The sequence below is a fragment of the Desulfotruncus alcoholivorax DSM 16058 genome, from assembly GCF_000430885.1.
GTDB classification, from domain to species: domain Bacteria; phylum Bacillota; class Desulfotomaculia; order Desulfotomaculales; family Desulfallaceae; genus Desulfotruncus; species Desulfotruncus alcoholivorax.
In genome coordinates this window covers 1-55,532 of record NZ_AUMW01000026.1, presented here as the reverse complement: position 1 = coordinate 55,532, position 55,532 = coordinate 1, and the positions used below count along the sequence as shown (strand labels likewise).

Annotated in this window: 58 protein-coding genes, 1 pseudogene and 1 riboswitch; of the genes and pseudogenes, 6 read left to right on the top strand and 53 right to left on the bottom strand. The window is 45.5% G+C overall.

Translation table 11 applies throughout. The features are described 5' to 3' along the window. Together H569_RS22260 and H569_RS0113220 are read left to right on the top strand one after the other, a co-directional pair. Positions 1-156 (top strand): annotated as a pseudogene (locus tag H569_RS22260) (IS256 family transposase); the annotation flags it as partial. Between the two features lie 210 nt (positions 157-366). Further along, positions 367-1,146, top strand: a complete 780-nt coding sequence (locus H569_RS0113220) for a flavin reductase (RefSeq protein ID WP_027365386.1) — start codon at positions 367-369, stop codon at positions 1,144-1,146. Positions 1,147-1,157: 11 nt separating this feature from the next. On the opposite strand, the gene H569_RS0113215 is transcribed toward H569_RS0113220, so the two are convergent. From H569_RS0113215 to H569_RS0113010, 40 genes are all read right to left on the bottom strand, one after another. Beyond that, positions 1,158-1,991, bottom strand: coding sequence for an ABC transporter permease (locus H569_RS0113215; RefSeq protein ID WP_027365385.1), 834 nt, complete (start codon positions 1,989-1,991; stop codon positions 1,158-1,160). Further along, the gene (locus H569_RS0113210; RefSeq protein ID WP_027365384.1) at positions 1,991-2,902 is read right to left on the bottom strand and encodes an ABC transporter ATP-binding protein; all 912 of its coding nucleotides are present in this window, start codon (positions 2,900-2,902) and stop codon (positions 1,991-1,993) included. The genes H569_RS0113215 and H569_RS0113210 overlap by 1 nt, the downstream gene beginning before the upstream one ends. Positions 2,903-2,916: 14 nt before the next feature. Further along, complete coding sequence (locus tag H569_RS0113205) at positions 2,917-4,029, bottom strand: DUF4367 domain-containing protein (RefSeq protein ID WP_027365383.1); 1,113 nt, start codon at positions 4,027-4,029, stop codon at positions 2,917-2,919. Beyond that, positions 4,029-4,520, bottom strand: a complete 492-nt coding sequence (locus tag H569_RS0113200) for an RNA polymerase sigma factor SigX (protein ID WP_034630628.1) — start codon at positions 4,518-4,520, stop codon at positions 4,029-4,031. Before H569_RS0113200 ends, H569_RS0113205 begins: the two co-directional genes overlap by 1 nt. A 373-nt stretch (positions 4,521-4,893) precedes the next feature. Further along, on the bottom strand, positions 4,894-5,361 hold the full coding sequence (gene rimI, locus H569_RS0113190) for a ribosomal protein S18-alanine N-acetyltransferase (protein WP_027365381.1): 468 nt from the start codon (positions 5,359-5,361) through the stop codon (positions 4,894-4,896). After that, positions 5,348-6,067: a tRNA (adenosine(37)-N6)-threonylcarbamoyltransferase complex dimerization subunit type 1 TsaB gene (gene tsaB, locus H569_RS0113185; RefSeq protein WP_027365380.1), complete on the bottom strand. Its 720-nt coding sequence runs from the start codon at positions 6,065-6,067 to the stop codon at positions 5,348-5,350. Before tsaB ends, rimI begins: the two co-directional genes overlap by 14 nt. Then, a complete protein-coding gene (tsaE, locus tag H569_RS0113180) occupies positions 6,048-6,563 on the bottom strand; it encodes a tRNA (adenosine(37)-N6)-threonylcarbamoyltransferase complex ATPase subunit type 1 TsaE (RefSeq protein ID WP_051273654.1) in 516 nt (171 codons plus the stop codon). The genes tsaB and tsaE overlap by 20 nt, the downstream gene beginning before the upstream one ends. Positions 6,564-6,660: 97 nt before the next feature. Beyond that, positions 6,661-7,071, bottom strand: coding sequence for a response regulator (locus H569_RS0113175; RefSeq protein WP_027365378.1), 411 nt, complete (start codon positions 7,069-7,071; stop codon positions 6,661-6,663). A 120-nt stretch (positions 7,072-7,191) separates the two neighbouring features. After that, the gene (locus H569_RS0113170) at positions 7,192-8,340 is read right to left on the bottom strand and encodes an amidohydrolase (protein ID WP_027365377.1); all 1,149 of its coding nucleotides are present in this window, start codon (positions 8,338-8,340) and stop codon (positions 7,192-7,194) included. Between the two features lie 58 nt (positions 8,341-8,398). Continuing rightward, a complete protein-coding gene (locus tag H569_RS20365) occupies positions 8,399-9,124 on the bottom strand; it encodes a gamma-glutamyl-gamma-aminobutyrate hydrolase family protein (RefSeq protein ID WP_034630623.1) in 726 nt (241 codons plus the stop codon). Between the two features lie 168 nt (positions 9,125-9,292). Then, complete coding sequence (locus H569_RS0113160; RefSeq protein ID WP_027365376.1) at positions 9,293-9,643, bottom strand: type II toxin-antitoxin system PemK/MazF family toxin; 351 nt, start codon at positions 9,641-9,643, stop codon at positions 9,293-9,295. Beyond that, entirely contained in the window at positions 9,643-9,921 is a 279-nt protein-coding gene (locus H569_RS0113155) for a CopG family ribbon-helix-helix protein (protein WP_027365375.1), read from the bottom strand. The genes H569_RS0113160 and H569_RS0113155 overlap by 1 nt, the downstream gene beginning before the upstream one ends. Before the next feature lie 66 nt (positions 9,922-9,987). Next, the gene (gene ilvN, locus H569_RS0113150; RefSeq protein WP_027365374.1) at positions 9,988-10,488 is read right to left on the bottom strand and encodes an acetolactate synthase small subunit; all 501 of its coding nucleotides are present in this window, start codon (positions 10,486-10,488) and stop codon (positions 9,988-9,990) included. Positions 10,489-10,503: 15 nt separating this feature from the next. After that, positions 10,504-11,835, bottom strand: coding sequence for a type I glutamate--ammonia ligase (glnA, locus tag H569_RS0113145; RefSeq protein WP_027365373.1), 1,332 nt, complete (start codon positions 11,833-11,835; stop codon positions 10,504-10,506). Between the two features lie 297 nt (positions 11,836-12,132). After that, positions 12,133-13,470 (bottom strand): type I glutamate--ammonia ligase, encoded by a 1,338-nt coding sequence (gene glnA, locus H569_RS0113140; RefSeq protein ID WP_027365372.1) that lies wholly within the window; start codon positions 13,468-13,470, stop codon positions 12,133-12,135. Between the two features lie 73 nt (positions 13,471-13,543). Beyond that, complete coding sequence (locus tag H569_RS0113135; protein ID WP_027365371.1) at positions 13,544-14,131, bottom strand: ANTAR domain-containing response regulator; 588 nt, start codon at positions 14,129-14,131, stop codon at positions 13,544-13,546. A gap of 182 nt (positions 14,132-14,313) precedes the next feature. After that, a complete protein-coding gene (locus H569_RS0113130) occupies positions 14,314-15,894 on the bottom strand; it encodes an FMN-binding glutamate synthase family protein (protein WP_027365370.1) in 1,581 nt (526 codons plus the stop codon). Positions 15,895-16,011: 117 nt separating this feature from the next. Further along, positions 16,012-17,337 carry a type I glutamate--ammonia ligase gene (glnA, locus tag H569_RS0113125; RefSeq protein ID WP_027365369.1) on the bottom strand — a complete coding sequence of 442 codons (1,326 nt, stop codon included), beginning with the start codon at positions 17,335-17,337 and terminating at the stop codon, positions 16,012-16,014. 178 nt (positions 17,338-17,515) lie between these two features. Continuing rightward, the gene (locus tag H569_RS0113120) at positions 17,516-18,088 is read right to left on the bottom strand and encodes an ANTAR domain-containing response regulator (protein WP_027365368.1); all 573 of its coding nucleotides are present in this window, start codon (positions 18,086-18,088) and stop codon (positions 17,516-17,518) included. A gap of 133 nt (positions 18,089-18,221) precedes the next feature. After that, a complete protein-coding gene (locus tag H569_RS20360; protein ID WP_051273653.1) occupies positions 18,222-19,967 on the bottom strand; it encodes a thioredoxin domain-containing protein in 1,746 nt (581 codons plus the stop codon). A 37-nt stretch (positions 19,968-20,004) separates the two neighbouring features. Then, positions 20,005-20,166 carry a DUF255 domain-containing protein gene (locus H569_RS23280; RefSeq protein WP_081411013.1) on the bottom strand — a complete coding sequence of 54 codons (162 nt, stop codon included), beginning with the start codon at positions 20,164-20,166 and terminating at the stop codon, positions 20,005-20,007. Positions 20,167-20,341: 175 nt separating this feature from the next. Beyond that, complete coding sequence (locus H569_RS20355) at positions 20,342-21,964, bottom strand: FAD-dependent oxidoreductase (protein ID WP_157833536.1); 1,623 nt, start codon at positions 21,962-21,964, stop codon at positions 20,342-20,344. A gap of 18 nt (positions 21,965-21,982) precedes the next feature. Continuing rightward, positions 21,983-22,507 (bottom strand): 2-oxoacid:acceptor oxidoreductase family protein, encoded by a 525-nt coding sequence (locus tag H569_RS0113100; RefSeq protein WP_027365367.1) that lies wholly within the window; start codon positions 22,505-22,507, stop codon positions 21,983-21,985. Positions 22,508-22,524: 17 nt separating this feature from the next. Continuing rightward, a complete protein-coding gene (locus H569_RS0113095; protein ID WP_027365366.1) occupies positions 22,525-23,343 on the bottom strand; it encodes a thiamine pyrophosphate-dependent enzyme in 819 nt (272 codons plus the stop codon). A gap of 20 nt (positions 23,344-23,363) precedes the next feature. Further along, on the bottom strand, positions 23,364-24,491 hold the full coding sequence (locus tag H569_RS0113090) for a 2-oxoacid:acceptor oxidoreductase subunit alpha (RefSeq protein WP_027365365.1): 1,128 nt from the start codon (positions 24,489-24,491) through the stop codon (positions 23,364-23,366). Positions 24,492-24,685: 194 nt separating this feature from the next. After that, the gene (locus tag H569_RS0113085; protein ID WP_027365364.1) at positions 24,686-25,840 is read right to left on the bottom strand and encodes an NAD(P)/FAD-dependent oxidoreductase; all 1,155 of its coding nucleotides are present in this window, start codon (positions 25,838-25,840) and stop codon (positions 24,686-24,688) included. Continuing rightward, entirely contained in the window at positions 25,833-26,111 is a 279-nt protein-coding gene (locus tag H569_RS0113080) for a (2Fe-2S)-binding protein (protein ID WP_027365363.1), read from the bottom strand. The genes H569_RS0113085 and H569_RS0113080 overlap by 8 nt, the downstream gene beginning before the upstream one ends. Continuing rightward, a complete protein-coding gene (locus H569_RS0113075; RefSeq protein WP_027365362.1) occupies positions 26,101-26,604 on the bottom strand; it encodes a 4Fe-4S binding protein in 504 nt (167 codons plus the stop codon). The genes H569_RS0113080 and H569_RS0113075 overlap by 11 nt, the downstream gene beginning before the upstream one ends. A gap of 19 nt (positions 26,605-26,623) precedes the next feature. Continuing rightward, positions 26,624-27,700: an NAD(P)/FAD-dependent oxidoreductase gene (locus H569_RS0113070; RefSeq protein WP_027365361.1), complete on the bottom strand. Its 1,077-nt coding sequence runs from the start codon at positions 27,698-27,700 to the stop codon at positions 26,624-26,626. Beyond that, positions 27,687-28,001 carry a (2Fe-2S)-binding protein gene (locus H569_RS0113065; protein ID WP_027365360.1) on the bottom strand — a complete coding sequence of 105 codons (315 nt, stop codon included), beginning with the start codon at positions 27,999-28,001 and terminating at the stop codon, positions 27,687-27,689. Before H569_RS0113065 ends, H569_RS0113070 begins: the two co-directional genes overlap by 14 nt. A gap of 118 nt (positions 28,002-28,119) precedes the next feature. Beyond that, positions 28,120-28,842, bottom strand: coding sequence for a FadR/GntR family transcriptional regulator (locus H569_RS0113060; RefSeq protein ID WP_027365359.1), 723 nt, complete (start codon positions 28,840-28,842; stop codon positions 28,120-28,122). A gap of 48 nt (positions 28,843-28,890) precedes the next feature. After that, positions 28,891-30,429, bottom strand: a complete 1,539-nt coding sequence (gene amaB, locus H569_RS0113055) for an L-piperidine-6-carboxylate dehydrogenase (RefSeq protein WP_027365358.1) — start codon at positions 30,427-30,429, stop codon at positions 28,891-28,893. A gap of 173 nt (positions 30,430-30,602) precedes the next feature. Continuing rightward, positions 30,603-31,520, bottom strand: a complete 918-nt coding sequence (locus H569_RS20350) for a DMT family transporter (protein ID WP_051273651.1) — start codon at positions 31,518-31,520, stop codon at positions 30,603-30,605. Between the two features lie 112 nt (positions 31,521-31,632). Further along, positions 31,633-32,628 carry an ornithine cyclodeaminase family protein gene (locus tag H569_RS0113045; protein ID WP_027365357.1) on the bottom strand — a complete coding sequence of 332 codons (996 nt, stop codon included), beginning with the start codon at positions 32,626-32,628 and terminating at the stop codon, positions 31,633-31,635. Between the two features lie 31 nt (positions 32,629-32,659). Next, complete coding sequence (locus H569_RS0113040; RefSeq protein ID WP_027365356.1) at positions 32,660-33,364, bottom strand: ABC transporter ATP-binding protein; 705 nt, start codon at positions 33,362-33,364, stop codon at positions 32,660-32,662. Beyond that, positions 33,365-34,144 (bottom strand): ABC transporter ATP-binding protein, encoded by a 780-nt coding sequence (locus H569_RS0113035; protein WP_309294790.1) that lies wholly within the window; start codon positions 34,142-34,144, stop codon positions 33,365-33,367. It abuts the gene before it with no gap. Continuing rightward, complete coding sequence (locus H569_RS20345) at positions 34,137-35,168, bottom strand: branched-chain amino acid ABC transporter permease (RefSeq protein ID WP_238492559.1); 1,032 nt, start codon at positions 35,166-35,168, stop codon at positions 34,137-34,139. Before H569_RS20345 ends, H569_RS0113035 begins: the two co-directional genes overlap by 8 nt. 9 nt (positions 35,169-35,177) lie before the next feature. Beyond that, positions 35,178-36,056, bottom strand: coding sequence for a branched-chain amino acid ABC transporter permease (locus tag H569_RS0113025; protein WP_027365354.1), 879 nt, complete (start codon positions 36,054-36,056; stop codon positions 35,178-35,180). Between the two features lie 68 nt (positions 36,057-36,124). Beyond that, positions 36,125-37,288, bottom strand: coding sequence for an ABC transporter substrate-binding protein (locus H569_RS0113020; protein ID WP_207637560.1), 1,164 nt, complete (start codon positions 37,286-37,288; stop codon positions 36,125-36,127). Between the two features lie 414 nt (positions 37,289-37,702). Next, positions 37,703-38,431 carry a FadR/GntR family transcriptional regulator gene (locus H569_RS0113010; RefSeq protein WP_027365352.1) on the bottom strand — a complete coding sequence of 243 codons (729 nt, stop codon included), beginning with the start codon at positions 38,429-38,431 and terminating at the stop codon, positions 37,703-37,705. Positions 38,432-38,960: 529 nt separating this feature from the next. On the opposite strand from H569_RS0113010, the gene H569_RS0113005 reads away from it, so the two are divergent. From H569_RS0113005 to asnB, 3 genes are all read left to right on the top strand, one after another. Next, complete coding sequence (locus tag H569_RS0113005; RefSeq protein WP_238492558.1) at positions 38,961-39,707, top strand: phosphatidylserine decarboxylase family protein; 747 nt, start codon at positions 38,961-38,963, stop codon at positions 39,705-39,707. A gap of 34 nt (positions 39,708-39,741) precedes the next feature. Then, positions 39,742-40,224: a CDP-diacylglycerol--serine O-phosphatidyltransferase gene (gene pssA, locus H569_RS23665; protein WP_407638089.1), complete on the top strand. Its 483-nt coding sequence runs from the start codon at positions 39,742-39,744 to the stop codon at positions 40,222-40,224. A gap of 281 nt (positions 40,225-40,505) precedes the next feature. Then, positions 40,506-42,350 (top strand): asparagine synthase (glutamine-hydrolyzing), encoded by a 1,845-nt coding sequence (asnB, locus tag H569_RS0112995; protein ID WP_027365349.1) that lies wholly within the window; start codon positions 40,506-40,508, stop codon positions 42,348-42,350. A 71-nt stretch (positions 42,351-42,421) separates the two neighbouring features. Here the strand turns inward: asnB and H569_RS0112990 are convergent, their stop codons facing one another. From H569_RS0112990 to cobK, 13 genes are all read right to left on the bottom strand, one after another. Further along, complete coding sequence (locus H569_RS0112990; protein ID WP_027365348.1) at positions 42,422-43,276, bottom strand: GltB/FmdC/FwdC-like GXGXG domain-containing protein; 855 nt, start codon at positions 43,274-43,276, stop codon at positions 42,422-42,424. 5 nt (positions 43,277-43,281) lie between these two features. Further along, entirely contained in the window at positions 43,282-44,796 is a 1,515-nt protein-coding gene (locus tag H569_RS0112985) for a glutamate synthase-related protein (RefSeq protein ID WP_027365347.1), read from the bottom strand. Between the two features lie 12 nt (positions 44,797-44,808). Further along, the gene (locus H569_RS0112980; RefSeq protein ID WP_027365346.1) at positions 44,809-45,954 is read right to left on the bottom strand and encodes a class II glutamine amidotransferase; all 1,146 of its coding nucleotides are present in this window, start codon (positions 45,952-45,954) and stop codon (positions 44,809-44,811) included. Then, a complete protein-coding gene (locus tag H569_RS0112975) occupies positions 45,954-47,246 on the bottom strand; it encodes an NAD(P)/FAD-dependent oxidoreductase (protein ID WP_027365345.1) in 1,293 nt (430 codons plus the stop codon). Before H569_RS0112975 ends, H569_RS0112980 begins: the two co-directional genes overlap by 1 nt. 10 nt (positions 47,247-47,256) lie before the next feature. Further along, positions 47,257-47,694, bottom strand: coding sequence for a 4Fe-4S dicluster domain-containing protein (locus H569_RS0112970; RefSeq protein WP_027365344.1), 438 nt, complete (start codon positions 47,692-47,694; stop codon positions 47,257-47,259). Between the two features lie 312 nt (positions 47,695-48,006). Then, positions 48,007-49,119 carry a PRK06851 family protein gene (locus H569_RS0112965; RefSeq protein ID WP_027365343.1) on the bottom strand — a complete coding sequence of 371 codons (1,113 nt, stop codon included), beginning with the start codon at positions 49,117-49,119 and terminating at the stop codon, positions 48,007-48,009. 625 nt (positions 49,120-49,744) lie between these two features. Continuing rightward, a complete protein-coding gene (locus H569_RS0112960) occupies positions 49,745-49,999 on the bottom strand; it encodes a hypothetical protein (protein ID WP_027365342.1) in 255 nt (84 codons plus the stop codon). A gap of 99 nt (positions 50,000-50,098) precedes the next feature. After that, positions 50,099-50,950 (bottom strand): nitrilase family protein, encoded by an 852-nt coding sequence (locus H569_RS0112955; RefSeq protein ID WP_027365341.1) that lies wholly within the window; start codon positions 50,948-50,950, stop codon positions 50,099-50,101. Positions 50,951-51,081: 131 nt separating this feature from the next. After that, positions 51,082-51,939, bottom strand: coding sequence for an energy-coupling factor ABC transporter ATP-binding protein (locus H569_RS0112950; protein WP_027365340.1), 858 nt, complete (start codon positions 51,937-51,939; stop codon positions 51,082-51,084). Continuing rightward, positions 51,932-52,723, bottom strand: coding sequence for a cobalt ECF transporter T component CbiQ (gene cbiQ / locus H569_RS0112945; RefSeq protein ID WP_027365339.1), 792 nt, complete (start codon positions 52,721-52,723; stop codon positions 51,932-51,934). The genes H569_RS0112950 and cbiQ overlap by 8 nt, the downstream gene beginning before the upstream one ends. Then, a complete protein-coding gene (locus H569_RS0112940) occupies positions 52,716-53,006 on the bottom strand; it encodes an energy-coupling factor ABC transporter substrate-binding protein (protein WP_027365338.1) in 291 nt (96 codons plus the stop codon). The genes cbiQ and H569_RS0112940 overlap by 8 nt, the downstream gene beginning before the upstream one ends. A 2-nt stretch (positions 53,007-53,008) precedes the next feature. Then, positions 53,009-53,707 carry an energy-coupling factor ABC transporter permease gene (locus H569_RS0112935; protein WP_407638090.1) on the bottom strand — a complete coding sequence of 233 codons (699 nt, stop codon included), beginning with the start codon at positions 53,705-53,707 and terminating at the stop codon, positions 53,009-53,011. 118 nt (positions 53,708-53,825) lie between these two features. Further along, a complete protein-coding gene (gene cobK / locus H569_RS0112930; RefSeq protein WP_027365336.1) occupies positions 53,826-54,584 on the bottom strand; it encodes a precorrin-6A reductase in 759 nt (252 codons plus the stop codon). Positions 54,585-54,920: 336 nt separating this feature from the next. Beyond that, a riboswitch (cobalamin riboswitch) is annotated at positions 54,921-55,105 on the bottom strand. Positions 55,106-55,304: 199 nt separating this feature from the next. On the opposite strand from cobK, the gene H569_RS20340 reads away from it, so the two are divergent. Beyond that, positions 55,305-55,532: transposase (locus H569_RS20340; protein WP_027365511.1), on the top strand; the 228-nt coding region annotated here is incomplete at its 3' end.

The window sequence follows — 55,532 nt, the reverse complement described above, 5'->3', positions numbered from 1 at the left end:
CGTGAATCGGTAGTACGCTTAATCGGAGCCCTGCTCATGGAGCTTGACGATAAGTGGGCAACCGGTAGAAAGTATCTGGATATGAGCGAATACCTGCAGTGGCGAAAAGAGCAAAACCTTGCCTGCCATCGAAGTAATGTCGCTTATATCCGATAAAAATAAGGCCAATATATTTACCCTTGACTGGCGCATGGCGAGCTGGATAATTTAAGTGGCGGTGTTCAGGTTAAAATGCTAGCTGAGGAATTTTACACAACAATTTGGACTTGATCGCAAATTAAGCATTAATTAATTTTAATGTAATGTTTTTTTAATTTTACCCCATTAGAATTAAAATGTCTAAAAAAAATAGGAAGGTGAATACAATTGAAATTTTGGAGATGTACTGTTTGCGGTTGGCTGCACGAAGGGGACAATCCCCCGGAACATTGTCCCAGATGCGGGGCTCCTGCCGAAAAATTTGAACTTGTCGACATGTCCGAATATGACCTTGATGATGAAGAAGTAGCCGCTCCAGTAGCTAAAGAATTAACGGAAGCTGATAAAAACCGGATACAGCCTGCCCTATACAGAATTTCCTATGGGTTGTTTATTGTAGGCTCTAAAGACGGTGATAAAATTAATGCCCAGACCTGTAACACTGTATTTCAAATTACCAGTACCCCAATGAGGGTTGTAGTTGGCGTTAATAAGAACAATTTAACCAATGAATACATTAAGAAGAGCGGGGTTTTTACCGTCTGCATTTTGGGACAGGAAGACGGGCAAATGGTGGGCCAGTTTGGCTATCGCTCCGGCCGGGAAGTAAATAAATTTGAAAATGTTAAGTACACCATTGGTGTAACGGGAGCCCCCATCATTGACCAGTGCATTGCCTACCTGGAGTGCCGGGTTGATTCAGAACTGACTATTGATGTAGGAACTCACACTATGTTTGTGGGTGAAGTCATTGAAGGCAATGTGAAAAATGAAGATGAGCCCATGACTTATGCCTTTTATAGACAGCATAAAAACAAACCGGCTAAAACCCCAGAAGCAAAGCAATGGCGGTGTAAAGTTTGCGGCTATATTCATACCGGTGATGAGCCACCGGAAACTTGCCCGGTATGCGGGGCGCCAAGCAGTGAGTTTGAACTGGTGCGATAAACGTTAGAACTTTATATATCTCTTTTGTTAAAGCTATAAACAGCCAGGCCAACAAACAGCAAAACATAAAAAATTGAATAAATCACCATCCATATACTGGGCTCAACCATGCTGCCAAAGGGCCCCATTTGTTGAAGCGCCGTAACCGGGTTACCGGTAGTATGTAGCAGGCTGTTTACGATTTTGCGGTAAAGCGCATCGGCAGGCATTATCAAGCTGGCGATAATGCCTGCTTTTTGCAGAGTGACGTTATTTATTAACCAGGCTATTTGTTCAACCATACCACCTATTACCCCAACCATGTAAATGGTAAAGACAACAACACCATTGGCAATGGTAGAGATTATGGTAGAACCAAAAAGCGTAACCGCCAATAAGGTGACCGGCTGCAGGGCAAATAGAGCTGCAGCCTTCCACAATCCGTTAAGTTCCAGGCCGGTTTGTAAACGAATTGTAAAATACACTGTTAAGAAAAACAAAAAGGCGTATAGTGCCAGGAACAAGCCGTTACCCAAAAATTTACCGGTTATTATTTCGCTACGACGCACCGGCTTGGCAATTATTGTTTGAATGATACCGTTTTCAATTTCTGAGGAAACTGCCCCAACTGTTGAGAATATAGCCAGAAAAGAAACAATAAAACCGCCGAAATACAGGCCCAATGATAAAAGCTGGGGAAAAAGAACATCTGCGATCATGGGGTTTGGGTTCCTGGCCAGGTCTTTGGCGGCAAAGTGTACCCCTAAACCGTAAAGTCCAAGAAAAATGGCTGCAAGAATTAATGAGAATAAGAGAACTTTTTTGCTAAAGTGCTCTTTAAAAGTGAATTTTAAAATAGTCAGCATTAATTATCAACCCCGCCCGTCAGTTCTATAAAGGTCTCCTCAAGGGAAGACCGCTTCCTCGTCATTTCATATAACTGCGCCCCGTTGTTAATTACAGCCTCCGCCAGGCGAGGAATATCGTCCTCACTATTTACAAAAGCGGTAACAATGTCCCCTTCGATATATGACGAGAGGGCAATATTGGATAACGCTTGTTTAACTGTATCGTTGATTTTTCCTATAGTTAATTCCATTTTTATCTCACTGCTTTGAATATGCTCCAAAGAATCCTGCCTGATTATCCTGCCGTCTTTTATAAAAGCCACTGTATCACAGACCATTTCTACTTCACTTAACAAGTGGCTGTTTAGGAAGACCGTTGTTCCCCTAGCTTTTAATTGTAGCAGGATCCGGCGTACTTCCAGGCGGCCCAGCGGATCTAAGGCAGATGTCGGTTCATCCAGAAAAATCAACTCCGGATCGGGCAGCAGGGCACAAGCCAAACCGGCTCTTTGTTGCATGCCCTTGCTGAATGTGCGTATTTTTTGATGCTCTTTTCCGGCTAGTCCTACCGTTTCTAAAACAGCACTGATCCGCTTGTTTCTTTCCGGGCCGTTTATCCCGTAAAGTTTAGAGTGGAATTCCAGTAACTGGTGGCAGGTTAGCCAGTCGTGATAGCGAAAATTTTCCGGTAAAAAACCAAGTTTCTTTTTTATCTTGATGTTGTTTAAAGGATAACCAAGTAGTTTGGCTTGGCCTGAAGTTGGGTATAACAGTCCTACCAGCATTTTAACCAGGGTACTTTTTCCCGCGCCGTTGGGACCCAAAAAGCCGAAGATTTGCCCCCGGGGAACCCGGAGGCAAACATCGGTGCAGCCTGCTTTGCTGCCGTACTTTTTGGTTAAGTTTATCGTTTCAATCGCAAAATCCAACTGTGAACACACCTTTACTTCATTTGCTCTGCCATAGCAATGGCTGATTCGACCGTAATGTTTTTGCCCATGATTGTATAGACTACCCCGTTATTATGCCACACAAGGGCCTTTAGCTTGGCTTCTGAATTTCCGGAAGCTGAATCAATGAAAACTCCCTGTGTTCCGTTTACCACAACATCTTTTGATGTTCCGTTGACGTTTGGTATCAGTACGGTATGCTGCCAGTCATTGATAGCTTTTAATTGGTTTTTAATGCCGGCAGGAAGGGCAGGAATGCTCAACAGCGCATCTCTAATGGGTAGGACATCAATTCCATCGGGTGCTTTTAATTCCGGGCTTCTCGATTGCGCAACTATTAACCTGTCGCTACCTGTATTATAGGTTGCGATAATTGCTGCCGGCATACTCAGGGTAAAGGTTTTTCCATCAAGGTTTTCAGGCAACATTTTAGTGCTATTAAGTGCCTGCAGCAGTTTGTTGACGTTATCGACATCCAGTGTCATTGTCATTGTTGAGCCACTGGTCTTTTGTAGTTCAGGGTAGCCGTATTGTTTTGTGTTTGGTAACTTAATTTCGAAATCTACCGCTTTAGATGCTTCCGCTGCATTTACACCGGTAGTTTCGTTTTTCCCTGAAAATTCAACTTTGCCAAAGTTTTTAACGTCAACTTTACTGGCTCCTTCACGCAGTGCCAGTTCCATTTGCTGCATGTCCCTGGGGTCAATGGTAATTGTCTGTACTCTTTCAACTCTGAATATGGTTAAAAATTCTCCTGCCATGCTGCGAACACCAGGGAAACTGAATGTGGTAATCAAAGCCAGTAATGCTGCGGCAACTGCAATGGTTCTCCCATACCTGTTAAAAAACCCGGGTGATTTTTCAGACATTCTATGATCTCCTTTTGCTTTTGGGATTTTATGCATGGTGCTGCTACTGGTGGCGGTTTGAGGATCGGCAATATATTTACGCATTTTCAAGCTGATAAAATCATCGATTACTTTTAATTCCTCAACCTTTTGGCGGCACATTGCACATTGCTGAAGGTGACATTCAACCTCCCGCAATTGTTCGCCATCCAGTTCGTCGTCAATATAAGCCTGCAGGATACCTTCTGTGTAACACATCAGGCATCACTTCCTTTCATCTGCATGTAAATTTCCTTGAATTTTGACTGTGATCGGGCGATGATAGTACCAACGGATGACTTTTTTAAACCCGTGGCTGCTGCTATCTCTTCATACGAAAAACCAGAGTGTTTCATGATCAAGCAAAGCCTGCTTCTTTCATCCAGGATATCCAGTGCCCTCTTGATATAATCTGTTTCTTCGTTTTTTATGGCACGTTCCTCGGGCGTGTCCGTGATTAACTTATCGTTAATCTTATCTTCCCTGCGTTTGCGGCTTTTTTCACTGCGCATGTAATTATACGCCAAATTTGTTGCCACTCTGGCCAGCCACCCCCCGATGTTTTGGTAATCCGGCGGAGGGCTGTGATATAACTTGATAAAAGTCTCCTGGGTTATATCTTCTGCCTCTGCCCGGTTTCCCAATAAATAAGTTAATTGACGGCAAACGAATGGGTAATACTGGTTATAAACTTCCTGGTAAACCGTCATGTTAATCTCACCTTCAGCCGCTGATTGTAAGTTGAAGCTGACGGGAGCTTCAAAATTTTCTTTCGCATATATAACACTCCTACTTAACTAAAAGTGACAAGTGCACGCAATAAATTTATGGCACAATAACCAGATAGCGTAAAAAACCGGGGTGGTCCCCGGTATTAAACCAACGATAATTAAAATTTATAACCGTCACGCGGTTTAGCAGCTTCCTCAGGTAGGCCCTGCCAGGAAAAAAACAACCAACCCTATGATTGCTACGCCAATGGACCAGGCGCCTGGCAGGTGACCAAGAAGTGCAACCGCAATTATGGCAAAACCTGTTAAACGCAATAGCCATCTGTATTTTCCAAGCATATTAAAATCCTTTCTAATCGTACTTTTGAGATAATAAATCCATCCACATAATAATAGCGTCTTCTTTGGTGTCGGTATAATATTGTTTACGCCGGCCTTTTTCCACAAAGCCAAGTTTTTGATAAAGGGCCCGTGCCGGTTTATTTGATGGTCTCACTTCCAAGGTAAAGCGTTCAACACCCAGTAAAGCAGCTCTGGAAATTAATTCTTGCATTAAAGCAAAGCCTAATCCGGTGCCGCGCCAACCAGGGTGTATGGCAATGTTGGTAATATGTCCTTCGTCCAGGATTACCCATACCCCTGCATATCCAATAACTTGATCGTTACCGTTAAGAGCAACAATATAATGAGCAAAATCGTTATAATTTAATTCGTAATCAAATGCGTTTTTTGACCAGGGTGTTGGAAAAGAGATATTTTCGATTAAAAGTACCTGATCGAGATGCTCCTCCATCATTTTTTCAAATTTAATATTGCCCATGACTGGAACGGCACCTTTCCTGCCACTTAATTTCTGCCTCTGATTTTCGTACATACTTTGGCAGCAGGTCCATTGGACTCTCGCTCCGACCGGTTGCGATTCTAGCCAGCCCAATTTCCGCAACCACTGCGCCTCTGGGAAAAGATGTGCATTCAGGGGCGAACCGGGCCAAATCACCCAGCAAGTCACATAATTCAGTCTTGTATTCCGGTAACCCATCTCCCAGAAAGGTTACCTGTTGATTGTAGGATAACAGCAATTCCGCCAACTGTTTTACTCCTGATGCAAAGGCTGGTTTAAGGCATATCTGATGCCCATTATCCCAACCGTAAATGGCTGCGTAAAGTTCTGATTTACGGGCATTTAGCACCGGACAGATAAGGCCTGAAAGGCCGCTTAATGGATAAGCGAGTACGTCAAGTGTAGGTATTCCGGCAACCGGTAGATTTAACACCTGGGCCAGGGTCTTTGCGGTGCTCATACCGATACGCAATCCTGTAAATGACCCGGGGCCAATCGATACGGCGATGCCGGAAAGGTCTTTTTTGCTTACTCCGCAGTCAAGTAATGTATCTCTGATCATTGGCAATAGATTTACCGAATGGGTACGTTGGTTATTTACCATTCTTTCCGCCAGCATTTTGCCTTCCGTAGCCACTGCGACAGATGCAACGGGCGTGGCTGCTTCAATCCCCAGAACGAACAAACTGCTTCAACTCCTTAATCATATGCGTGAAACGGCTGCCATAGGCAACAAAATGCACCTGTCTGCACTCGTCTTTTCCTGCAGGTTTATTAATAAATATATCCAGCCGGTTTGGCGGTAAATACTCTTCTACCAGACCCGCCCATTCAATTAAAGTGACACCTGATCCGTAGAAATACTCCTCGTAACCCAGGTCTTCGAATTCACCGGGCGACCCAAGTCTATATACGTCCATGTGGTACAGGGGGATTTTGCCGGGATATTCATTAATCAATGTGAACGTGGGGCTGGTGATATGCCCGGCTATACCCAGTCCATTGGCGATGCCTTTGGCCAGACAAGTTTTGCCGGCTCCAAGTTCGCCGTTTAAAGTAATAATATCGCCCGGTTGCAATAAGCTGCCCAACAATTGGCCTAAATGTTCTGTTTCCCGGGAGGATTTAAGCTCTAAACTAAACAATGCCAACCTCCAGTTTATAATTGTCCTATACTCCATTATAACCAATTGACGCTGTGTGGATTGCATTTGCGTAAAGTATAAACAACGAAGCTGTTTTTGGCAATTAAAAAAACAAAAGATGGATAACCATCTTTTATCCCGCTTGGTGTGCATAATAATTATTGCTGCAAGATTTTTCCCTGGTATATTCATCTAGGAAATTTTTTATATCTTCAACGTCAAAAGGTTTTGCTATACAACATAACGCACCGTTATTATTGGCACATTCAATGGTATCATCAGATCCATAAGCTGTCATTATGACAACATCTGTTTTCGGTGAAATAGCTTTTATTCTCGTAAGTGCCTCTAAACCGCCCATAAGGGGCATCCGAACATCCATAAATATTAGATCAAAATGCTTGGATCGCGTCAGCTCAACCGCTTCCAAACCGTTTTGGGCGGTATTAACATCATGCCCCAACTCTTTAACTACAATATCCAACAGGTATCGTACACCAGGTTGGTCGTCAACTACCATTATATTCATAATTTTATCAGCCAAAGAAACAGCACCCCTTTGAAACTATTGCCTTGATTCAATAATATTTGACATTATATTGTATTAGTGTATTTAACTGTCATAATATATTGTGCGACATACTTCTAAATAATTCCTTCTTTTTTACGAATAATTTTGATAAGAAACTTTACCGTTAACATAAACTCTTTTTATTACAGTTCTCAGATCAAAAGGATGACCACTTAAAACAACTATATCCCCATCCATACCCTGCGCAATGCTCCCAATGCGATCATCCAGTCCAAGCAATCTGGCTGCATTTCGAGTGATGGACTCCAGAGCCTGCTTTTCGCTCAATCCTCCCCGCATGGTAAGTCCCGCTGAAATGGTCAGGTATTGAATAGGCACCACGGGATGATCAGTCATAATAGCAAAATTTACACCTTTTTTAGCCAATGCTGCGGCTGTTTCAAGGCTGCGATTTTTCAACTCCACCTTAGCCCTGTTTACCATTACCGGGCCTACTACGGCAGGTACACCAGCTGCTGCCAATCTATCAGCGATTAGATGTCCTTCTGTGCAGTGTTCTATGACTAATAAAAGGTTGAATTCCGCTCCAATCCGCAATGCCGTCATAATATCGTCGGCCCGGTGGGCATGAACTCGTAGAGGAATTTCGCGACGCAGCACGCGGGCTATAGCTTCCATTTTCAAGTCGCGCTCAGCTTGATCCGGCTGATTAATTTTTTTTAAATATTCCAGGCCTTTAACCAGGGTTTCCCGCAATATCGCGGCTGAAGCCATTCTGGTAGCAGGTGACTTTTTGTTCGCTCCATAGTTGCGTTTTGGATTTTCACCAAGGGCCGCTTTTAACCCGACCGGGAAGCGTACGACCATATCGTCAATAACGGTGCCGCAGGTTTTAATTGCGGCCATTTCACCACCTATAATATTGGAACTTCCGGGGCCGGTAACAACTGTGGTTATTCCTGCTGACAGCGCATCTTTAAATCCAAGGTCCGCTGGGTTAACAGCATCAATTGCCCTTAGGTGCGGGGTAACTGGATCAATGTTTTCGTTAACATCGTCGCCCTCAATCCTGTATATCTCCTCAACTATCCCAAGGTGGGCATGGGCATCAATAAAACCGGGCATGACTACCATGCCCGTCGCGTCATATATATCGGCCTGCTTTGGTATCTTGATATCGTTGCCAACAGCAGTAATTTTACCGTCTTCAATTAGTATCGTACCCCGGTTTAAAACCGAACCTTTCATTGTAAATACAGTACCGCCGACAATTGCATGCATGTATATCACCTGTTTCGTCATTTTAAAGGTATTTCGGTAAAAAGAGTGTTTTTCCCTTTTAACGATTCTGACTTCTCGTCGACAAATAGTGAGCCGATGCGTCAATGTGACATTTAAACAGGTTGAGCATGACAGGATAGCGTTTAAACATATTTTCAGGGTGAAACTGTACGCCCAGTGTAAACTCATGTCCCAAACCCTCAATGGCCTCGGCTACGCCATCATTGGAATAGGCTGAGATACGATATCCGAGTGCCACATGGTTAATTGACTGGTGATGATAGGAGTTAACACGCAGCTCAGCTAAACCAAGTATTCTTTCCAGCATCGTATTTTTAATTATTTTTATATTGTGGGTTGGATACCAGCGAGGTGCATCCTGAGAGTGTTTAATGGCCCCGGGCAGGCTGCGATAAATATCCTGATGGATGTCACCGCCTGCCGCAACGTTCATTACTTGCATTCCCCGGCATATGCCTAATACCGGCATTCCTTCCGCTATAGCTCTGGAGGTGATAGTTAATTCAAAAGCATCCCGGAGGGGGTCAATACTTCCGCTTTGAGGCCAGGGTTCTTGACTTATGTGACAGGGGTCAATATCACCCCCGCCTGAAAGCAGCAAGCCGTCAATTACGTTAATTATCTCGTCAATTGAGCTTTCTTGATGAGGCAGGAGTAGTGGTATTCCTCCAGCGGACCTTACCGCTTCGATATAATCGCCGCCAAGTTGAAACTTGTTATTGGAATAATCAAACGAACAGGTTATGCCTATGATAGGACGCAAACCTACACTTCCCTTCCAACATTTTTTTAATAATATATGTAACGGGTCATGCAGCGGGGACTACCGGCCCTGAAAGTTTAGGATAGAGTATATATGCGCCCCGTTGCCCATATTATAAAAGCGAAAAACCGCCACATGGCGGCGGTTTGATTTTGATAGTGACCGATCTTATATATCGACCAGCCCAAGGCTGATTTCAACGGCCTGGTTAACTTTAACCATCATATCATTTTGCAGCAGTGATACCCTTTCCATCAGCCTGCTCTTATCTATGGTACGTAACTGTTCCAACAGTATAACAGAATTTTTGCCTAATCCTGCTTGTCCCGCAGGCAGTTCTACATGTGTAGGCAGTTTTGCCTTGGCGATTTGAGAGGTGATGGCGGCAACAATTGTGGTTGGGCTATACTGATTGCCTATATCATTTTGCAGGATTAAAACGGGGCGGGTACCTCCCTGCTCCGAACCAACCACAGGGCTAAGATCGGCGTAATAAATCTCACCGCGGCGTATTTGCATCAACGTTTGCCTCCTGCTACCGACTCGTCAAAAAGCATGGAAACTTCTGATTCAAGCTTGTATTGTTCAATGGCCAGGGAAAGATTTATTCTTGCCATTTCTAGATAGCCTTTTTTCATTTCTTCCCTTAATAAACTGCGTTTGCGTTCAGCAATATACAATTTCATGGCTTCCCTTACAAATTCGCTGCGATTACGATTTTCGGAAGCTGCTATACAGTCTATTTCGGTAAGCAAATACTCCGGTAGGCTGATCATTACCCGCTTCACCTGTGACACAGCAAACCCCCCGTAAAAACCAGTTATAACCCTATTATATACATACTTTATATATACGTGTCAATACTACCCTTTTTTACACTTAGCCGGCTCCGGTTGGCGTGAAAGGGCTATTTTACCGGTACGTACCATTTCAACGATACCCTGTTGTTCCAGTACGTGTGTAAAGGCGGTAATTTTTTGCTCATCACCTATAATCTGAATCACCATAGTTTCCTTGCCCACATCAACAATATTTGCCCTGAAGATCTGGACAATGTCAACAATATCACGGCGCTTTTCAGGATCAGCCTGCACTTTTATCAATGCTAATTCCCTTTCAATAGAGTCACGATCTTCCATTTTTGTAATATTAATTACATCAACCAGTTTGGACAATTGGTTAATAACCTGTTCCAGTACGCGGTCATCACCATTCACAACAATTGTTATTCTGGTAATATCCGGCTCTTCAGTATAGCCGGCAGCGATGCTTTCAATATTGAATACCCGTCTGCTGAGCAGGCCGGCAATACGTGCCAGAACACCCGGCTTGTTTAATACCAGTACAGCCAGTGTGTGCGTCATGAATACACCTCCGCGTTAAAATTTAGTTAAATATTGGTCTAATTCCCAGGGATGAACCTGCATTCGGTAATTATCCCATTCAATTTTTTTAGCTTCCAGGAAACGATGCAGCACGTGCGGACCCAAAGCTTCCCTAATAACATCATCAGCTGCAAGATTGACCATAGCGTCTTGAAGACTCTCAGGCAGGATATTTATCCCCAGTTCCTCACGTTCCTGCTGGGTCAGTTCGTAAATGTTTCTGTCACAGGGATTGGGACACTGGATTTTGTTTTTTATACCATCCAACCCTGCTTTCAGGCATACAGCCAGAGCCAGATAAGGGTTGCAGGAAGGGTCGGGACTGCGTAACTCAATTCGGGTGGACTGCCCTCGCTTGGCTGGCACCCTGATTAACGGGCTTCTGTTTCTATAAGACCAGGCGATGTAAACAGGTGCTTCATATCCTGAAACAAGTCTCTTATAAGAGTTTATCGTTGGATTGGTAATGGCGGTAATGGCAGGTATGTGTTTAATAAGCCCGCCTATATAATGTAAACAGTCTTCACTAAGCTGGTTTGGCGCATCGGGGTTATAGAAAGCGTTCGTATTGTTTTTTATTAACGACTGGTTGAGGTGCATTCCTGATCCGGCTATACCGAATATGGGCTTGGGCATGAAAGTTGCGTGCAATCCATGTCTTTGGGCAATAGTTCGGACTACAAATTTAAAAGTTACTACTTTATCTGCAATATCTAAAGCATTGGAATATTTAAAATCAATTTCATGCTGGCCGGGAGCCACCTCGTGGTGCGACGCCTCAATTTCAAAACCCATTAGCTGCAGGGTCATTACCATATCCCTGCGTGCGTTTTCACCAAGATCCACCGGTGTCATATCGAAATAACCGGCTTTGTCCTGGGTAATCGTTGTAGGTTGTCCTTCCTCATTAACGTGAAAAAGGAAAAATTCCGCTTCCGGCCCCACGTTCATGGAATAACCCATTTCCTCCGCTTCCGCCACTACTTTGCGCAATACATGGCGCGGGTCACCGGTGAATGGAGTACCGTCGGAATTATATATGTCACAAATTAAGCGGGCAACCGAACCATCCCTGGGTTTCCAAGGAAACACCACAAAAGTGGAAGGGTCAGGTCTCAAATACATATCCGATTCTTCGATGCGAACAAAACCTTCAATGGAAGAACCGTCAAACATTAGTTCATCATTAAGAGCTTTGTCAAGCTGTTCCACTGGAATGGAGACATTTTTCAATACACCGAAAATATCAGTGAATTGAAGTCTCACAAATTTGACGTTATGTTCCTTGACAAGACTGCGCACATCATCCTTGGTAAGTTCAGCCACTGATTGCTACACCTCTCCTTTGAGCTATAACAACCGGGGCCAATTACAAAAAAAGCCTTTACAGGGCAGTAGCATGATTGATTACTGCCTGAAGGCTCCTTTGCCCCGGTAAAGAGCACCTCATCGTGCTCTGTTTATTTTTATACTTCATTTAGTATAACATATACGCAATAAAAAGCTAGTATTTTTTAGCTATGACGACTTCAGGCAGCAACAATCGAAAAAAATGCCCTGTTCCAACATGGAAGCAGGGCGGAGGATGGAAACAAACTTATAATAATTTTAAAATTATACACATTAAAAACGGGTAAGGTATTCGTCAATTTCCCATTGATGTACTTGAACACGATAATGTTCCCATTCAGTGGTTTTTGCTTCAACATACTTATTGAATATATGTGGACCCATTGCGTCTTTTATTACATCATCGGCACACAGTTCCGCCAGGGCCTCTTCTAAACTGCCGGGAAGACTTCCTATGCCCAATTCCTCACGTTCGGCTCTGGACATTTGGTAAATGTTCCGATCGCACGGCGGTGGCGGGGTTATACCTGATTTGATTCCGTCCAGACCGGCTTTTAAGCAGGCGGCAATTGCCAGATAAGGGTTACAAGAAGGGTCGGGATTTCTTAATTCCACTCTGGTACTCATGCCGCGCTTAGCAGGAATTCTAATTAATGGACTTCGGTTGCGCCCGCTCCAGGCCAGGTATACAGGAGCTTCATAGCCAGGCACAAGCCTCTTATAAGAATTAACCGTGGGGTTTGATATGGCGCTGATGGCACGGGCATGCTTCAGTAAGCCTCCAATATAGTTGTAGGCTTCCTGGCTGAGCTGTAGTGGGCCTTCCGGATCGAAAAATACATTTTTGCCTTCTCTGAACAGGCTTTGATTCATATGCATGCCGCTGCCGTTAATGCCAAAGACCGGCTTGGGCATGAAAGTGGCGTGAAGACCGTGCCTTTGGGCAATAGTTCTGACAACAAATTTAAAAGTTACAATTTTATCAGCTATATCTAAAGCATCGGAATATTTAAAGTCAATTTCGTGTTGGCCCGGTGCGACTTCGTGGTGAGAAGCTTCAATTTCAAAGCCCATTTCTTCCAGTGTAAGAACCATATTGCGCCGGGCATCTTCACCCATATCAACCGGGGTTAAATCAAAATAACCGGCACGGTCATGGGTCTTAAGACTTGGAAAACCATTCTCGTCAATATGGAATAAGAAAAATTCCAATTCAGGGCCAACTTGCATGGTGTAGCCGAGTTCTTCCGCCTCTGCCATAACCCTTTTGAGGGTATTGCGGGGGCATCCGATGTACGGGGTACCATCAGGATTGTAGATATCACACATAAGCCTGGCCACAGCACCGTCCCGGGGACGCCAGGGGAAAACCGCAAAGGTTTTGGGATCAGGCCGTAGATACATATCTGATTCTTCAATTCTGGTAAAGCCGTAGATTGAAGAACCGTCAAACATAAGTTCTCCATCAAGTGCTTTTTCAAGTTGATCAACAGGTATGGCAACATTTTTTAAAACACCGAGAATGTCTGTAAACTGGAGACGGATAAATTTTACGTTGGCTTCTTTTGCTTTTTCCATTACCTCAACTTTAGTTGAGATGATGTCACTCATTGATAGTCCCACCTTTCTTAAAAAACGCCTTTAAAAACAGTTCAATTAACCGCTTTTAAAGGCGCCGTTGCCTTTATTTTTTGGTTTTTAATGATTGAGACATAATCACAGCTTCCGCAATTACCCGCATGGAAACACGTTTGTTCATGCTTTGCCTCTGCATCCGCCTGAATGCTTCAGCCTCAGTTAACCCTAATGTTTCTGTTAATATACCCTTGGCTCTTTCAATCAATTTCCGTGTTTCAAGCGTATCCTGTAATTCTTTGATTTGTTTTTCCAGGGCAGCTATTTCCTGATAGTTGGTTAAAGCCAGTTCGATCGCCGGTAACAGACTGCTTTCAGTTGCTGGTTTAAACAACAGTGAGAATACTTTGGCCTCCTTGGCTTTTTCCATTACCCCTTGAAAACTTGGATCAGCTGTAGCAACCACGGGAGCAAGTTTATCTTCGTGAACAATTTTAGCCACTTTAAAACCATCCATGCCTTGTAATGAGGCATCTATGATCAATAAATCAGGCTGTCTGCTACGAACCATTTTCAGCGCGCCAACACCGTCTCCGGCTTCGCCAACAACCCAGTAGCCATATTTATTCAGCATTGCTTTCATGTTTTTGCGCCACACTGTGTCGGCATCTACCAAGACAATTCTGTGTTCGCTCATGGAGTGTTCCTCCCTAAAAGGTCCCTATAGAAAATAAATGCCCTCATGGTATAAACTTATACCTGATGAGGGCATCATTGCCTCTAAAAACTGATACGACATTGTATCATTTATTTTTTATTATATTAATTATAAACTAATTAAATCATAAAATGCAATACTTAAAAAATGTATTATTTTGTTTAACTAAGGATCTGCTCTGCCTCATCGGCATCACAATCCATAATATATTGAATACCGCTAACTTCAGAAGCCTCTCTGGTTAAAGCCACCAAGTCGTTCCTGGTCATATGCTCCAGGCTAAACTTGCGGGCCCCGCACATAAATTGGCGCAATCCCTGGGCCAAGCGTTCAAAGTAACTATAAACACCAATTGCTCCAACAGGCAGGCGGCTGAAATCTTCGGCGCCCAGTTTATCCTTAAGCTCCACAGCACTGATAAAAATTTGCTCCAGTGTTTCACCGTACTTTTTATGTTCATTGGGAATTTTACCGTTCTTAATGCCTTCGCCAACATTTTTACCAACCATCGCTGCGGTAAGGGCCGATCTGGCCATACCAATTGCCCTGGTATATGGCGCACCCATAGCCAGGCCTTTAAACATATGGTCTTCAAGTGTAAATCCTCCGGCAATGGCCACAGGAGGTATATAAGCGCCTTTAGCGGCAAGTTTGTCAAGATATTTAACAAGCAGTGCTTGAATATAAACAGTAGGTATACCCCACTCATTCATCATCCGCCAGGGACTCATGCCTGTGCCGCCACCGGCGCCGTCAACGGTCAGCAGGTCCAGTTTGGCATCGGAAGCATATTTAACGGCACGGGCAAGGTCTGCCGGACGGTAGGCACCGGTTTTCAACATTACATATTTGGCTCCGGCATTACGCAGCTGCTCAACCCTGGACATAAATGACTCGTATTCAACAAAGCCAATTCTGGAGTGACGCTCGAATTCTCCGAAAGCTCCGGCTTTAAATGCGGCCTGGATTTTAGGATCTTCGGGATCGGGCAGCACAATATAGCCACGGCTCTTAAGCTGTAACGCTCTTTCCAGGGAATCCAACTTGACTTCTCCACCGATGTCTTTAGCACCCTGGCCCCATTTAAGCTCAACAGCTTCGACGCCAAGCTTTTCCAGAACATATTCCTGGGTGCCCAGTGAAGTGTCCTCTACGTTGGCTTGAACCGCAATAAAGCCTTTTCCGTTATACCATTCCTGGAAATCTTTAACCCTTCTTGCCATATTTGGTGAGTGGACAATACGCCCGTTTTTAATTTCGGAATTAGGGTCCATTGCGCAAACGTTCTCGCCTATTACAATGCCAACACCGCAAATAGCAGCGCCTGCAGCCAGGTGGCTCCAGTTATTGGCCGCGACGTTTGTTGATCCCATACCGGCAACAACTATAGGCAGATTTAATTTAATTTCGCCATTCGCGCCAACGGCACTTTCCAGGTTAACGGCGGGGAAAATAGCTTGATCTGAATCTGCAGCAATCCCGTATGCGCCAACCGCTGTACCCATGATGTTAAAATGTGAGTAATCAACAGGATATTCTTTTTCAGAAGCTGATGTTGTTTTGCCAAATGGTTGGGGATAAAGTACTTCTTTACCTCTTATAGCTGATTTGCCGATTTCGCAAAGCCCCGGGCATCCGTCCAGACAAGTTACACACATGCCGCTGTATGGACACCTGCTTTCACCTGTGCGCAAACGTGTTAATGTTGCTGCACTGGCGTTGATTCCACGACTGAAACTCATAATTCCATCCTCCTATAACAAAAAAATATATTGTTTACCGGTTTTCTAATACCGGTTTCTATATACCATCCCTGATTTTTTCTGCTGCATAAAATATTGCCAGGGCACCTCCTTCTGTTAATAATTGCGCAGGTATTCTTCAAGTTCCCAGGGATGTACTTTTGATTGAAATCTTTCCCACTCTTTTTCTTTTTCTTCTAAGTAGCGGGAAGAAATTGCATCTCCAAGAGCGTGCCAGGCAGTTTTATCCTGCCTAAACGCCCTGAGGGCATCTTCAAGGTTCCTTGGCAAGCCCATTTGCCTGATGACCTTTTTTATTTCCCACGTTGGAATATCATCAGCCAATGGCTCCGGTGGTGTTAATGATTTCTTGATACCGTCCAGGCCAAACTGCAGTGCAGCAGACATTACCAGGTAAGGATTACCCGCTGGATCGGGACTTCTTAGTACCACCCTGGTACCCGGCCCGCGCCAGGATGGGACCCGAATCATGGCACTGCGGTTGTTTTCGGACCAGCCAGCCAGAACCGGCGCCAGATCGTTCGCAGAAATTCTCTTATAAGAATTAACCAGCGGGTTGGCCACGGCTGTGAGCGCCCCGGCATGTTCCAAAAGGCCGGCGATAAAATGTTTGGCCGCCTTGCTAAGACCTTTGGGATTATTCTCGTCGTAAAATAAATTGCTGTCGTTTTGCCATAAAGACAACAAAAGGTGCTGTCCCGATCCGTTATACTCCGAAACCGGTTTGGGCATAAAGGTTGCGTGTAAACCATGCCGCTGGGCAATTGTACGCACAACAAACTTAAAAGTTGTGATGCTGTCCGCCATAGCCAAAGCGTCATCATCTTTAAGAAAAATTTCATGCTGTCCGGGTGCAATCTCATGATGTGAAGAAGAAACATCAAAACCCATTTCCTGCAATGTTAAAACCATGTCCCGCCTGGCGTTTTCACCCATATCCACAGGGGTAAGATCACAATAACCTGCTTGGTCATGCGTAGTTACAGTGGGTTTTCCTGCTTCATCAGTTTGAAATAAGAAAAACTCAACTTCAGCTCCCACCTGAAACTGCATATTAAGGTTTTCCGCCAGCGCCAGGTTTTTCTTGAGTATCGAGCGTGAGCAGCCGTCAAAAGGCTTTCCGTCGGGATTAAGCACATCGCAGATTAACCTTGCTACCGCACCTTCCCGCGGGCGCCAGGGAAAGATCACAAAGGTGGAAGGGTCCGGATAAAGCAGGATGTCAGATTCATATCGACCTACCACACCCTCGATAACAGAGCTGTCAAAGCTTACCTGTCCTTCAAGCGCCCGTTCAAGTTCCTCAATAGTTATAGCGATATTCTTTAACGTGCCAAAAATATTAGTAAATTGAAGCCGGATAAATTTAACATTATACTCTGCAGCTTTTTCAAGAACATCCTTTTTAGTAAAAGTTTTCAACATAACCTACTCCTTTGGGTAAACGATTGCGGAAAATAAAAACGCCCCAAGCAAGCCTGCATCGCAGACGCCTGGGACGCCATTGCCCCTAATTCAATTTACCCACAACTTTAATTATAGGTAATATTAGTGAAAAATCAATAATTAGCAACAAGAAATATTGTATACATCAAATATATCACTTGACCTGCAGCTTGGCAATTATATTTTTTGCCACCTTGCTGATGGGGACGCATTTATCCATGCTGACCTTTTGAAGGTATCTAAACGCTTCCCCCTCTGAAAAGCCTTTTTTATCCATGAGCAAGCCTTTAGCCCTTTCAACCAGCTTTCTTTGCTCAATTTCCTGTTTAAGCTTTTTAATATCTCTTTCTAACGACTTTATGTTATTAAATATATTAATTGCTGTTTCAATGGCAGGTAAAATACTTGTTTCGTGGATTGGTTTTAAGAGCATGCCAAATACGCCTGCCGCCTTGGCGATTTCTATCATATCTTTTTCAGAATATGTTGTGGCTATCAATACGGGAGCTATGTTATGATCATAAATATCTCTGGCCAAAGACAAGCTTCCGCCCGGCAGGTTATCATCGATGATTATGACGTCCGGCTCTATTTTTAATGCTGCCTGCAGCGCGCCCTTTGACTCGTTTTGTTCAGCAATCACCAAATAACCGGACCTTTTTAAGATATCGATAAGCTGGTTATGATAGCTTTTTTCCGCATTGGCGACCAATACCCGCGTAGCCAAGCAACGTCACATCCCTGCCACTACAGTCAGTCACATTGTAACATAGCTGCTATTGCAGTACAATGCAAGTTTATCAGATGGGCACAGCCCCCGGCTTCGTTTCACTCCTTGCAATGGCAGGCTTCTTGTAGGTTTAGTCAACTTCATGTATTTGGTTATCGTCTGCATTAGTTGAATCATCGTCAAAGGGTAAGTGCAGGGTCTCCATTTCAGTTTCTTGTTGATGACTTATTATATCAATTAAATGTGCGCATGTGCCGGCAGCAAACAATAGCGCGGTTAAGAAGAATGAATAGCCGCCGGGGTGGCCGGCAACAGTTCCAATGAAGGCTTTTATTTGTTTTTCAACGGCCTTAAGATAAGCGTCATTATTTGTGGCTGCGAACAAATTAAGCAGGTTCCAGGTCATCACTGAATTACCGGAAGGGATGGCACCGTCATAGATTTCTTTGGGCCTGGCAATCAGTAGTTCAGTATCGGACCCGTAAAAGAAATACCCGCCCCTTGATGGATCTTCAAAAAGATCCCGGGTCAGTTCCGCCCATTTGATAGCCTGACTTAAATACCCCGGTTCCAAAGTGGCCTGGTAAAGTTCAAGCAGGCCCCAGGTTAAAAAGGCGTAATCGTCTAAATATGCAGGGTGTGCGGCCTCACCATCTCTGAAGCGGGCCATAAGCCTGCCGTTGCTTTTGACCAGATGGGTCATGATAAACTGCAGAGCTTTATTTGCCGCATCCAAATAACTTGGAACATTTAGCACGGAAGCGCCCCTGGCCAGGGCAACTATCATTAAGCTGTTCCATGCAGTTAATATTTTATCGTCCCTATGCGGTCTGGTTCTTTTTTCCCTTTGCTGGAAAAGCCTTTCTCTGCAAGTTGCCATTTCTTCAACCAACCAGGTTTCATCCACATTTAATTCGCCGGCTTTTTCTTCAATTGTACCGGCTATCAGATTGGGTATGCTATAGCCTTCGAAATTACCTTCTTCAGTGATATCGTAGACGCGGCAGAAAATATTGCCCTTTTCTTCACCCAGAACTTTAATAACTTCGGAAGGCTGCCAAAGATAAAATTTACCTTCCACCCCTTCAGAATCAGCATCTTCAGCCGAATAAAAACCGCCTTCGGGGTTGGTCATGTCTCTTAATACATAATGAAAAATTTGTTCGGCTGCCCTAATATAAAAAGTTACCCCTGTTGCTTGATAGGCCTCAAGGTAGGCAAGGGCCAGCAAGGCATTGTCATATAGCATTTTTTCGAAATGTGGTACCAGCCATTTTCTATCAGTAGAATACCTGGAAAACCCATAACCGATGTGATCGTTTATCCCACCGAGATACATTGATTTAAGTGTTTTTTCCGCCATACCCAGAGCCGGTTTGGCACCGGTTTTTTGGTGATACCGGATTAAAAATAAAAGATTATGCGGGGTTGGGAATTTAGGTGCGGCACCAAACCCCCCGTATTCGGGATCAAAAGCCTGGCGGAAGTATTTATATCCTTTTGCTATAACGTCCTCAATGGTTCCCTCGAATCCGCCAATTGGCTGATGCTGTATATGTTGGGTGATCTTTTCCGCGGCTTCCAGGACGGTTTCTCTATCCTCATGCCACTTTTGGGACGCTTGACGCAAAATATCTACCAGCCCCGCCCTCCCCCATTTAGAAGTTTTGGGAAAGTATGTGCCTGCAAAAAATGGCTTTTTTTCGGGAGTCATGATAATGGTTAACGGCCACCCGCCCTGGCCGGTTAGAGCCTGGCATACGTTCATGTAGATATTATCGATGTCCGGCCGTTCTTCCCGGTCAACTTTGACGGCTACAAAATTTTGGTTTAGCAGCTCCGCTACTTCTTCATCTTCAAAGGATTCTCGCTCCATTACATGACACCAATGGCAGGTGCATCAATAACAACGGTCAGCTATACCCGATAGATAAAAAAACCGGCTTATCTTCTGCTTTAGCTTTGGCAAATGCTTTATCTTCCCAGGGATACCAATTTACCGGATTGAAAGCATGTTGTAGAAGGTAAGGAGATTTTTCCCCGGCTAATCTATTGGGTATTTTTGTCGTTGTCATGGCACCACCTCCTTTTGTTTAGTGAAGTATTATGGGGTAGTTTACGCCAAAACAGTTATATATATTTTAATAAATTGACTTTGTCGTTTGCAAAAAATCCCCTGATCGGAAAAACAGACGGTGTGGTTCTCCTGACCAGGGGGAGGTTATATTGATACCATTTAATGAAGTTTACTTAAACATTTTTGATATTTATGGCGAAATCAGGACAAATCATCAGGCATTTCAGGCAGCCGGCGCATTTTTCGGTATAGGTCGCAACCATAGGTTTATACCCTGAAGGGTTAAAGGAAGTCGATGGTGTAAAAATGCCCAGAGAACATACTTCCTTGCAATAACCACATTCCTTGCAGGTCAGGGAATCCACCTCCACCTGGTAATCTCTTGCATCACAAGACAGGCAGCGCCGCGCTTCATTGACTGCCGTATTGACATCATATCCCCGCTCGACCAGGCTAAACCCGCTCAGGCGCTCGTGTACGGCTAAACTTGGCATATTTGCCCGCAGCACTCCCATTGGCAAGGCCTCATCAGTGTGTTCACCGGCATCGCCGGCTAATTGCTCTTTAATCAAGCCGTTACCGCCTAAATACAAGTCTATGGAGGTCGCCGCCTGTTTGCCCTGGGCGATGGCCCGGATTATGGAGGATGGGCCGGTTACCGCGTCACCGGCGGCAAAAATACCTCTATGAGCCGTAGCCAGGGTTTCCGGGTCCACTTTAACGGTACCGTCGGAATTGCCTGCCAGTCCCAGGAAGGCGGCATCCGCAGACTGTCCCACGGCTTCGATAAGCAGGTCAAATTCCAAGGCAAACTCACTGCCTTCAACCGGAACAGGCCGGGGTCTGCCACTGTCATCCGTTTCACCCAGGGTCATTCTGGTGCATAAAACCCTATTACCTTCTATTCTTAACGGAGCGGTCAGTAATTCAAAGTTGACTCCTTCGTTCCGCGCTTCTTTGACTTCCTCCCGGCCGGCCGGCATTTCAGCCAGGGTCCGGCGGTACAGCAGGGTCACGCCGGCGCCCAGACGCAATGCGGCTCTGGCTGCATCCACGGCGGTGTTGCCGCCACCTACCACTACCACTTTTTTGCCGGCTGCAGGCGGGTTGCCGGTGTTAACCAGTTTTAAAAACGAGATCCCGTCCATCACCCGGGCATCACCGAAAACGCCAATTCCGGTTGTAATACCCCGCCATGCCCCCGAAGCAACGAAAACTGCGTTATAGCCATCCCGTAATAATTCCCGGGATGATGACACCCTTGTGTTGGTCTTGATTTCCACACCCCGGTCTTCGATAACGGCAATTTCACGGTCTAGCACATCATTCGGTAACCGGTACTCCGGTATGCCGTAACGCAGCATGCCGCCGGGCAGGGGCAGGGCTTCAAACACCGTTACCCCGTGCCCCTTTCCGGCCAGATAGTAGGCTGCAGTTAAGCCGCAGGGACCGGCGCCGATGACGGCCACCTTTTTTCCCGTGGAAGGTATTGCTTTTACTTGATTTTTCCACCCATCCTTGCCATATTCAGCTGCGGCCCTTTTAAGCATACGGATGGCCACCGGCTGATCATACTGCCGGCGGGAGCATGCCAATTCGCAGGGATGGACACAGGCATAGCCGCATACGGCGGGAAAGGGTATGCTTTCACGAATCACCGCCAGGGCTTGGTCAAATCTGCCATCCTTGATATGCCTGATATAACAGGGCACGTCGACACCTGCAGGACAGGCTTCCCTGCACGGGGGTGTTTTGTATTTAATGTCCTGTAATCTCCCCATTGTCTTGTCACTCAACTCCTTCCCGCCCGGTAATTACTTGGCCGCCAGGGCTAAACCAAGGTTTAGCGCCTTTATATTCATTTCCGCCACTTTACCGGAGAACCTTTTGTTAATAACCGCTGCGAGGCTTTCCATCTTTACCAGGCCTGTAACCGCGCTCATTACACCCAGGGCAATCATGTTGGCGGTTCCGGTGTGCCCAAGCTCCCTGGCCATTTCTGTAAATGGAAAACCGTACAAATTTTCACCGGAACGGGTCTTTAACAGGGTGGTATCATAAAAAACCGGAATCTCCGGTGAACCGGAGGCATATATCTCCATGGCCTCTTCGGTCAGGGCGAGCACCAGGTCGGGCTTTTGCACCTGCTGGAAGATTATTTCGTCCCTGTCGATGATGACCTCGGCCTTGGAAAAACCGCCCCGGCTGGCTATGCCGTAAGATTGGGTCTGCACTACGTTTTTCCCTTCCAGTATGGCGGCTTCACCCAGCATCATGCCGCACACAATCAAGCCCTGGCCTCCCGACCCGGCCAGTATGATCTCGTATCTTTCCTTCATGCCGGTTTCCACCTTTCTTATTGGCCCAGGGCTCTGGCCCGAATTTCTTCATACCTGGTGTTGAAGTCCGGAGCATTCCGGTCAGCCAGTTTGCCGATCACAAAATAACCGTTTTTTTCCGGCCCGGTCATCCGCTCATACTCTTCCCGGGTAACCCCTTTTTCCTTAAGCCACCTCAGCATATTCACAGCCGACTTCATTTTATTGTTGCGGCCGAAATGGGTGGGACAGGGGCTGACTACTTCCACCAGGGAAAATCCCTTTTTATTTAAAGCTTCTTTTATATGATTTTGCAGCGCCCGCCCGTGGTATACCGTTCCCCTGGCCACGTAATTGGCCCCGGCCACCCCGGCAAGGGCGCAGATGTCCAGTTCCCTCTCCGGGTTGCCGTAAGCGGTGGTGCTGGTAAAACTGTCCGCCGGGGTGGTGGCGGAAAACTGGCCGCCGGTCATACCGTAATTGCAATTGTTCACGACGATGGCGGTGAGGTCGATGTTCCGCCTGGCGGCATGGATGAAATGGTTACCGCCGATGGTAACGCCGTCGCCGTCACCCATCAGCACCACCACGTTTAATTTGGGGTTTACGGCCTTAATGCCGGTGGCAAAAGCCAGGGCGCGGCCGTGGGTGGTATGCAGGGCGTTGGTGGTTATATAATCGTCAGCCTTTCCCCAGCAGCCTATGCCGGTTACCACCACAGTGTTGTGGTTGCCGTACCCCAGCTCTTCAAAGGCCCTTAACAAGGCGGCCAGGACGATGCCGTTGCCGCACCCGGAGCACCACATCAGGGGAAGGCTGTCCTTTTTGAGATATTTCAAGCCAGTTGCGTGGGACATTGCGACGCCTCCTTCATGGCTTAGATTATGGCCTTTAATATATCCTGCGGGGTGATGATCTGGCCGTTAAACTTGTTGACCTGCTTGATATCCGGATCAGGGCCCAGCACCCGCCGCACTTCACCGGCCACCTGCCCGCTGTAGTTCATTTCCGGAACCACCACTGTTTTTACTCTGCCGGCCAGTTGAGCCAGTTCCCGGTCCGGAAAAGGCCAGACAGTAACCAACTGCAAAACCCCGGCCTTAATCCCGGTTTTCCGGGCCTCCACGGCTGCGGCCCGGGCGGCCCTGGTGACTGCACCGAATGCCACCAGCAAGATATCCATGTCTTCAACGTCAAAGGTTTTAGTGAGCACTATTTCATCCCGGTATAGTTCCAGCTTTTTATGCAACTGGGACACTTTCCATGTGGCATTGGCGGGGTTGTTGTTGCTCACACCTTCGGGGCCGTGCATTGAGCTGGTGACATGAAAGACATATTCGCTGCCGTAGGCGGCCAGGGGTGCAATTCCGTCACTTTCGGGCTCAAAGGGCTTGTATTGCTCCGGGGGCACCGTTGGCTTTTTTCGGTCGATTACTTGTAATTCACCGGGGGCCGGCGGGGTAAAATTTTCGCGCATGTGAGCCACTATCTCATCTGCCGCCAGGATCACCGGCACCCTGAATTTTTCCGACAGGTTAAACGCCTGCACCGTCAAGTCAAAACATTCCTTCACTGACGAGGGGGAAAGTGCAATAACGATTTGGTCGCCGTGACGGCCCCACCTCACTTGCATGATGTCCGACTGGGCGGGCTTTGTGGCCAGCCCGGTGCTGGGACCCGAGCGCTGCACATTCACCACCACGCATGGAACTTCAGCCATTACCGCAAAACCAAGGTTTTCCTGCATCAGGGAAAAGCCCGGCCCGCTGGTGGCGGTAAATGATTTCACTCCGGCCAGGGAAGCTCCTACAATGGCACCCATGCTGGCTATTTCATCTTCCATTTGCATGTACACGCCGCCAACCCTTGGCATCCGCCTGGAACATTCCTCGGCTACCTCGGAAGACGGTGTAATGGGGTATCCGGCAAAAAACCTGGCCCCGGCGTAGATGGCTCCTTCAGCTATGGCCTGGTTGCCCTGGATGAGTTTAGCCGTTTCTACCAAGTTATTCCCTCCAATAATTTCAGTAAATAATGGTTAATCAACATGTGCAGTTACTATTCAGTATTCAGGAGTCAGAAAGCCCCGTGCCCGGTTCTCTCATTCTGACTCCTGTCTCCTGACTCATAAGCAGTTACAGATGCTGAATAGTTACCATGTGCAATTTATATAGAGCTGTGCAAACATAACCAGCACAACTAAACACATGCGGGCTCAGGTATTAGCGCACCGGTTTTGAACCTGTCTATACTCATTACGGATATATCAATATCGGGCTTTTCACCGGCGATTACCTGGGCCATTAATTTACCCACCACCGGCCCCAACTGCAACCCGTGACCGCTCCAGCCCACATCCAGATAAAATCCCTCAATGTCTGTTTTACCCAGAATGGCCTGTGAATCGGGGGTGATGTCATATAATCCCGCCCACTGCCGGACTATACGTACGTTTTTGAGAGCCGGCATGTGGTATGTGATCTTCCTGGCCACATCCTCCAAAAACTGCCAGGTGGACTCTTGGTTAAAGTCTTTCACCTCATGCTCCGGGTCTCCCACCCCCAGCAACAGGCTACCATGGGGTGTCTGCTTGAAATAGGTACCGTGGGTAAAAGAAATCACCATGCAGGGGAGAAACATTTCCAGCGGCTCGGTGACCAGTATCTGGTGTCGTTCCGGGTAAAGCGGGATATCTATGCCCACCATTTTACCGATTATTGCTCCATGCGGCCCGGCAGCATTGACCACCGCCGGTGTGCTAATTACCTCTCCTTTACCTGTCACAACCCCTGTTACCCGGTTTCCCTCAGTTATAATATCCACCACTTCCGTCCGGGTGTTTATTTCCACCCCCAGGCGTTTGGCCGCATCGGCATAGGCCTGGGTAACGTGAAACGGGTCCACGTGACCGTCCCTCTTATTAAAGGAAGCTCCCACCAGCCCTTCAGTGTTTAGTGCAGGGGTGATCCTGACAATTTCATCAACTGAGAGCACTTTAGTCCCTGCATTCATGAGGCTGTTTTGCATCTCCGCATTCTTTTTAAATTGATCCAGCTGGCTTTCAGTATAAGCCAGCATCATATACCCTCCCTGCATCAGGTCAATACCGTGCGGGTAGTCCAGTTCCCCGGCCAGGTTTTCCATCATCTTTATACTGGTGGCGGACAGGCGGATATTAATTTCGGTACCGAACTGGTGCCTTATACCGGCAGCCGATCTTCCCGTGCCCCCGCTTGCCAGGTAGTTTTTTTCAAGTAAAACAACATTTTTAATGCCTTTTTGGGCCAGGTGGTAAGCTATTGAGCACCCGTGAACGCCTCCACCTATGACCACCACATCTGCGGTATTACGCATTCTTATCTTCACCACCCAACAAAATGCTAAGTTTTATGGGTTTTACCGGCGGGCGGAATTTTGGCATTTTTATTTCTTCCATATTTTTACCTGTCGCGCCGGCGATTTCCTGGGCCACAATCTGCCGGCAACCCCTGCCCTGGCAGGGTCCCATGCCGCAGCGACTGACTCTCTTGATCTCCTCAATGGATTGGTAGCCTTTTTTAATTAAATCTCTTATCTCTTCCAGTGTTAAATCTTCACACCGGCAGACAATGGTTCTATCGGGCATGGCTTTGTCCCCCCACTTTGATATTTCTTACCGACATCACCAGGTCTTTTGGCACAGCCAGCCAGACCACCGGTGTGCGCTCCTGTCCTTTGAACCGCTGAACTTTAACAACTCTGCCCTTTCCGGCGATACGGCCCTCCCTGTCCAGCGCGTCCACCTGAGCATCAATTTCCGGAACCGGTAAAAATTCGTAAGGCAATTTTACCAGCCCTTCATCCGGGGAATAAGAATAATCCACCACGAAAATGGCCAGCCCCGGGCAATTTGCTATACATATGCCACAGCCTGTACACTTGCTGTCATCTAGCACGGGCAGGTCATTAATATCGCTGAATTCCTGAATGGCACCCTGTTTGCAGGAAAGAAAACAAGGATTACAGGGTATTTGTTGAAAACATTCAATTATAGCCACCGGTCCCTGCTCCAGCCTATGCCGGGTCGGAGTAACCCGGTCCAGTTCTTGCGCGGTCGGTACCCCTGTTTTTGTAAGCATATTACCCCTCTCTTTCCAACTATCTAACCAGCATTTTAAGACCGCTGCGAATTTTTTCACCAGCGGGTCCCGAACGGAGCCCGTCCAGTTGGCTTATGGCCTGCTGCCAAAGCTCATCGTAATTTTCAATGCTGTAGCCCAGGCTTTTTGCAGCCGCCAGCCCCGCCAGTTTACCTTCGAGCATGGCGGCGCTGGCTTCTTCAACGCCGCTTACATCCCCGGCAACATAAATACCCGGCACACTGGTCATAAGATTCTCGTCCCTTAAGTTCACATGCCCGCCCAGTTGGGGCACGTATTTCATCTGGCAGCCAGCCTGCCACAGTAATTCCGTTAAAGGGGTCAGGCCGACGGCTATGCAAATAACGTCCGCCTCAATATCCTTCTCTGTCCCGTTTAAGGGCTGCCACTTTTCATCCAGCTGCCAGATCACTGCACCCTGAACACTTGAATCCCCATAAGCTTCCTTTATAGTGTGAGAAGTATATATGGGTACGCCGGCCCTCCTTATTTTGGCTGCGTGAACAAGGTACCCCCCGATTCCGGGCGCAGCTTCCACAATACCTGCCACTTGAACCCCCGCCTGCAGTAGTTGATAGCTAACGATCAGGCCAATGTTGCCTGAACCCACCATAATTACTCTTTTCCCCGGCAGAACGCCGTATACATTGGTCAGGGTCTGAACAGCCCCGGCACCATATACCCCGGGCAAATCATTATTGGGAAACGGTAGAATTTTTTCTGACGCCCCCGTGGCAATAACGTACCTGTCAGCCTTTATTTTCAAAAAGTTCCCACGGTATTCAGCCGTTATGACACCATCTTCGTAATAGCCCAGTACAGTTGCGCCCAGCCTGAAATCAATATTATCAAATTCCCGCACCCTGGCCAGCAGTAATGAGGCGATATCTATTCCGCGGAGTGAGGCGTGCAGCTCCCTGGAACCGAAGAATTTATGGGTTTGTTTGATTAATTGACCGCCCGCACGATCATCCCGGTCCAGCAGCAGTACTTTGGCGCCCATGGCGGCGGCGCTGATAGCTGCATTAAGCCCTGCGGGGCCGGCACCGATAATGGCTATATCAGTCTTCAACAATTAAATCACCCCTCCCCTTCTGGGTTTCCACCTGCATGCCTTCGCGGAGCTTTTCAACGCATACACGTACATTGGGAACGCCGTCTACCACCATTAAGCAGGAAGAACAGTTGCCAATGGCACAATAAAAACCTCTGGGACGGTTTTTTTTGTGGCTATGCCTCAATACTTTAACCCCGGCCGCATGCAAAGCCGCTGCGATGGGCTCCCCTTCATACCCTTCAATTTTTTTACCGTCGAAATAAAATGTTACCTTTTTACCTCTGGTGAATGTCAATACCGGGTGCTCGTCAATCCTCAACCTTGGTCCCCCCTTGTCGTCATTTCCTTTTTCACTCCGTAGCAATTAATGGAACGGTTGTACAGTAGAACACAATAATTGGTCCGACCATTGTAAACCACGAAGTTTAAAAAAAAATTCAATCGCTATCATCATCACCAAAAATCACTTTCAATTTATCTTCAGCCATCTGCAAATGCTCTCTAATCAGTTTGGAAGCCAGGTCTGGGTTGTTGTTCTTAACCGCCTCGTATATTTTAAAATTCTGTTCGCACCAGATCTGGTTTTGTTCGGGGTCCTTCAGCAATTCGTTCCTGCTTGGGCCGTAAGCCTCTTTCATTAATCCCGCCAGCATGGTCATAATGTTGTACAGTATGGAATTCTGTGATGCCCGGGCCAGGGCCAGGTGAAAGTTTACATCCGGCTCATGGGCATCCCTGTTATTGATCACTTCATTATGCATCTCCGCCGCCGCTTCTCTGATCTGATACAAATCGGATTTACTTGCCCTTTGGGCGGCTAGTTTTACAATTTCCACCTCCAGGATCTTCCTGGCTTCCAACAGTTCAAACACATTTTCTCTTTCCTTTAACATTATGGCAGCCAGGGGTTCAACCATACTCTCCATTCCCATTTTTTTGATATAGGCCCCGCCGCCCGGGGTAATATCTATATAGCCCATGGAGTCCAATGCTGTTAGGGCTTCCCTGAGAGCCGACCTGCTCACCCCGAGCTTTTCCGCCAGCTGCCTTTCCGGGAGCAACTGGTCACCTGGTGACAGGGAACCCTCTTGAATTAGCTGCCTTATTTGGGCCACGATATCCCGGTACAGCCTGGTCCTCTTCTTCCTGGTAATGTTCATTATTTTCACATCATCTCTTTGGTTGATTAACAAAAACCTGGAGGATTATTAATCACCGAATTTTATTCCCTGGGCTAATGGGAGACTGGAACCCCAGTTTATAGTAACCGTTTGTCTTCTCATATAGGCTTTCCAGGCATCAGAGCCGGATTCACGTCCACCGCCGGTATCTTTTTCACCCCCGAATGCCCCGCCGATTTCAGCTCCGGATGTGCCGATATTTACATTAGCGATGCCGCAATCAGATCCATCAGGTCCGAGGAACTGTTCCACTTCCAACATCGAGGTGGAAAAAATAGAAGACGATAACCCTTGGGGAACATCATTTTGGATTGCCAGGGCTTGATCCAGGTCTGTATATTTCATTACATACAGAATTGGAGCAAAAGTTTCGTGCCGGACAATATCATATTCTATTTTTGCTTCAGCGATACAGGGTGTTACATAACACCCGCTTTGATATTCCTCGCCTTCCAGCAATTCACCACCGTAAAGGATCCTGCCGCCGGCCTTTTTCAGTTCTTCCAGAGCATGCATCATATCTTCCACGGCTGATTTTTTGACCAGTGGCCCCATAAGAGTCCCATTTTCCAGAGGATTACCGATTGTAACCTGCTTATAGGCATTTATCAGCCGCTCCAAAAAAATATCGTAAATGGATTCATGAATAATAAGTCTTCTGGTGGTGGTGCATCTTTGTCCCGTAGTTCCCACCGCGCTGAACAAAACCGCCCGCAAAGCCATATCCAGATTGGCGTTACCGGTAATGATAATTGCGTTGTTGCCGCCTAATTCCAGTATTGTTTTGCCCAACCGGCGCCCCACATGCTCCGCCACAAGTTTTCCCATGGGTATGCTACCGGTAAAGCTTACCAACGGAATGCGTCTGTCTTCCAGCATTCTCTGCCCGACGGTGGAACCGGGCCCGATAATTAAATTAAATATACCACCGGGCAGTCCTTGCTCTTTTACAACTTTGTCAACAATATTTTGCACGGCAATGGCAGTTAGCGGGGTTTCGCTAGATGGCTTCCAGATTATAACATCACCGCAAACCGCAGCAATAAGGGCATTCCAGGACCATACCGCAACCGGAAAATTAAACGCAGTAATAACAGCCACCGTTCCCAGAGGATGCCACTGTTCATACATGCGGTGTTTTTCCCGCTCACTTGCAATGGTTAAACCATACAACTGACGGGATAATCCCACCGCAAAATCGGCTATATCAATCATTTCCTGGACTTCGCCTTCACCTTCGGGCAAAATTTTTCCCATTTCCAGGGTTACCAGTTTTCCCAGTAAACTTTTGTACTTCCGTAGTTCATTTCCAATTAATCTAACAATTTCTCCTCTTTTCGGGGCAGGAATGTTTCGCCATAGCTTAAATGCTTTTTGTGCTTCTGTAATTACACTTTCATACTCGTCAAGTGTGGCCTGGTAAACCGATGCAATGGTTTTGCCGTTTATTGGCGTGGTCACTTCAATTTCGGGCGCATTTTGGCTCTTTAACCAGTTGCCATTATAAACACCGGAATTATTATCATTTATTCCCAGTTCTTTTAAGAAAGACAAGTCAAGATGCATCCTATAGACTCCTCCCTTAACATAATTATTTGGGGGATTTTAAATTTGAGCTGAATTCAATAAACTAATAAATTATTTACACAAGAGAAATAAACCAAGGGTATCAATATGGCCTACCCTGGTATGACCAATTATCAGCTAAAATCCCCTAAAATTTAGATAATAAATAACTATTAATGTACATTATCATCTACTGGCTTTTCTATACCATTTAAATTTACGAACTTTAATTGAATAAGTGAAACGGCCAGCAAGATGAAACCACAGCCGGTAAACTGGAGAACAGTTAACTTCTCTCCCAGCATCAAATAAGCCGATACAGCCGCAATAACCGGCTCAAGATTTGCTGTAAGACCTGCCTTAAACGGCGACAGGTAGAACAAACCTTTAAAAAACAATCCATAAGGCAAGACGGTGGCCAGGACGACATAGTACAATATGATATACCAGGTGCTGCCATAATAATGGCTAAAAGTTACCCAGGGCTGCTGGTAAAAAAGCCATATTAAAGCTCCAAAGGCATAGCTCCAGCACATGATAGTGAGGGGACTGTATTTGGCCAGCCCTCTTTTGGTATACACCGTATAAAAGGCAAAAGAGGACGCAGCCGTCAGGCCGCTGATCAAGCCTTCTTCACTTACCGCCAGGCCTCCGTGTAAATTTCCTTTCACAATCAGGAATCCGCCCAGGGCAGCGAATATTATCGCCGAACAATTAATTCTGTTGAGAGCCTCCTGTCTACGGGCAACCCCGTAGATAAGGACAAATATGGGGGCCAGATATTCCAGAAAAACCGCAGTGGCCACATTGGTGGCGCTGATGGTATATAAGTAAGTAAATTGTACCACCGCCACGCCAATTATTCCAAGAATAAAAACGTAAAGATAATCCTCCCGGTCCAGACGCAGCAATTTCCTGTTGCATAACGCTAGATAGCCAAGGATGATAAAGAAAGACAGAATCAGCCGGATTTGCACCAGATCAAACGGGTCCACATTGGTGTTGAACATGTACTTGGCTATTGGCCCTGATAGTCCCCAGAGCATCGCAGCGCTGAATACATATAAAAATCCCTTTATTTGAAAACTCATGCTTAAAGCCTCAAATTTCCTATGTTTCCAGTTATTAGCTTATTAATGTGTTGCTGAAAAACTTTAGAGACGGCCCGGTTAATTTTATGGTGTGGTCATGCCAATTTGCTCGTTATAGCGAAACATTACAGCCCAGGCCTTTTTCTACTGCCTTTCTGTATACCAGATTGCCTACGACGACATCCAGCAGGGCCATTCCCACGGTTTTAAAAAAGGTGATTTCATCATCGTTTTCTCGGCCGGGCTTCTTTCCGCTAACTATATCTCCAATTTCGACAATTGTATCAGGTTTCAGCAGGCCTTTATTAATAGGTATAATTAAATCTCCGGCCTCTGCCAGCACGGCCTCTTTACTGTCAGCCACGACTTTTCGGGCCAGAAGGACGGTATCCTCATCAATTTCTTGCATTTGTGGGGTAAAAGACCCGACACCGTTGATATGGACTCCTTTTTTCAGGCAGGAACCAGATATAACCGGCTTTTGCGAAGTGGTGGCGGTTACTATTATATCTGCATCGGCTACCGCCGCACGGGAAGAAACAGCGACAGTCACAGCGACCTCCTTACCTAGTAAATTATTTAACTGGACCTGCATTTCCGAGGCATATAATGCTGCCATTTCCGGATTAACGTCATACACCAGCACCTGTTTAACGTTTCTTACCGAGCATACAGCCAGCAACTGGGTACGTGCCTGCACCCCTGTTCCAATAACGGCCACAGTGTTCGCATCGGCCCTGGCCAGATACCGGGTAGCCACACCGGAAGCCGCTCCGGTTCTTAGGGCGGTAAGGTGGCCCCCTTCCATGGCCGCCACCGGCTTGCCGGTGGTCCCGTCCAGCATCACTACCAGGGCGTGAATGGTAGGCAGGCCGTTTTTCACGTTCTCCGGGTAAACAGAGACAATTTTCACGCCCACTGCCTCATTACGGGGGGAATAACCGGGCATGAAAAGTGAAATACCTTTATGCTCGGGGACATTTATGGGTACCCTCAAAGGAACCACTGCCTCATGCGAAGAATATTCCTGATAGGCGGTAGCCACGGCATCTATTGCTTCAAGCATGGTCACCGATTTATAAACATCAGCGGCGGACAGAATAAGCAAAACCATACCCCCTTACGAAATTTAAACTCACTCAGTGTCCCAGGTACGCCTTCTTGACATCCTCGTTGTCCCGCAGTTCCCTTGCAGTACCGTGACTGATAATTTGTCCCGTCTCCATTACATAACCCCGGTTGGCCACAGATAGAGCCATCCTGGCATTTTGTTCCACCAGCAGGATGGTGGTCCCCGTTTGGTTTATTTCTTTGATGATCTTAAATATTTCCTTTACTACCAGCGGAGCAAGTCCCATTGAGGGTTCGTCCAGCAGCAGCAGCTTTGGAGCTGCCATCAGTGCCCGGCCAATGGCCAGCATCTGCTGCTCACCACCGCTTAAAGTGCCGCCTACTTGCTTTCTTCTTTCAAAAAGCCTGGGGAAACGGTCATAAACAACTTTTAGATTCCTGTTTATTTCCGCCTTATCTTTTCTGACATAAGCACCCAAGCCAAGGTTTTCTTCCACTGTAAGATTGGCAAAGATGCCGCGCCCTTCGGGTACCTGGGATATCCCACGGCGAATGATCAAGTGAGCGCCCATTCCCGAAATTGTGTCCCCCTGGTAGGTTATAGCCCCGCCCTTTAATTTGATTAAACCGCAAATGGCTTTAAGAATGGTGCTTTTACCGGCCCCGTTAGCCCCGATCAGGGTTACAATTTCTCCCTCTTCAACCTTGAAAGAAATACTTTTTAAAGCCGGGATTACCCCATAATTAACCATAACATTTTTAAGTTCCAGCATTTAAACCACCTCTTGTTCCAGAGGATCCTCACTGCCCAGATAGGCTTCGATAACTTTTTGATTTGTCCTTATTTCCCCGGGAGTGCCCTCGGCAATTTTTTCACCGTGGTCCAAAACAACTATACGTTCCGATATATTCATTACCAGGTTGATATCGTGTTCAATTAAAATAATGGTTTTTCTTAAATTTTTGCTAATATGCCGGATCAGGGAAATCAGTTCCTCCCTTTCCAAAGCGTTCATACCAGCCGCCGGTTCATCCAACAGGAGCAGATTACAGCCAGTGGCCAGCGCCCTGGCTATTTCCAGTAAACGCTGCTTGCCGTAAGGGAGGTTGGTGGCCAGTTCTTCCATTAAATCAGCCAGTCCCACCATTTCTATATATTCCCTGCACTGGTTGATGGCTTCGACCCGGTTTACGGCAACCCTTTTCCCGCCGGCCAGAGCGCCCCACAGGCCCTCCCGGCTGCGGCACTGCCATCCCACCATAACGTTTTCCAGCACTGTCAGCGCCGAAAAAAGGCGGATGTTTTGAAAAGTCCTGGCTATTCCTTTTAAGACCAGCTGGTTTGGCTTAAGCCCGTTAATCAACTGTCCTTTGAATAAAATATTGCCCTGCGTGGGCCGGTAAATTCCGGTCATGGCGTTAAAAATAGTGGTCTTCCCGGCCCCGTTGGGCCCTATAATGGCCAAAAGCTCCCCTTCATCCACGGCAAAACTGACATCCCTGATGGCTTCAAGTCCCCCGAACCGGATGGTAACACTGTCAATATCAAGCACCTTCAATATATTCACCCCGCGGACTCACAGTCTTGGTGTCAATCATTTTCCGGGCGGCAAGGTCTTTCATTATGGCGTTGCGCATCCTTTTCTTGGCGCTCCAGAAACCATCAGGTTTAAAAATAACGATTACCACCATTAATGCACCAAAAATGAGCATTCTGTATTCGGCCATAAACCTTAAAATTTCGGGTATCAAACCAAGCACCACTGCTCCGATAATTGAACCCGGAATGCTGGCCAAGCCTCCCAGGACAACCATTTCCAGAACCATAATGGAATCCATGAAAGTAAAAGAATCAGGACTCACGAACGATATATACACTGCAAAGAAACCACCGGCAATACCGGCAAAAAAAGCGCTAATTATAAAAGAAATAATTTTACAGCGCAGGGTATTGATCCCCACCGCTTCGGCGGCCAGTTCATCCTGGCTGATTGCGATAAGGCTTAAGCCGAAGCCGGAATTTACAATCCTTCTCATGGTTGCAACGGTTATCAATACAATAATAAAAACAGTGTAATAATATGGAATTTTGCTCATAAATACATAGGACCCCAGTTCAGGCGCCGGGATTCCCGGCAGTCCCATCGGCCCCCGGGTTACCTTATCCCAGTTTAACAGCACCAGTCTGACTATTTCCCCAAAGCCTAAAGTTACAATAGCCAAGTAGTCCCCCGCCAGCCGCATTGTAGGCAGCCCCAGGAGCAGCCCGAAAAAAGCTGTAACTAACCCGCCAATGGGTATGGCCACTAAAAAAGACAGGTTGAGTTTGAGCATCAAAAGGGCGGTGACGTAAGCCCCAATACCGTAAAAAGCGGCGTGGCCAATGGAAAGCTGACCGGTATAACCAGAAACAAGGTTAAGGCTTAGGGATAGTATTATGAACAGGCCCAGGGTGATCAATACGTGAATATAGTAATCATTGGCTATGAAAAGGGGAATTAAGGCCAGTAGTATCATAAAAACCAGTGAGACAGCCTTATTGCGGTAATTTAAAGTAAACCTTGCCAGGTGTTCCATTTCCCTCACCTACACTTTCTGCTGTTCTCTTCTACCCATCAAGCCTGTAGGCTTGATAAGTAAAATGATTATTAGCAAGGCAAAGGCGATGGCGTCTTTGTATCCGGAGGATAGGTAGGCCGCCCCTTCATTTTCCAGCACCCCTAAAAGCAGCCCTCCCAGCATGGCCCCGGGTATACTGCCTATGCCTCCCAGCACCGCGGCGGTAAATGCTTTAAGCCCGGCGCTATAACCCATTACAGGATATACCGCGTCATAATACACCCCGATAAGGATGCCGGCTGCCGCCGCCAGGGCGGACCCGATGGCAAAGGTTATGGAGATGATATTATCTACGTTAATCCCCATTAATCTGGCGTAATCAACATTAAATGAAGTAGCCCGCATGGCCACACCCATTTTGGTATGGTTAACAAAAAAATGAAGCCCGACCATTAGCAGCAGGGATACACCCAGCGCCCAGATCTGCAGGGTACCGATATGGACTTCACCCAGTATAATGGGCTCGCCGGAAATGTTTACCGGAAAAGGGTGAGTCTCGGTGCCCCAAACCAATTGCGCGAAATTTACCAGGAAAATGGAGACCCCCAGGGCACTCAGCAGGGCAATTAGCTTGTCAGCTGCCCGCACCGGGCGATAGGCCAGCCTTTCAACCAGAATACCCATAAGGGCGGTTATAAACATGGCCAGCAAAAGGGCGGGAACAAAGGCCAGATGAAAATTCATAACCAGCACTAGCCCGATAAAGGTACCTATCATCAGTATATCTCCATGGGCAAAATTGATAATTTTGAGGATGCCGTAGACCATGGTATATCCCAGGGCAATCAAAGCATAGAGGCTACCCACAGTCAGACCATTAACAAGCTGTTGAAAAAAAACGTCCATGAGGTCTTTAGCCTCCTTTTAAATGTTACCGGGGCGAGGAGCTAAACCCCGCCCCTATTGTCAAAAGATTATTTTATATACAACTCAAATTTTCCGTTTTGGATGACCAGTTTCAGTGGTTCCTTCATGCAGTCACCGTTCTCGTCAAATGTGGTAACCCCGGTGGCTCCTTTAAAGTCTTTGAGTGTGGTCAGATATTCATTGATTTTTTCACGGTCTTCACCACCATTTTTAATGGCTGCAAACAATATATTGGCTGCATCGTAAGCATATGCTGCCCAAATGTCAGGTTCCTGGTTGTACTTTGCCTTATAGGCGGCGATAAAGTCTTTGGCTTCCTGGGAAGGAGCGGACTGGTGGAAAGACCCCACACATTTAAGCCCTTCAACATCGGCACCACCCAGTTTAATCAATGCATCAGAGTACAGCCCGTTGGAACCGAATACCGGTAGCTTGAAACCAATGCCCTTGCCCTGCTTTAACAGCATGGCGGCTTCGTTGTATTGCCCGGCAATAAACAGGGAGTCCGGTTTGGCCGCTTTAAACTTGGTCAGGATTGCGCTGAAGTCTTTTGTCTCTCCCAAGTTATAGGGCTCCATAGCCACTACTTTGCCGTTCAGGGATTCAATTTTCGCCTTGAACACATCGGCCAGCCCTTTGCCGTAATCATCATTTTCATAGGCAACCGCTATATTTTTAAACCCTTCTTCAATCATCCAATTGGCAACATATTCACCGTCATAGGCATCGCTGGTAAGAACCCTGTAAGTATATGGGCCGGCAGAGGTAATGGCCGGAGATGTACAGCCGATACCGATGTGTGGAAGCCCAACCCTGTTGTAAATGGGAGCTCCCGCCAATGTGGTGGAACTGGTATAGTGACCCACGACCGCCAGGATGGATTTGTCTGAGGCAAATTTATTGGCTACGGCAGCAGCCTCCTTTGGATCGGCTTTATCATCCTGCAGATCCAGCTTCACCTGTTTGCCGTTAATTCCACCAGCTTGATTAATTTGTTCTTCCGCCAGTAAAACGGCATTTTTAATGGTTGTGCCCGTTTCAGCAATGGCCCCGGTAAAAGGACCGGCCACACCGACTCTGATTTCTTTGCCTGCGTCGCTTGCCGATTTGTTTTCCGTGCTGTTTTTTTCATCGCCACCACAACCGGTCAGAATTGCAGCACTCAAAACCAACAATAAACCACAGAGCACCACACTAATTTTCTTAATCATTTTTCAAACCTCCTAATGTATTTATGACAACAAATTAATCAATAAAAATGCCATTCCCCTCCTTCCCCAAAGTTATTGTAACCGCCGGTTTGATAATGAGGTATCCGGAATTGAACCGGACGGCTAAATCCTTTTTTTTCAAAAATTCCCAGCATGTAGTTGTATAAAAAGTGGTACAATTGGGGTATATATATTGTCGCATCTGGTATGACCAATTCGACGTAAAAAAAAATTAATCCTTCTGTTATTTTTGAAAAATATAAATTTTTTTAACTGCGCCACAATATAAACCGGCAAATAAAAAAGCCTGATGGTTCTTAAAGAACCACAGGCACCGTTACCTGAATCATTTCATCATCGAATATATCAAGTTTTAAACATATATTGACATAATTCAAGATTTTAGTCAAGTATTTATTTCTCAATATCATCATATTCTTCCCACTCTGTAATTGCCTTTAATTCAGCAATAGCCGTGAGAAGGTGTCTTTCCATGGCTTCGGCAGCCTTTTCGGGGTCTTTTCTTACAAGAGCCTCATATATTTCTAAGTGTTGATCATACCAGATGTTCTTACCTTTATAAATCAACTTTTTCCTGCTGGGTCCATACGCTTCTCTCATCAGTCCCGAAACCATGGTCATTATATTAACTAAAATATGGTTTTTGGTGGAGTTGGCAATGGCTATATGGAAATCCAGATCAGCTTCATCAGTATCTTTCGAGTTTTCCACATCTTGACGGATATTATTCACCGCGTCCCGGATAATTAACAAATCAGTTGTGCTGGCTCTGAGCGCGGCAACTTTTACAATACCGGTCTCCAATATGCGTCTGGCTTCCAGCAGATGAAAAACATTTCTGGTCTCACGCAACATAATTGCGGCTAATGGTTCAATTAAGCTCTGTATATCGGCCTTTTTGACATAGGCCCCGCTTCCTGGAGTTATTTCAATCAAACCCATCTGGGAAAGGGCGCTTAGAGCCTCTCTCACGGCAGAGCGAGATACCTCAAGCTTTTCCGCCAGCTGGCGCTCCGGAAGAAGCTGGTCTCCCGGAGCTAAAGTACCATTTTTTATCAAATCCTGTATTTGTTCAACAACGCGTTCATACAACCTTGTTCTTTTTTTGCGTGTAAGCTCCATAAATAAGATCCTTCCCTCAAATTAATGAGACATGGTCAACCATTGGTATGATATGTATTATATCAATTAATGGGTAACATTGCCACCAAAAACGTCATTCACAATTGTCCATAAGGACATAAAAATGAGGTTATTATCCCCAAAAAACTTGTAAAAATCAGAACTAATCCTTGCAAAATTATTACATTATTTTATCACCAACTATCATCTTTCTTACATGGCCTTGTAAACTTTATTTGCTTAGCCTTTTTCTAATTAGCATTATTAATCAATATGAATGGCCTGACTATTGAAAAAAATTAATATCCATCCCAGGGATGTCAGATGGTAATTCAGAATATAATTTTTTATTAGACCACCATGCCGCTAATGAGGCACCATCGAAAAGATGAAAAAGGGGTTGCTGTAGGGGCGGACGACCCTGTCCGCCCGCCTCTGAGCCAGCTGTTAGTCATCTGGAGATATTCCGTCAAAGTTTTTTCAGGATAGAATATAATAAGTGGTAATAAAATTAAAAAGGTAACCCGTATTGGGATGGCAATATAATGACCCCATTTTTTACTCACCTTTGGGATTAAAAAAAAATCTTCCAGAAAGACGACCTTTAAAGTATAATGAAAAAAAAATACTTGGAGTTAGTATGCGTCTGGCTAAAGAAGCAATATCTTACTGTATTATCTTATCTGTATTGATGTTTTTAAGCTATTTTTTCAGCAGCATATTATTTTATATCTTTCTAGTATTGCTAGCATTCGTCTTATTTTTTTTCCGCAATCCTAAACGTCTAATCATTTCTGATGACAGGTACATTTTATCACCCGCCGATGGCAAAATCCAAAGAATTATTCCTTTCAGAGAAGATACTTTTATAGATGGAAATGCTGTAAAGGTTAGTATTTTTTTATCTTTATTTAATGTCCATATAAACAGAAGTCCAATAAAAGGAATAATCACCTATACCTCTTACAGGCCGGGCAGGTATTTCCCCGCTTTTAAAAGTCATGCCTCTGAATTAAACGAAAGAAATACCATTGGCATAGAAAACAAAAAGATTAAGGTACTTGTTCACCAAATTACTGGATTTATTGCTCGAAGAATAGTTTGTTACAGGAAAAAAGGTGATTCTGTCCTTCAAGGGGAAATATTTGGGATGATAAAATTTGGATCTTGCACTGAAATTGACTTTCCTGACAATGTAAAAATTTTGGTCAAGGAAGGAGATACTGTTATAGCTGGAAAAACTGTACTGGGGGTGATTAAGGATAAAAACTATTGATAAAAATGATCTAAGGAACTACTTACCTAATGTTTTGTCCTGTTGCAATATGATAATGGGTGTGGTAGCTATAATTTTAGCTGCTAAAGATTATTTTTTCCTCGCTTCACTAATGGTTATATTCGGCGCAGTTTTTGACCGGTATGACGGAATTGTTGCCAGAAAATTAAATGTTGTAAGCAAACTTGGCAAGGAAATGGATTCCCTTGCGGATATTGTTACTTTTGGTCTGGCACCTTCAATTATTGCGCTGTTATTTCCACTTTCAACTTTTAAAATTTCGGGCTATATTATATCAATTATTTTTATCACCTGTGGTTGGTATAGACTATCGCGGTACAATGTATCTCATATGAATAATGTTTATACCGGACTGCCCATAACAATTGCAGGTTGTTTAGTGGCAATCAGCTTAATTTATCAGTCAGAATATACTGTGCATCCACATTCCACAGCTTTTATAATGCTGGTTTTCAGTTATTTAATGGTTAGTCAACATAAAATTAAAAAAATCTAATATTTTCATTTTAAGGGGTAATATGGATAATAACCTTAAGACAGCCGGATAAATACAGAAAACTTATCTTATTATATTTAATTATGAAGAGATAGTTATGTTCCATTTTTTACTACAATTTTAATATAGATTTTCCTGTTTCTGATGCATATAGTAAAGAAACAGGTTTGGGGGCGCAACAGGGCGCCTTCTTTAATGGCAATGTCGCCTGCCTGGATAGGGCGGGCGATTTTTATTTATTTAAAACAAGCTATCAAACGCTGTCGGGAGGGAAAGAAATAATGTGCGGTGTAACAGGATGGGTTGACTGGGATCAGGACTTGTCTTTTAAACGTACCGTCCTGGCAACAATGAGCGACACGTTGGCCAACAGGGGGCCTGATGCTTCTGGTATGTGGCTATCACAACATGCTGCTTTTGCCCACCGGAGGCTTATCGTGGTTGATCCTGAAGGTGGAGCCCAGCCAATGGTTCGTAGCCGTGGGGAAAACCAGTATGTAATAACTTATAATGGAGAGTTATACAATACATCTGATATAAGAAGGGAATTGGAATTAAAAGGGTATTCATTTTCAGGGCACTCCGATACGGAAGTTTTACTTGTCTCCTATATCGAGTGGGGTGAAAGTTGTGTAAATAAACTTAATGGCATCTATGCTTTTGGTATATGGAACGAAAAAGAACAAAGGCTTTTCCTGGCCCGTGATCGAATTGGAGTTAAACCGCTTTTTTATACTTATCGCCATAACTCATTAATATTTGCCTCGGAATTAAAAGCATTACTTGCCAATCCTGAGATCAAGCCTGAACTTGATGCTGAAGGTTTAGCGGAAGCTTTGTTCATGTCCCCCGGTCGAACTCCGGGGCATGGTGTATTTAAAAGGATCGCAGAATTAAAACCAGCTCATTGCCTGGTTTTCGACCATAATGGCCTTAAAATTTGGCCTTACTGGAAACTGGCCAGCAGGCCTCATGAGGATGATCTTGATACAACCACTGAAAAAGTGCGGGAACTTATTCAGGATACAGTTATCCGGCAATTGGTTGCTGACGTTCCCGTTTGCACCTTGTTGTCCGGTGGTATTGATTCCAGCGCGATTACGGCTTATGCAGTCGAGGGTTTTAATAATGAAGGGAAGCCTTCTTTACATTCGTGGTCAATTGATTACATTGACAACGACAAAAACTTTAAGCCAACACTTTACCAGCCTGATTCAGATATGCATTGGGTGCAACTGGTTTCTAATTATTTAGGCACAGTCCACCATAACGTCATGATTGATACTCCGGAGCTGGTGGATGCACTCTCGACGGCAGTCAGGGCCAGGGATTTGCCGGGCATGGCTGATGTAGATGCTTCACTGTATTTGTTTTCACGGGCTATCAAGCAAGAGGCGACTGTTGCCCTATCCGGGGAATGCGCTGACGAGATTTTCGGCGGTTACCCGTGGTTCAACAGGCCGGAACTGGTATCTCTTGACACTTTTCCCTGGATGGCAAACTTTGACTTGCGGATAAGTTTAATTGCACCCGAAATTATTGAAATTGTAAAACCTGAAGATTACATTTACCGTCGCTATATGGAAACCCTGGATGAAGTGCCCCGCCTGCCCGGTGAGGATGCTCGTAATGAGCGTATCCGTGAGATTGGATACCTTACCATGCATTGGTTCATGCAAACGCTATTGGACCGTAAGGACAGAATGAGTATGGCCGTGGGACTTGAGGTGAGAGTTCCGTTTTGTGACCACCGTCTTGTTGAATATGTTTGGAATATTCCCTGGTCAATGAAAACCTGTGATCAGATGGAAAAGGGTATTCTGCGCAGGGCAATGAAAGGAGTTTTACCTCAGGAAGTTCTAACGAGAAAGAAAAGCCCTTATCCCAAAACCCATAACCCAAATTATTTAAGTGCTGTTCGCAGCGTTGTGCTGGAAATATTGGAAGATCATGATTCGCCGCTGAGAAGGCTGGTTAATATTGAGACATTGCGTAAATTAACTGCCCGCGAAGGGAGCAATTTAAATAAACCTTTTTACGGCCAGCTAATGACCGATGCACAGTTATTTGCATATCTGATCCAGGTAGATGCGTGGTTGAGGGAATACAAAGTAAGCATAGTTTAAAAAAGAACTGTTGGGGACATACCTCCGACCCTAGAGCCATGACCCCAAAGAAGAGGTGTGTCCCCATTCCTCTAGTACGCGTATATTTTCCCATAGGGGCGAAGGGAGACCGGTAACAACTTAATAAAATTACCTTTCAAAATTTCTTCGGCGTTGCCTCCAAAATGTTCACAGTATTTCTTAACATAGGTGGCCACAATTTCACGGTCTGCGTCATCGAGGTTGCGTACCCCTACTTCTTTGCCGAGTTGATGTTGTTCAACAGTACCGCGCAGGTATATTACGCCCCCGTGCATGCCTGTTCCTATATAGTTGGCACGGTGCGGCTCGCTTTCCCTCAAATTTAAACCCAGCAACATTACTATTCCACCGGCCATATATTCACCTAAAAAGTCCTGTGCGGTTCCGCCGACAACAAGAACGGGCAATTTTTCTTTATACTGCTTCATGTGAATGGCCGCTCTGTAACCAACGTTGTCCCTGATAAAGACTTTGCCGCCCCGCACGGACATGGCAACCACGTCGCCGGCCCGGCCGTGAACAATTATTTCCCCGTCATCCATGGTATTTCCTACGCCGTCCTGGGCGTTGCCGTTGACAATAATTTGATGGCCTTTTAAAAACATCCCCAGGTCATTGCCGGGAAAGTTGTTAATAACTATTTTAACGGGCTTGTATTCCCGGGGAAGCACCAATCTGGTGCCGATATACCTTTGCCCGTAAACATTGTTGACGGTGATTTCAAAAGCGCCCCGCAATGCAACTTCCCTGAGAACATCGTTAACCTCTTTATGTTTCATGGCACCGGCGTTTATGACAGCTTTGCCGCCGTCCAGCACGGTATATTCCGCAATTAGCTCATCAACCGGACGAATATCGCCTAAAAAATTATCCCTATAACCAAATTTAACATTCAAACCATTCATTCGGCTCACTCCCCTGCTCCCTTTACTCCCAGAACATTGAGTTCCCATTCTTCCAGACCCACGCCACGCAGGTGTTCCCTGTTGCCGCGCAGGCTTTCAATAGCATTGATACCCATTCCGCCCAGCATTTCCTGTATCTCATGACTCCAGCCTTTTAATAAATTAACTAGTTTTTGACTGGTGATTTCCGGGTTAAGCCTCTTTGTTAAAAAAGGATCCTGGGTGCAAATACCCCAATTGCATTTTCCCGTATAACACTTATGGCAGAGGGTGCAGCCCATGGCAACCAGTGCCGCTGTTCCTATATATACAGCGTCGGCACCCAGCGCGATGGCTTTTATGGCGTCGGCGGAACACCTGATTCCTCCAGCAGCCAGCACCGAGCATTTGTGCCTGATACCCTCTTCCCGGAGCCTTTTATCAACTGCAGCCAGCGCCAGTTCCATCGGTATGCCCACATTATCCCTCGTGGCGAGCGGAGCTGCACCAGTTCCCCCTCTGATACCGTCAATAGCCACAATATCAGCGCCCGCCCTGACGATACCGGAAGCAATGGCAGCCACATTATGAACAGCGGCAATTTTAACCGAGACAGGTTTTTCGTAATTGGTGGCTTCTTTAAGCGCGTATATAAGCATGGAAAGGTCTTCAATTGAATAAATATCATGCTGCGGCGCGGGTGATAATGCATCGGTGCCCATCGGGATCATCCTGGTCTCAGCAATATTAGCTGAAACTTTTTCGCCGGGCAGGTGCCCGCCAATGCCGGGTTTCGCTCCCTGTCCGATTTTAATTTCAATAATCTGTGCGCTGTTCAGATAGTCCGAATCAACCCCGAACCTGCCGCTTGCGCACTGAACTATGGCATTGCCCCCGAATTCCTCGCGCATGTGCTCCGGCAAGCCGCCCTCGCCAGTATTAAACAGAGTCCCAAATTCCTTGGCGGCCATGGCAAGCGATTTATACGCCTGGTAACTGATGGCCCCGTAAGACATAGCAGAAAATACCAGCGGTGTTTTAATGGGCACGTTGGGGTTTAGCTGGGATTTAAGGCTGGCTTTACCTTCCTCAAAGGTGATTTCAAGCGTGTCCGGCTTGCGGCCAAGAAATGTCTTCAGTTCCATCGGTTCCCTTAAAGGGTCAATGGAAGGGTTGGTAACCTGCGAGGCATTAAGCACCAGGTGGTCCCAGTAAATCCGGTAGGGTTTGTCATTGCCGCTGCCGGTAAGTATTACCCCGCCGGTCTCAGCCTGCTTTTTGAGATTTTGCACTTTATCTCTGGTCCAACTGCTGTTGGGCCGGTAATCATATACGCGCGGGTGTACATAAAGTGCGTTAGTGGGACAAAGGGCCACGCAACGCTGGCAGCCAACGCATAGCTCGTTTGACGAAAAAATTTTATTTAAATCTTCGTCGTATTCATGAACTTTGTTGGCACACTGTCTTTCGCAAACCCGGCAGCGGATACATTTATCTTCCGATCTTTCGATGGTAAATTCAGGTAAAAGGTATGAATACATGATTTATCACCCTCAAATCGATTTTTTTACACTTAGCAGGTGGTCCTGCGAGTTCATTCTGACCACAACCGGTTCGCCGCCGGGTGGCGTCCAGGCTATCTCCAAATCCGGGCAAACAGCTCTGATGGAAGCCTCCTCGGAAGAGAGAAATACAAAATCACCCTTGGCGCCCGCCGTTATCGGCCTTAGCCTGATCCTGTCGGTTAGCCCGATCATCTCATTATGGTGGGCGATAATCACAGTAAAAGGCCCGTTCATTAGCAGTGGCGCGTAAGTCATGCGTAAAGCGGTAAATAATTTTTTATCGTTTTCGTTCATCTGCTCAATTGCATCCCACATGGGCGGAGCAAATATTTTACTGACTATTTCTATAGGCAAATTTTGCCTGCGCATAAGCAGGTCAACAGCGTAAGCCAGCACTTCGGTGTCGGTATGCAGGGTGCAGTAATAGTTATGCATTTCCAGATATCTTCTATTGGTCCCGTAAGAGGATATTTCACCATTGTGCACAACGGTCCAGTCCAATATATTGAACGGGTGCGCACCGCCCCACCAGCCCGGGGTATTGGTTGGGAACCTGCTGTGAACGGTCCAAATATAGCCCTGGTATAATTTATCCAGCATGAAATAATCCGCGATCTCTTCAGGAAAACCGACACCTTTAAAAACTCCTACATCTTTGCCGGAAGAAAAGACATAAGCATCATCCACGTTTGTATTTAAATACATTACCCTTGTTACCACGTACTCATCATCCGGTATGGCCTGGTCTTCACTTTTCTTTTGCGGTGCAACATAATATCTCCATACAATAGGCGGGAAAAATAAAGCCACGTCGGGATTGGTGGGTATTTCCTCGTCATAAACGACGTAAAAATGTTCCTTTAAGAAAGCTTCGACCCTGCGCTTGGCATCCAGATTTTTATTTTGGTACATGATGTGCAGCGCGTAATATTCCTTATATTCCGGGTAAAGGCCGTAAATGGCAAACCCCCCGCCCAGCCCGCTGCCCCGCACTTTCATGTTTTTAATGGCGTTGATGGCCATACTGCCGCCAAATTTTTCGCCCTTGGTGTTCATTACACCGAAAAGCCCGCAGGCATCCATTTCTTTATCGGGTATAAACCTATCACTCTCGAAATGTTTTTGAACCAGCATTATACCACCCCTAAAATTACATCTTCTCTTAGTAACTGCCATCTGAGCTCGTCAGGCAAATTGGCGTATCCGAAATCACCGGACAGCAGTTCTTGCTCAAAACTTCGCACGTCGATTTTCTTGCGCATCAGGTTTAAGAATATACCCGCCCTGTTTATTTGACCAATTAAAATGTATCCCTGAATAACGCCCTTATTATTTAAAACAAATTTCAGGTAGATATCTTTGTTAGCGTCTAATTTTTGCAAAACTCTAAAATCGCCCGTGGTTTCGCCTGTTACGTTAAGACCCGCATTAATCAAATTCAGGTCAAAAAAGTGCATTGCGTTCATGCTTGTGCCAACTGTATATTCTCTTTCTATGCCGGCCATATTGAAGGCCGCAATCCTGCCCCCGGTGTAAGCATTGGGCCATAGCGGCAGTGGTTGGGCTTGTCCGGTAACGAAATTAAAGTTGGAAGCGCAGTCCCCGCAGGCGTATACGTTGGGAGCGGAGGTCTGCATCTTTTTATTCACCACAATGCCCCTGTTAATTTCAATTCCAGAGCTTTCTGCCAGTTCAACTCTGGGGATTACGCCTACGCCGACAATCAGCAAGTCGCAGGGTATGTTTGTGCCGTCCCTGAGGGTTACACCTTCAACAGATTCCTCTCCGTGCACTTCCTGGATCGTGTTATTTAAATAAATATCTACGCCGGCGTTTTTAAACGTTTTTTCTACTAACATGGAACCGGTTTCGTCAATAACAGGAGCCAGCACCCTGCCGCCCAACTCCACTACACTAACTTTTAACCCTTTCTTTTTTAATACCTCGGCTGCCATCAGCCCGATAACGCCCCCGCCCAGAACCACTGCATGCCGGGCCGATGCCAATTTCTTTTCGATACCCAGCAAATCTTTAAAGCTGTGAAAACTAAATATATTCTGTTTATCAAGTCCCGCAATGGGAGGGTAAATTGGTTTGCCGCCAGTGGCCAGTAAAAGTTTGCCGTAACCCAGGCGCTCTCCTCCGGTAAGCACAACTTCTTGCTTCTCTGGATCAAGCGCTTCGGCCTTTTGGCCCGTTATCAAGGTAACTCCGGCCCGGTCATAAAATTCTGCGGGCCGGTAAAACATTTTATCTATAGTAATTTTGCCGGCCAGGTAATAGGGAATTAGAGCCCTGGAATACACGTGATTGCTTTCCTCGGAAACCAGCCATATACTGCCGGTTTTATCAATGCTTCTCAGACCTTCAATGCAACCCACTGCCCCGGCTGAATTGCCAATGATTAAATAATCATAATTTCCCATTTTCTCACCCCTAATCTTCTACGTATACCAGCGCCTGGTTCGGGCATTTACTGACGCAGTACATGGTTTCCATTCCCGCGCATAAGTCACATTTAATGACTTTTTTGTGTGCGTGGTCAATAAAAATATTCCCATAGGGGCAGGTAAGCACACAACTGTAACAGCCTACGCATTTTTCCGCGTCGTGTTCGATTGCCCCGCTCTCAGGATTTTTGGTTAATGCGCCGCTGATACATGCGGAAACACAGTCCGGCTCATTGCAATGCCGGCATTGCAGCGCAAAGGTCAAAGGCAATTTTTCTTCAACCCTGACTCTGGGCTCCGGTTTTTTGTCTTCATAATTAAAGGCTTTGATAATATGCTTGGATTTTGAATGTGCTACCGCACACCATATTTCACACAAGTGACACCCCATGCATACTTCAGGCTTGGCCAGTATTTTTCCCATGGCTGCTCCTTCCTCTCGAGTAATAAAATTTAATTTTGAAATTAAAAAGCCCACAAGGACATGTTTAAAAAACTGCAGTTAAACATGCCGTGTGGGCTTCATTGCCCTTTTGCGCTCTTCATCGAGCTTATATTCAACTAAACAGGCAATTGGCAGATGTATGCTGACAGGCAAAATAAAAACGTCCTACTTGGATCTGTATTCTCAGATCCAAGTAGGACGCCATTGCCCCAAAAAATATCTTATTGATTATTATAAGTTAATGCTAAAAAAAATCAATACTTTTATCAATAGAAATATTGTATACTTGTTCTATTTAAATTCCTCAGCTAAATCCAGTATTCTAGCCAGTGTCTTTTCTCTTCTGGCATCTATTGCCTCAAAATCCATGTAGGGTGCATAATATTTTTCCATATCGTCATGCTCCGCTTTGGCCTGTTTGATAAAAGATACCGCTTGTTCCATACACTGCCGGTACATTTTACGGGCGGTTGTTTTTTCAGTAAGATATTTCTCGTTAATAATGGGGTTTACACATTCCATCGTATCCACGACGACATCACCGTTTCCGGGTCTAAAATCATGTGGTTCAACAGAATTGACAATAGCAACGCTAAGACCGGGTATAACCAGGTGGTCAATCAATTCCGGCTCAAGGGCACAATGGTAGGCTTCGATATCAAACCCCCTCATCATTGCGGCCTCAGCGAGCCTGCGTATCAATGTGTTTTTACCGGTACCGTCATCACCTTCAATAATATACTTTTTGGTAATGCCGGCCACAATGGTTCCAAGGTGGCTAACCGGGCCATCAGGCGTTATCGCCGTAGCAAATAAATGGCGCTCTTTGGGGTTATCCTTTTGGCGCTCCTGGCCCTCAAAAATCTCATGCGTAAGTTCCAATACTTTGCGGTCGAAATCGCCGACATTTAAAGCACCCGTTCCGGAGTAATAAAACTTAACTTCATTGAGGAATATTTTGGCTGCGGACAGATAAGAGTAAGCCCGGTTAAAAAGTCTGCCTACCTCCTTGTTACAGGCAAGAATTTCTTTTTTATTGGCCCTCAGCGCTTTTACGTTCCAGTGATCTCCCAAATGGATTATTTCGTCTACTGCACCTGGATTCTTGGGATCTACAACGTGGGGCGCTGTGCCGTCCAGCAACGCTACTTTAATAGCCGGTATCACTACACCATCAAGTGAGCCGTTATCGGAAGAACAGCAATGAAATTCCACATCGTAACCCCGCTCCAACATCGCCTCGCCAATCTTACGCATAAAGGTAGATTTGCCTACTCCCGGGCCCCCTTTGATTACAAATATTCTGGTTGCTTCTTGTTGATCAATAATATAATCGTAAAAAGAGTAAAAGCCCTGGCTTGTATTGCCGCCGGGAAAATATTTTTTTAAACTGCCTTTGGACAAACCGGTTCCCCCTTTCGTACTTATCGACCGGAATAGTTTTAGCGGGAGCCCCGTTGATCCCGCATACACTTCCGTATGTACTATAAAATTAACTTATTTGACCCGTAGCACAGGCTATACACTAAAAAACCATGAAGGTGTTTATTCCCCAATCATGGTGTTCCGTAGCTGCCCAGTAGGATCGTGATGTCTTATTTATATGCCTAAACAGAAAAAAATGATCAAAATTTGATATCATTCAGGCATACCTTTTTCTGGATAGACTATCATGCCGCTAACCGCGTTACTGGAAAATCAATGAAAAAGTATGGCAGAGGGCCGGTGGCTCCCCGCAAGATGTACGAAAGCGCCGGTAACAGCACCCGGCGAAGCCCCGTAGGCGAACCGGACGTGCGGGCGTGATGCCAGCGAGAGTCCGAACTGAGCCAGGACGGCGAATTGAGGGCGGGTCAGTGGAAAGGGGACACACCTCTTCTTTGGCGTCATGGCTTTAGGGTCGGAGGTATGTCCCCAACTATACGCAAGGGGCGAGCCGCTGGTGCTGCCGGCGCTGAAGTTCTGAACACGACGGGGACCACCGGCACTCGAATAGCAATTTTTCTGGATAGGAGCCGGCAGGGTTTAATCAGTGACTGCAGCCGCACTTATGCTCTGGTGGAATTATGATACCGTTCTCCTCCAAAAATTCTTCAGCTCTATGACCCAAATAATGTGAAACTTCGTGATTATCTTCGTCAGACACATTGACAAGGTTTGAGACAAACGCGCCGTTTTTAAGGTTTAAAATACCAAAGTAGTTATTGCCCTTAAACTCAAAATGCATTTTTACCTCATACTCATCTTTGTCCACAATTGACATTTGATTTATCTTAATGTCCATAAATAAACGCTCCCTGCATAAATTTTTGCTCCTTTGATAAATATCGCCGTTTCGCACTCTTAATTTTCTTGCCCTACGAAACCAACGTTTTATCATTTTTTATTCTTTCCCGGCACAATAATTGTCTTTAACGAGGTCCTGGTATAGCTCCGGACGCCTGCTGCTGATGTAAAAACTATTGCTCATGGAATAAGACTCCTTGTTTCTGATAGTATTGATCAGCTTTGCATCAAGCTCTGTCACCAGCATGTCTTCACCTTTATTAAAAGCTTCAGCAACTACATTTCCCTTGGGATCAATGACCAAAGCCCCCCCACAGTAACTATGCCCTGTTCCGTCTTCACCCACCAGATTACAGGCCGCTAAGTATACTGCGTTATCGTAGGCCCGGGCGGTCATATATTTAAGCCATATTCCACGCCGGTCACCAACTATGGAGGGTGAAGCATGCGGAGCGAAAATGATTTCCGCCCCGGCCATGGACATAATTGTAGTTATTTCAGGAAAATGAAGATCCCAACATATTTCTATGCCCAGCTTGGCTTTGTTGACATCGAATACAGGCAATTTTTCACCTGGAGAAAAATAAGGTTTTTCGCTATTACCAAGATGGGTTTTACGATATTTTAACAGCTGGCCGTCCGGTTTGATTAAAAGTTGAGTTATATATGGTTTTGCTGATTCAGACTTTTCCGCTATACCCACTATGGCTATAATGTTGCTTTTTTTCACCGTTTCTACCAGGCGATAGGTTGAAGGGCCTGGTACGGGCTCTGAGTATAACTCCGACCGGTCGCGGCTGTAACCCTGTACGCACAACTCCGGAAAACATATCAGATCAACTTTTTCTTCGGCCGCATGGTTGATAAATTGGGTTATTTTTTGCAGGTTATAAGCAGTATTGCCGAAAATGGACTGCATTTGAACCAGGGCGATTTTAATTTTCTCCATAAATATACTCCTGCTGTATCCAGATAAAATATCTCAAAAAGAGTTTCCTATGCACCTTAACCTTTGTTCCCCAGTCATTTTGACGGACTCTCTCTCCTTCTGCATTCCACCAATTATTTGGAATTACGGTTCTATTGTTCCCCAGTGCATATGCCGTGATAAAGTATTTTTTCAAAAAGTTCTTCCTTATTGCGAGGTAAAGTTGCTTTTGGGGGAATACATCCTTTTTTAATCAACAAATCATGCACATCAACTAACCACGGCCTGTCGAGGTCAGCATTCCGGAGCAGCGCATCGTCACTAAAGACCTTATCGGGGACGCCCTCCCCGATAACCCTGCCATCACTCATGATGAAAACATAATCAGCCCAGGAGTAAGCCAGGTCCACGTCATGGGTGGATAGAACGACCGTAGTGCCGTTTTGAATGATCTTATCAAATAATTGCAACGTTTGTTTGGCATGCTTGGGGTCAAGCCACGCCGTCGGTTCGTCACAGATCAAAACCTGGGGTTCCATGGCCAGTATATCCGCAATAGTTACTCTTTTTTTCTGCCCGTAACTCAACATGTGGGTGGGTTTATCCTTCAGCTCATTAATCCCTGTGGCAGTCATTGCCCGTTCCACCCGGTCTCTTACTGTTTTTTCGGTTAGCCCAAGATTTAACGGCCCAAAAGAAATTTCCTGGTAAACACTGGCGGAAAAAAGTTGACTGTCCGGGTCCTGAAACACAATTCCTACGTTTTTGCGTAATTCCAAAAGTGATCTCCTGTCGTAACTGACATTATTACCGTTAAATTTCACTGTACCGCTCTTTGGCTTTAAAATACCGTTAAAGTGAAGAAATAGAGTGGATTTACCCGCCCCATTGGAGCCCAGTACAGCCGTTTTTTGACTCCTGGGAATCCTTAAATACAAACCTTTTAAAGCTTGGGTTCCATCCGGATAAATGTAGCTAAGATTCTCTGCCTCAAGTATATAATCAGCCAATTTTTCCCATCTCCAGTAAGATTGCTGTTATAGCTAAAGTAGATTCTACGATAGCAATTATTACTATATTGATTACAGAAACAGTGTATTCGGGTGCCAAAACATTTAACCGCCCGTTGTAACCCCTCGATGACAAAGCGGTGAATAACGTTTGGGAGCGGTGGTATGCTTTGATAAACAATGCGGCGGTCAATTGCCCGAGTGATTTCATGGAGTTTTTCAATGAAGCATAACCCCAGCGGGAAGACTGGCTGGTGTAAATGTCTTCTGCAGTTGCCAGCATAACAAATATAAACCGGTAGATTAAATCGGTCAATTCTATAAAAAGAGCAGGAATTTTTAATTTCCTCATTACATCTACAATTTCCACGGCCGGAGTGGTCAGAGACAGGAAATACAGACAAGAGACCGCGCCTAAAGATTTAAAAAACAGTCCGGCGGCAGAGTGCAAACCACTATGGGTAATTCCGATATTTATTCCTGATATGGTTATCCCCGCCAGCTGAGCCGCTCCAAAGCCATGAGTCGAAATAGATACGGCAATGGTTAATACACCTATTGATAAAAATGATAAAGGCAGAGACATTAATTTTAAATACACTTTCATCGGGATACGGGCGAGTCCTATTATTGCATAAGCCATTAAAAGTATTATAATGCATGAAAATACAGGTAAAGAAAAACCTATACACAGGAACATAGTTATAAAGGCAAACGCGGCTTTTTCCAGGGGATGAACTTGACGCAAACGATTGGTATATGCAAAACCGTCTATGTTAAGCATTAGAATTTCTCTCTCCCCGGTTTTTTTTCCCTTTATTGTAGCCAATGAAATAACCGATAAAACCGGCTCCCAGGGCAGCTTGTACAGCAAAAAGCAGGCTTTCTATCTCTCCGCTGGGAGGCTCCCAAAATGAATTAAACCATGGTTTATAATCCGGTTTAATTTGAGTAATTACTTTTTCGGCTTGCCCGTCTGCGCCCCCAAATTCAGCACCTTTTTGGGTGAAAAAAGGTATTACGGCTAATATCACTACAATTCCTATAAGAACCAGGTTTTTTTTCATTACTAAACCTCCTTCGTAAGAACTGATAACTCCTGAAGTTCCTGCTTGTTGTAAGACATTAAAACGTTAAAAACCACTACCGTTAAAATTCCTTCACTAATGGCCAGTGGTACTTGGGTAACCGCAAAAACACCCATAAACTTAACCAAGGAAGCAAGGATGCCGCCATACTGGGCAGGGAAAGCCAAAGCCAACTGCAATGATGTGGTGATATAGGTGAGCAGATCCCCGAGCGCTGCGGCAAGAAATACTGATAACCAAATGGGAGCTCCCAATTTTTTAGCGAGTCTGTAAACGAAGTATGAGACGATTGGGCCAACTACTCCCATTGAAAAAGTATTGGCACCCAGGGTAGTTATGCCGCCATGGGCAAGCAACACAGCCTGAAAAATCAAGACAATACAACCCAGAACACTCATAGTCATTGGCCCGAACATAATAGCGCCCAGTCCTACTCCCGTTGGATGTGAACAACTACCGGTCACTGACGGAATTTTGAGGGATGACAACACAAAAGCAAAAGCTCCGGCCAAACCCAACAGCATTTTCAAGCCAGGGTTGGTATTAATTGTTTTTTGGATGGAACGCAGTCCCAGGAATATAAAAGGAATAACCATGGCGAACCATATTCCCGCCCAATTTATCGGCAGGTAGCCTTCCATGATATGCATTGCATAAGCGTTTGGGGGAAGCAACAACATGACACCAAGGATATAGAAAACAGTATAAACCAACGTTTTTCTTGTTTTCATAAACACCTCTCCTAATATCAATATTTAAACTCGGTTAACTGGTTAACTTCAACAAATCTAATTAAAGTTATATAAGCTTTTCATTAATAATTTTAATAACCTGTTCCGCGCCATAGCACGGTTGAAGGTCCTGGATGTTGCGCTTTACAATAACAATGGGAATTTTAAGGGAAAGGGCTGCATCGATTTTTGTATCAGTGCCTCCCGCCTTGCCGCTGTCTTTGGTTACAACAACAGAGGTCTTGTACATTTTAAACAATGCTTTGTTCATTTGTTTAGAAAATGGACCTTGCATAGCTACTATATCCTTAGGTCCTATACCAAGATCTTGACATTTTCTAATAATGCTGTGCTCCGGTAAAACCCGGACCACCAGTCTAAATCCATGTGTCTCTCGTTGTTCCAGAAAAGGTTCAAGGTCATGGCTGCCGGTAGTTAAAAAAATGGTTCTGCCAACGGCAGCTGCCTTGATTGCAGCTTCTTGCATGGAAAAAACAGGTATTATTAAATCGTTTGAATCAAGGGCGGTTTCCTCTCTGCCTACACGCAGATACATTATGCCCAATTCCGAGCATATTCGGGTAATAGTATCTTCTTGTTTTAATGCAAAAGGATGCCTGGCGTCAATTACTGCTTGAATGCCGTTTTCAATAAACCAGCTGGCTTGAAACGACTCTATGCTACCGTTGACCATAAATGCACCGTCATCCACCGCCAGGTTCCTGCCGAATCCGGTAGCTGCCAAAACACAAACCCTGTGTCCCAATCCTGTAAGGGTTTTAGTTATTTTTCTCCCGTCGCCTGTGCCTGATAAAACTAAAATCAATTCTTCTCACCCCGTTGCGCAAAAAACCCCCGTGTTGGCGGGGGCTCATAATTTTGGCATTTTGCCGCCAAAGGCCATAGTTCAAGCACCCCCTGTATATCAGCGGTATGAATGAACAGGCCCGGCTTGCTGGCTAAGGGTTAAGGCCCCAAGTGTATTTGGGATACCAAGCCTTCCAGCTAGTTTAAACCTAATTTAAGCTGTGGCTTCTCGAGCGACAGCACCTGTTTTTATTAGGTTAAAAAATACAAAAACCCCAGCTCCCTGACAAGCTAAGGTTACATGTCCCTTTTACCACTAAATTGATAAAAGCCACTATATCCTCTCCGTGGGAGGTAAAAGCACTTCTTTCAGGCAGGTCTCCTGACTCATGGATTATCGCACACCCTTAATCCTTCCCGGTAAAACCAGTGGCAACTCAAAGGGTACACTACCATTTACAGTGGCCGGACCGTCCAGGATTTTCACCTGGTTCCCTATTATCCCCAAAGGTTTGGGGCACCTGAAATAATATTTTTTTAAATATTATCATTTTATTACTATGTTGTCCAGTGCATTCCATATGCAATATTAATCAATAAAGTTCTAGTAAATTTTTGCAGGTTTTGAGTTAAGTCCGTATAATTGTGTAAAATAGGTTTCCAAAAAAATACTGGAGCCAGACAAATTCCTCAGTTAGAATTGAATTGCCAAAACAAACCTAACAAAGGAGGAATTTGCATGGCTCAATACCAGATTACCGTAAATCAGGAACTTTTGCACCGTCTATTTTTAAGCAATAACAAAGATTCTGGAGTAGCAGCCCTGTTGGAATCCGTATTGAACCAAATCTTACAGGCGCAAGCCACCGAACAACTTCAAGCTGAGCCATACGAGCGTACCAGCGAAAGGAAAGGGTACCGTAACGGTACATCCCCGCACCAACTAACCACCCGGGTAGGAACCATA

Coding starts and splice junctions, on each gene's coding strand:
- H569_RS0113215 (WP_027365385.1), bottom strand. CDS start 1,991: ATGCTGACTATTTTAAAATTCACTTTTAAAGAGCACTTTAGCAAAAAA.
- H569_RS0113170 (WP_027365377.1), bottom strand. CDS start 8,340: ATGCATGCAATTGTCGGCGGTACTGTATTTACAATGAAAGGTTCGGTT.
- H569_RS0113100 (WP_027365367.1), bottom strand. CDS start 22,507: ATGAAGGAAAGATACGAGATCATACTGGCCGGGTCGGGAGGCCAGGGC.
- H569_RS0113010 (WP_027365352.1), bottom strand. CDS start 38,431: ATGGAGCTTACACGCAAAAAAAGAACAAGGTTGTATGAACGCGTTGTT.
- H569_RS23280 (WP_081411013.1), bottom strand. CDS start 20,166: ATGACAACGACAAAAATACCCAATAGATTAGCCGGGGAAAAATCTCCT.
- H569_RS0112935 (WP_407638090.1), bottom strand. CDS start 53,707: ATGTTGTTGCTTCCCCCAAACGCTTATGCAATGCATATCATGGAAGGC.
- amaB (WP_027365358.1), bottom strand. CDS start 30,429: ATGCATCTTGACTTGTCTTTCTTAAAAGAACTGGGAATAAATGATAAT.
- H569_RS0112970 (WP_027365344.1), bottom strand. CDS start 47,694: ATGGGAAAAATACTGGCCAAGCCTGAAGTATGCATGGGGTGTCACTTG.
- H569_RS0113020 (WP_207637560.1), bottom strand. CDS start 37,288: ATGATTAAGAAAATTAGTGTGGTGCTCTGTGGTTTATTGTTGGTTTTG.
- H569_RS0113160 (WP_027365376.1), bottom strand. CDS start 9,643: ATGCAAATACGCCGCGGTGAGATTTATTACGCCGATCTTAGCCCTGTG.
- H569_RS0112980 (WP_027365346.1), bottom strand. CDS start 45,954: ATGCTGGTTCAAAAACATTTCGAGAGTGATAGGTTTATACCCGATAAA.
- H569_RS20345 (WP_238492559.1), bottom strand. CDS start 35,168: ATGGAACACCTGGCAAGGTTTACTTTAAATTACCGCAATAAGGCTGTC.
- asnB (WP_027365349.1), top strand. CDS start 40,506: ATGTGCGGTGTAACAGGATGGGTTGACTGGGATCAGGACTTGTCTTTT.
- tsaE (WP_051273654.1), bottom strand. CDS start 6,563: ATGGAGTATAGGACAATTATAAACTGGAGGTTGGCATTGTTTAGTTTA.
- H569_RS0113085 (WP_027365364.1), bottom strand. CDS start 25,840: ATGCGTAATACCGCAGATGTGGTGGTCATAGGTGGAGGCGTTCACGGG.
- H569_RS20360 (WP_051273653.1), bottom strand. CDS start 19,967: ATGGAGCGAGAATCCTTTGAAGATGAAGAAGTAGCGGAGCTGCTAAAC.
- H569_RS0112955 (WP_027365341.1), bottom strand. CDS start 50,950: ATGGAGAAAATTAAAATCGCCCTGGTTCAAATGCAGTCCATTTTCGGC.
- H569_RS0112975 (WP_027365345.1), bottom strand. CDS start 47,246: ATGGGAAATTATGATTATTTAATCATTGGCAATTCAGCCGGGGCAGTG.
- H569_RS0113095 (WP_027365366.1), bottom strand. CDS start 23,343: ATGTCCCACGCAACTGGCTTGAAATATCTCAAAAAGGACAGCCTTCCC.
- H569_RS0113200 (WP_034630628.1), bottom strand. CDS start 4,520: ATGACGGTTTACCAGGAAGTTTATAACCAGTATTACCCATTCGTTTGC.
- H569_RS0113205 (WP_027365383.1), bottom strand. CDS start 4,029: ATGTGTTACACAGAAGGTATCCTGCAGGCTTATATTGACGACGAACTG.
- glnA (WP_027365372.1), bottom strand. CDS start 13,470: ATGAGTGACATCATCTCAACTAAAGTTGAGGTAATGGAAAAAGCAAAA.
- H569_RS0113075 (WP_027365362.1), bottom strand. CDS start 26,604: ATGCTTACAAAAACAGGGGTACCGACCGCGCAAGAACTGGACCGGGTT.
- H569_RS0112985 (WP_027365347.1), bottom strand. CDS start 44,796: ATGTATTCATACCTTTTACCTGAATTTACCATCGAAAGATCGGAAGAT.
- H569_RS0112990 (WP_027365348.1), bottom strand. CDS start 43,276: ATGAATGGTTTGAATGTTAAATTTGGTTATAGGGATAATTTTTTAGGC.
- ilvN (WP_027365374.1), bottom strand. CDS start 10,488: ATGACGCACACACTGGCTGTACTGGTATTAAACAAGCCGGGTGTTCTG.
- H569_RS0113080 (WP_027365363.1), bottom strand. CDS start 26,111: ATGCCCGATAGAACCATTGTCTGCCGGTGTGAAGATTTAACACTGGAA.
- H569_RS0113025 (WP_027365354.1), bottom strand. CDS start 36,056: ATGGACGTTTTTTTTCAACAGCTTGTTAATGGTCTGACTGTGGGTAGC.
- H569_RS0113130 (WP_027365370.1), bottom strand. CDS start 15,894: ATGAGTTTCAGTCGTGGAATCAACGCCAGTGCAGCAACATTAACACGT.
- H569_RS0113060 (WP_027365359.1), bottom strand. CDS start 28,842: ATGAACATTACCAGGAAGAAGAGGACCAGGCTGTACCGGGATATCGTG.
- H569_RS20350 (WP_051273651.1), bottom strand. CDS start 31,520: ATGAGTTTTCAAATAAAGGGATTTTTATATGTATTCAGCGCTGCGATG.
- cbiQ (WP_027365339.1), bottom strand. CDS start 52,723: ATGCTTAACATAGACGGTTTTGCATATACCAATCGTTTGCGTCAAGTT.
- H569_RS0113040 (WP_027365356.1), bottom strand. CDS start 33,364: ATGCTGGAACTTAAAAATGTTATGGTTAATTATGGGGTAATCCCGGCT.
- H569_RS0112960 (WP_027365342.1), bottom strand. CDS start 49,999: ATGGACATTAAGATAAATCAAATGTCAATTGTGGACAAAGATGAGTAT.
- rimI (WP_027365381.1), bottom strand. CDS start 5,361: ATGGGCAATATTAAATTTGAAAAAATGATGGAGGAGCATCTCGATCAG.
- H569_RS0113135 (WP_027365371.1), bottom strand. CDS start 14,131: ATGAGCGAACACAGAATTGTCTTGGTAGATGCCGACACAGTGTGGCGC.
- H569_RS0112940 (WP_027365338.1), bottom strand. CDS start 53,006: ATGAAAAAAAACCTGGTTCTTATAGGAATTGTAGTGATATTAGCCGTA.